This is a genomic window from Streptomyces sp. NPDC018019 (assembly GCF_044327805.1).
Lineage (GTDB): Bacteria > Actinomycetota > Actinomycetes > Streptomycetales > Streptomycetaceae > Streptomyces.
Map to the genome: position 1 here is coordinate 115,344 of NZ_JBIRGD010000021.1, position 57,671 is coordinate 173,014.

A 57,671-nucleotide genomic window follows, 5' to 3' on the forward strand; every position below is an offset into this window, starting at 1 on the left:
AGAAGCTGCTGGCCGAAATCCTGATCGCGGCCTCCCGCGACGGCATGATCGACGCGGCGCACGACCTGTCCGACGGCGGTCTGGTCCAGGCCCTGGTGGAGTCGTGCCTGCGCGGCGGCAAGGGCGCCCGGATCGTCGTCCCCGACGGCCTGGACCCGTTCGTCCTGCTCTTCTCCGAGTCGGCCGGCCGGGCGGTCGTCGCGGTCCCGCGCAGCGAGGAACTCCGCTTCAGCGACATGTGCGGCGCGCGTGGCCTGCCGGCCACCCGCATCGGCGTCGTCGACGGCGACGAGATCGACGTCCAGGGTCAGTTCACCATCCCGCTGAGCGAGCTGCGGGCGGCTCACGAAGCGACCATCCCGGCGCTGTTCGGCTGAACCCGGCCGGGTCGGACGCCGCTGCCCGCGGCCGTCTGCCCGCCCGTCCGTACGGTGGTCCGTCCCTTCCCGGGGCGGGCCACCGCGTCGTCGGGCGACCGTACGGGTTGCGCGCCACCGGGCCTCCCTCCACCGGCCTTCCCGCCCCCGGGCATCTCCGTCGGCCGGTGGCCGGTCACCCGGCCGCGCCCGCGGCCCCACCGGCTTCTCCCGGCCCGCCCGCAGAGCCGGCGGTCCGTATGCGCAGCGCCAGGAGCAGCGCCAGCACCAGGACGCCTGCCGAGCAGAGGAAGACCACGCCTATGGACGAGCTGAAGGCGTCCACCGCCCGCGTGTGGGCCGCGCCTTGGAGGGCCGGTATGGCGCTGGTGGAGCCGCCGGGGCCGCGGTCGGCGTAGACGCGGGCGAGCACCGTGCCGAAGAACGCCGTACCCAGCGAACTGCCCAGGGTCTGGAAGAAGCGGACACCGGTCGTCGCCACCCCGAGCTGGTGGCGCGGCGCGGACTGCTGCACCAGCACGATCAGCTGCCCCAGCGTCTGGCCGAAGCCGGCACCGAGCAGGAGGAGTTCGGCCCGTATCGCCCAGAGACCGGTGTCGGCGCCACTCGTCGAGAGCAGCAGGGCGGCCACGGCGGCGCAGGCCGTACCGCTGAGCACGAAGGTCTTCTCCGACCAGCCGCGAGCGGCCAGTCTGCCCGTCAGCAGACCCGATCCGGCCATGCCGAGCGCCACCGGGATCATGAACAGGCTCGCGGCGGTGGGGTCGATGCCGCGGACCAGCTGGAGATAGATCATCACGTAGACCAGCGAGCCCATCAGGGCCACGCCCACCAGGCCCTGCACGGCGAAGCCGGTACGCAGGGTGCGGATGCGGAACATGGACAGCGGGAGCAGCGGTTCGGCGGCGGTGGCCTGCCGCCACAGGAACAGCGCGAGCAGCGCCGCGGCTCCGCCGGACAGACCCAGGATCGTCGGCGAGGCCCAGCCGTAGTCCCGGCCGCCCCACTCCGTCACCAGCAGCAGCGCCGTGGAGAACGCCGCGGCCAAGGCCGCACCGAGGAAGTCGATGCGCCGCCGCCCGCCGTGGCGGGGGAGCTTCAGGACGACCGCGGAGGTGACGAGCACGGCGATGCCGACCGGCAGGTTGACGGAGAAGACCCAGCGCCAGCCGGCGTGTTCGGCGAGCAGGCCGCCGATCACCGGCCCCAGGGCCATGCCGGCCCCCGCGACCAGCCCGCCCACCCCGGCGCCTTTCCCCGCGCCCTTCTCACCCGGCCCCTTGAGCTGGGCGATCACGACCATAGTGACGCTCATCAGTCCGCCGCCGCCCAAGCCCTGCACCGCTCGGAAGGCGATGAGCTGCTCCATCGACTGTGCGGCCCCGCACAGCGCCGAGCCCAGCAGGAAGGTGGCGACCGCCCCGAGGAAGACCCGCTTCGCGCCGAGGGAATCGCACAGTTTGCCGTACAGGGGCAGCGCGGCGGTGGCGGCCAGCGAGAACGCGCTGATGAGCCAGGGGATGCGGTCGACGCCGTGCAGCGGGTCCAGCTCTCGGACGATCGGGACCGTCACGGCCGAGACGATGTTCGTATCGAGGACGGCGAGCAGCAACGTCGCCAGGCAGACGGCGAAGGCGATGCGGCGCCGGACCGGCGTCATGCCGCCGGGCCCGGTGGCGGGCGGCCCGCCCGGCACGGCACCCGGCGCGGCACCCGGTGGGAGGCCGGCCGCACCGGCCGCGGCGCCGTCGGCGGCATCGCCCGAGGAGGTCCGCGAAGAAGCGGTGGAAACGGTCATGGCAGCACCATGCCCGCAAAGCATGGACCGAGTCAATCTTTTGTCCGGTATTATTTTTTGTCCTGGTACAGTGGTGTCATGGCCGAGGAGCTGGGACTGCGCGAGCGCAAGAAACTGCAGACGGAGCGGCGCGTCTGGCGGACCGCCGTCGAACTGTTCCTGGAGCGGGGCTTCGAGAAGGTCTCCGTCCAGGAGATCGCCGCCGCCGCGGACGTCTCCAAGATGACCGTCTTCAACTACTACGGCTCCAAGGAGGACCTGGTCCTCAAGCCGATGGAGCACCACGCCGGTGACGCGGCCCGGGCCGTCCGCGACCGGGCGCGGGGCGAGTCCGCCGTCGCGGCGGTCTGCCGCCAGTTCGTCGAGATGCTGGAGCTGCGGGACCCGTCCGTCGGCCTGTGCGACAAGGGCGAAGTGCTCAGCATCCGCCGCCTGATCGTGGAGACGCCGGCCCTGCTGCTCCGCGCGTACGCCAACCGGATGCAGGGCCTCCAGCAGCTCGCCGAGGTGCTCGTGGAGGAGACCGGGGGCGACCGGATGGACGCCCAGGTCGCGGCCGGTCAGCTGATGGCCGCCCGTAACGCGCTCATCAACGAGAACCACCGCAGGCTGCTGGCCGGCGAGTCGGCCGACGCCGTGTATCCGGACGCGGTCGCCGCCGCGCGCCGCGCCTTCGAGCTGGTGGAACGCGGTCTCGGGGATTACGCGACACGCCCCGCCGAGTAGCCTCGACGCCATGCCCAGTGCCAGCGCCCGCAAGCCGTCCGGCAGTTCCCGCACCCGCAGCTACGACTCCGCCAAGACCCGCGCCGCCGTCGTCGCGCAGTTCGGCCACGTACGTGCCGCCGTGGGGCGGCTGACCCCCGAGCAACTCGCGCTGCCCACCCGCCTCGGCGACTGGACGGTCCGCGAACTGGTCGCCCACCTGGCCATGGCCGTCGAACAGGTCCCCGCGACGCTCGCACAGCCCGCGCCGCCCGCTCAGGAGGTCACCCTGGCCACCTGGCCGTCCGCCACCCGGGCGCTGGCCGGGGAGGTCGACGAGATCGCCCGCGCCACGGCGGCCGAGGCCGCACCTTCCGACCTCCTGGACCGCGCCGCGGCCCGTTACGCCGAGGCCGTCCCGGTGGCCCCCGACGACCGGCTGCTGGCCGCCCGTATCGGCGCGATGCGGCTGGCCGACTTCCTGGTGGTCCGCTGCGTGGAACTGATCGTGCACACCGACGACCTGGCCGCCGCCACCGGCCTGGAGATCCCGTTCGACCGCCAGGCCCTGGCCACCGCCACCAGGCTGCTCGCCGACGCGCTCGCCGCCACGGCGCCCGGCGGCTCGGTCGAGGTCCGGGTGCCGCCGTTCGCCGTCGTCCAGTGCGTCGAGGGCCCCCGGCACACCCGCGGTACGCCGCCGAACGTCGTCGAGACCGATCCGCTCACCTGGCTCCGCCTGGCCACCGGCCGTACGGACTGGTCGACGGCGGTCGAGGAAGCCGCCGTCAGCGCCAGCGGTGAACGGGCCGACCTGGCACCGTACTTGCCCCTTATGGGGTGAATGCGGCGGCCGAGCCGGACAGCCGTCCCCGGCCCCGATCGGCCATGACCGGGGCCGGTCCACCGCCGCTCGCCGCCCCCGGAAGCGCGGAGGACAAGCGGCGTAACGCCGGTCCGATGCGCCCGGAAATCACCAGGAATGCTCACCGGAACGCCAGTCACCGCAGAGCCGAGTGGCGCATCTCACCCCAGTGTGCGCGATGGGCGCCCGGCGACCGGCCTCGGCACTGAGGCGAGGCCGGTACGACGGCCCTGCACCAAGGGCCCGCCCCACCCGTATGGAGCGTGATCCGGTCCGTGAGCGGCCGCTCACGGCGGGCCTGCGTCCACCTGGAGCAGGGGCCCCGGCGCCCGCTCAGGTTCGATCCCCGGTTCGGATGAATCGCGGACCTGCCCTAGACTCGGTTCTGTGCCACGTGGTGACGGACGACTCAGCCACGACCTGCTCCCCGGCGAGAAGGGCCCCCAGGACGCATGTGGCGTCTTCGGTGTCTGGGCTCCGGGTGAAGAGGTCGCCAAACTCACCTATTTCGGGCTGTATGCCCTGCAACACCGCGGACAGGAGTCCGCGGGCATCGCAGTGAGCAACGGCTCCCAAATCCTCGTTTTCAAGGACATGGGCCTGGTTTCCCAGGTCTTCGACGAGACGAGCCTCGGCTCCCTCCAGGGCCACATCGCCGTGGGTCACGCCCGCTACTCGACCACCGGCGCCTCCGTCTGGGAGAACGCCCAGCCGACGTTCCGTGCCACCGCGCACGGCTCGATCGCCCTGGGGCACAACGGCAACCTGGTCAATACCGCCGAGCTGGCCGAGATGGTCGCCGCGCTGCCCCGGGAGAACGGCCGCGCGACCCAGGTGGCGGCCACCAACGACACCGACCTGGTCACGGCCCTGCTGGCCGGCCAGGTCGACGAGGACGGCAAGCCGCTGACCGTCGAGGAGGCCGCGCCGTGCGTCCTGCCCAAGGTCATGGGCGCCTTCTCGCTGTGCTTCATGGACGAGCACACCCTGTACGCGGCCCGTGACCCGCAGGGCATCCGCCCGCTGGTCCTCGGCCGCCTGGAGCGCGGCTGGGTGGTGGCCTCCGAGACGGCCGCCCTGGACATCTGCGGCGCCAGCTTCATCCGGGAGATCGAGCCCGGCGAGATGATCGCCGTCGACGAGAACGGTCTGCGCAGCTCCCGCTTCGCCGAGGCCAAGCCCAAGGGCTGCGTCTTCGAGTACGTCTACCTGGCGCGCCCCGACACCGACATCGCGGGTCGCAACGTGTACCTCTCCCGGGTGGAGATGGGCCGCAAGCTGGCTGCCGAGGCGCCCGCCGACGCCGACCTCGTCATAGCGACGCCGGAGTCCGGCACCCCGGCCGCGGTCGGCTACGCGGAGGCCAGCGGCATCCCGTACGGCGTCGGCCTGGTCAAGAACTCCTACGTCGGCCGGACCTTCATCCAGCCCTCGCAGACCATCCGCCAGCTCGGCATCCGGCTCAAGCTCAACCCGCTCAAGGAAGTCATCCGCGGCAAGCGCCTGGTGGTCGTCGACGACTCGATCGTCCGCGGCAACACCCAGCGCGCCCTGGTGCGGATGCTCCGCGAGGCCGGCGCCGCCGAGGTGCACATCCGGATCTCCTCGCCGCCGATCAAGTGGCCGTGCTTCTACGGCATCGACTTCGCCACCCGCGCCGAGCTGATCGCCAACGGGCTGACCGTCGACGAGATCGGCACGTCGCTGGGCGCCGATTCGCTGGCGTACATCTCGATCGACGGCATGATCGAGTCGACGACGATCGCCAAGCCGAACCTGTGCCGCGCGTGCTTCGACGGCCAGTACCCGGTCGAGCTGCCCGACCCGGAGCTGCTGGGCAAGCACCTCCTGGAGGCGGAGGCCGCGGGTCAGGCCAAGCCGGACCTGGACGGCGTCGAGACGCTGACGGCCGGGGTCGGCGGCGCCGACGCGCTGCGCCGCCCGTAGAGCTCGTACACACCGACAGGAAAGATCTCAACGCCATGTCTGCCGAGTCTTTTGAGCGTGCTCAGCACGCGGGCACCAGCGCCAGCTACGCAGCAGCGGGCGTGGACATCGAAGCGGGCGACCGCGCCGTCGACCTGATGAAGCAGTGGGTCAAGAAGGCCACCCGGCCCGAGGTCGTCGGCGGCCTCGGCGGGTTCGCCGGCCTCTTCGACGCCTCGGCCCTCAAGAGGTACGAGCGACCGCTGCTCGCCTCGGCCACCGACGGCGTCGGCACCAAGGTCGACATCGCCCGCCGGATGGGCGTCTACGACACCATCGGCCACGACCTGGTCGGCATGGTCGTCGACGACCTGGTCGTCTGCGGTGCCGAGCCGCTGTTCATGACCGACTACATCTGCGTCGGCAAGGTCTACCCGGAGCGGGTCGCGGCCATCGTCAAGGGCATCGCCGAGGGCTGTGTGCTGGCCGGCTGCGCGCTGGTCGGCGGGGAGACCGCCGAGCACCCGGGGCTGCTCGGGGCGGACGAATTCGATGTCGCCGGCGCCGGTACGGGCGTCGTCGAGGCGGACCGGGTGCTGGGCGCGGATCGTATCCGTACGGGTGACGCCGTCATCGCCATGGCGTCCTCCGGACTTCACTCGAACGGGTACTCGCTCGTTCGCCACGTGCTGTTCGACCGGGCCGGCATGTCCCTGGACCAGCGGGTCGACGAGCTCGGCCGCACCCTCGGCGAGGAGCTGCTGGAGCCCACGAAGATCTACTCGCTGGACTGCCTGGCGCTCACCCGCACCGCCGAGGTGCACGCCTTCTCGCACATCACCGGCGGCGGCCTGGCGAACAACCTGGCCCGGGTGATCCCGGACCACCTGCACGCCACGGTCGACCGGTCCACCTGGACCCCGGACCCGATCTTCGACCTGGTGGGCAAGGCCGGGGAGGTGGCGCGGCCGGAGCTGGAGAAGACCCTGAACATGGGCGTCGGCATGATGGCCGTCGTGCCGCAGGAGTCGGTGGACGTGGCGCTGGCCACCCTCGCCGACCGCGACGTGGACGCCTGGGTCAGCGGCGAGATCGTCGAGCGTGGTGACCACACCGAGGCAGTGACCCTGACCGGTGACTACTCCGCCTGAGCCGGCCGCCTTCAGGGCAGCACAGAACCCGGTCCGAGGTGACCACCCCGGACCGGGTCCGTGGAAATGCTGTGCGCGCCGTGCGCGTACGACAGAGGAGACGTCGTACGTCAGGCGCGACGACGGTGCTGGGACGAGTTGCCCTCGTCCTCGTCATCGTCGTCGTGGTTGTAAAGGTCGGCGTACCGCGCGTACGGGTCGTCGTCCTCGTCATCCTCGAACGGCTCGCCGTTCGGCGGCTGCTGTGCCGGCTGTTGCGGCGATGCACCCAGCTCCTCGGCCAGGCGTGAGAGATCAGTCCCACCGCTGTTGTACTTCAGCTGGCGGGCGACCTTCGTCTGCTTGGCCTTGGCCCGGCCGCGCCCCATGGCTCGACCCCCTCAACGACGGGGCTCGACGGCCCCAGAGTCTTGACACGCGTTCATGATTCAGAGCGGACTCTCGACAGAGAGACCGGCCCGTAGGGCTTCAACGGTACCTGCTTCCGCGGCCATACGGTACGTCGCCCGCATCACCGACCGCTCGGCATGACCGGCAGGACGCCCCGTCCCCGCTGGTCAGCTGCGATTTTAACCTGTCCGTCCGGGCGACCCGCCGACGGGTGGTGAGGGATGTCTCTCTTACCGCCCGTGATCCCTTACGGAGCGCTCGGAGATCGTTACGCGAGCGCCCCCGCCCTTGCTCGCCGCACCGTCTGTGAACCTCTCCGGTACGGTCCGTGGCCGACGCCGCGTTCGCAGGGGCATACGGGCCTTTCCGGGGTCGCCCGACAGAGCGATCGGATTGCGATCGACTTCGGTCGACCCCGAGCATCCGATGGACATCGGAGGTCAAAACCGGTCGTCATAGGTGCCGCGACCGGCTGGAAAAATGGCTTGAATACGCCGTCCCGGGCCGTCGGGCGAGCCCGCCCGCCGGCCGGGGGCCGGGGTCAGGACCGCCGGGCGTCGGCCATCCGCTGCTCGGCCAGCCGGTCCGCCGCCGCGGCGGGCGGAATGCCGTCCTCCTTCGCACGAGCGAATATCGCCAGCGTGGTGTCGAAGATCTTTGCCGCCTTGGTCTTGCAGCGGTCGAAGTCGAAACCGTGCAGTTCATCGGCGACCTGGATCACGCCGCCGGCGTTCACGACGTAGTCGGGTGCGTAGAGGATGCCGCGGTCGGCGAGGTCCTTCTCGACGCCCGGGTGCGCCAGCTGGTTGTTGGCCGCGCCGCAGACCACCTTGGCGGTCAGCACCGGCACCGTCTCGTCGTTCAGGGCGCCGCCGAGGGCGCACGGCGCGTACAGGTCCAGGCCTTCCGTGCGGATCAGCGCACCGGTGTCCGCGGCCACGGCGACCTGCGGGTGCCGGGAGCGGACGCGCTCGATCGACTCGGCGCGCACATCGGTGACCACGACCTCCGCGCCGTCCTGGAGAAGGTGCTCGACGAGGTGGTGGCCCACCTTGCCGACACCCGCGACGCCGACTTTGCGGCCGCGCAGCGTCGGATCGCCCCACAGGTGCTGCGCCGAGGCCCGCATGCCCTGGAAGACGCCGAAGGCGGTCAGGACCGAGGAGTCGCCGGCGCCGCCGTTCTCGGGGGAGCGTCCGGTGGTCCACTTGTTCGTACGGGCGACGACGTCCATGTCCGCGACGTAGGTGCCGACGTCGCACGCGGTCACGTAACGGCCTCCGAGAGACGCCACGAACCGGCCGTAGGCGAGCAGGAGTTCCTCGGTCTTGATCAGTTCGGGGTCACCAATGATCACGGCCTTGCCGCCACCGTGATCGAGACCGGCGAGGGCGTTCTTGTACGACATGCCACGGGAGAGGTTCAGGGCGTCCAGCACGGCCTCCTCCTCGGAGGCGTACGCGTGGAAGCGGGTGCCGCCGAGGGCCGGGCCCAGGGCGGTGTCGTGGATGGCGATGACGGCCCGCAGACCGCTGGCGCGGTCCTGGCACAGGACGACCTGCTCGTGGCCGCCCTGCTCGGAACGGAACAGGGTGTTCAGGACGCCGCCGTCGGCGCCGGCCGGGGCGGCCCCCTGCGCGGAGGGCGTGGGGGAGGGAGGACGTACGTCGGTCACGGTGGTGACTCCCATAAGTCGCGGAGGACGCCCTCCGATGTCTCCCTGTTGCTTGTGGCAGGGGGAGGGCGGGAGGGCCGGTCGGGAAGAGAGTAAGACCTGAGCGGCGCGCTGATCGGTGCAGTGCGGAGGATCACCCTCTCCTGGGGGACGGGCGTGGGACGATTTGCCGTACCCCGGGCCGGGCGGCGTGAGCCAACTCCCGGCACTTTGCACCTCTTTGCCAAACTTTGCTGGTGTTTCTGCGGACGGCATGTTGAAGGAAACGAAGGAGCGGGCGTGGCCCTGGCGTCGTCGGTGATGGTCCCGTACGCGGCATATCTACGGGTCTACGAGCCGCTGGCAGCGTTTCCCGAGCCGGAGCGCTCCTACTGGGCGCGCTACGCCCGGCGCACCGATACCCCTACGGTTCAGGACGAACTTCGGCGGTCTCTGGCCGATTTGCTGCCCACTCCGCCCGTTCCGGTGCCGGTGCACGAGAGCAGCGACGCCTTCGTCGCGGTCGTGGACGGGGTGACCTGCGTCTGTCCCTGGCGGACGCGGCTGCGCGGCTGGCAGGCACTGGAGGAGCTGTCCGACCTGCTCCCGGCGCCGGTGCTGGACGCGGCGCTGCCGCCGGTGGTGCGGCGCCAGGCGGCGGCGGACTACGAGGAGTGGCTGGAACGCAATCCGGACGCCCGGCCGTGGATCCGCACCGCCACCTGGCACGTACCGGTGCGCTGGTTCGCGCTGTTCGGCGACGACGAGCGGGAGTACACCAAGAGCGAGCACGGGCCGGTACTGCGGTACCGCACGCCCATGGTGCAGGCGCGGCGCCGGGTGGCGCGGGGGCTGCGGACGCTGCGCGACTCCCTGGAGGAGGGGCCGCTGATCGACGGCCTGGTGGACGTGGGCCGCTGGCTGGAGGAGTTCCACCCGCGGGCGCTGGTGGAGCTGGACTACGGCGGTCTGGTGCATGCGGTGCCCGAGGGGCAGCTCGCCGAGGACCGGTCGGCCGCGGAGGTGGCGGCGGGGCTGGCGGCGCTGCGCGAGGGCGACAGCGACCGGGCCGGCGAGGCGTACGAGAAGCTGTCGGACCGGTGGCGCGAGGTGCGTGAGCGGCAGTTCGCCAGCTGAGACTGAGGGCGCGGAAGGGGTGCGCGGGGCGGCGGCGCTGCGTACGGTCTTGCGATACGGCCCGCGAGGCGGGCCTCGGCCGGTCGTGGCCGTTCCCGCGGAACGACAAAATGATCGCCGACTGACGAGGTTCGGGCACACTACTGAGACGAAGGCGTGGGACGTAGGTCCCGATCCGGGCGATTGCCTCAAGCGTGACCTAAAGCACTGACTTCGGGCCTTGCGGCCAAGCCATACCCTCGTGCCAAAATAGGACAAGGAGCCTGAGAAGGGCCCCTTCCGTCCTAGTAGGGGCGGATAGTTCGGTATTGCGCTCCTTGGTGGGTCTGATGGCGGCTGATCACTGTGTGACTGATCGTCACGGTGGTGTGACTGTCCGCTATGGCATGGTCCATCGGCTTCCGCCGAGGTTGAACACCTGAGAGGGCAATTCCATCGGTTTGGCCGACGTGGCTGGACAGATGGTGTAGTTGTAGTGCCGAGGACAAGCCGTTCGTCCTATAACCGACTCGGCCCGCGTCCGCCATTTCGGGCAACGCGGGTCAAGGTGCAGAATTTAGAGGAAAGAACCGTGATGGTTCGGTTCTCCCGAGGAGGCCGCTCATGACCGCTCGCACCCCTGACGCCGAGCCGCTGCTTACCCCCGCCGAGGTCGCCACGATGTTCCGCGTGGACCCGAAGACGGTGACCCGCTGGGCCAAGGCAGGCAAGCTCACGTCCATCCGCACGCTCGGAGGACACCGGCGCTACCGCGAGGCCGAGGTTCGCGCACTGCTGGCGGGCATTCCGCAGCAGCGCAGCGAATCCTGAACAACCGCATGACCGGGCTGTTTTCGGGCCCCCCAACCCGACTCCGGCCCATGGAGCCCCCTTCGGCTCCGCTCAGCATCACCTAAGCAGCACACAGCTCCATACGACGCGGAGCCTGCCCCAACAGGCCCCACACCCGCAGCATCTGGGTACGTCATCGATCGCGCTGGACTCCGCCGGGTCCAGCGCGATCTTTTTGTGCGCGCCGAACTCCGCCCCGGCCGGCCGGACACCGTCCGCGGTGGCCGCCGGAAGCGGGCACCGGCCGTTCTCGGGCCCGGTCCGCGGGCTGCCGGGTGTGCGGTGCAATTGCACATATTAAATTGACTCGGTGTAGGGCGGCCGTAAGATTCCCGGTTCCGCAAAGTCGTCCGGTGACACCCGTCACAGGCGCGGACGCTTGTGGCGTCAACGCCCCTGCGATAAGGGGCCCGTACGCCGCCCTTCCCCCAACAGCCTTCCCTCGCGGGGCCGGTGGGAAGGGCGCCGTTGGTCACCGGGACGCAGGACCTTCGTCCCCGGTCGCGGCGGCCGGTACCGCTTCGTGCGCCACCGGCGCCGCTTCGCGGGACGCCGGGCCCGTGCGGGGTGCGGCACCAGAAGCCGCGGAGGGCCCCGTGGCGGGCCTGGCAGCCGGCCGGGCGGCGGAGTCGGCGGCGGGGGCGCCGTCGACGCGGCTACGGGGCTCCATGGCGAGCCGCAGGAGACGGGCGCAGACGGGGCAGTGGCGGGTCAGATGGCGGTAGCCCGAGGCGGCCGACAGGTGGGCCCGCAGCAGCGCCCTGATCTCGTGCCTGGCGGCTGTCGACATCGCCCACTCCTCCCGGCCCGCGTCCTTCCTCGTGACTACCGGCGGTAGGTGCCCCAGTCAATACGCGAAAAGGCCCCGACTCGCACGGCCCGGACCTTCGGGCCACGGAGCGGCGCGGCGCTCGTGTCCACCTTCCCCGGAGGGGCGACCACGCAAACGGCCCGCATCCCGGGAGGGATACGGGCCGGACACTCGCGCCGCAACGCTGATCGGCCCGCATCTCGGGAGATGCGGGCCGATCGAATGCGGTCCTGACGGGATTTGAACCCGCGGCCTCCACCTTGACAGGGTGGCGAGCACTCCAAACTGCTCCACAGGACCTTGGTGCGGCTTCCGCTTGCGCGGTGCTGCGAAGCAAGACTCTACAGCAGGTCAGGGGGTGCGGTCGAACTCGGTCCCGGTCGCCCGTCACGGAGGGCGGGCCGGGACCGGTCACGCCTTGGGTGCCGCCGCGTCCACGGCCTTCACGATCCGCTTGTCGGAGACCGGGTACGCCGTACCGAGCGCGTGCGCGAAGTAGCTCACCCGCAGCTCCTCGATCATCCAGCGGATCTCCCGGGCCTCGGCGGGCACCGGCCGCCCCTGGGGGAACTGCTCCAGCAGCCAGGCGTACTCGTCCTGCATCTCCTTGACCTTGGCCATGCGGGAGCGGTCCCGCTCGGCGTTGTTCGGGAGCTGCTGGAGGCGGCGGTCCACGGCGACCAGGTAGCGCATGAGGTCCGGCAGGCGCTTGGTGCCGTGCGCGGTCACGAACCCGGGCTTGATGAGCGCGGCCAGCTGCTCCTTGATGTCGGTGAGGGACGGGAGCAGGGAGGGGAAGGTGGTGGCTTTGAGACGGCGCTCACACGCCTGCCAGGCCGCCAGTACCTCCCGGGTCTGCTGGACCGTCCGCATCGTCGCGTCCACCAGGTCGGCGCGCACCGCGTCGAAGAGCTTGCGGAAGGACTCCTCGTCCCAGGCCGGTCCGCCGTGGGCGGCGATCAGCCGGTCCGTGGCGGCGGTCACACAGTCCTCGAAGAGGGCCTGGATGGAGCCGTGGGGGTTGGCCGACAACGCCAGCTTCTGTTGATTGGTGAGCTTGCCCTGCGCGAACTTGGCTGGGTTGCTCGGAATATTCAACAAGATCAAACGGCGGGTGCCGGCCCACATCGCGGTCTGCTGCTCCGCCTCGGTGTCGAAGAGGCGCACGGCCACGCTCGCGCCCTCGTCCACCAGCGCCGGGTACGCCTTCAGCGGCTGCCCGCCGCGCCGGGTCTCGAAGGTGCGCGGCAGCGTGCCGAGCGTCCAGGACGTCAGACCGCTGCGCTGCTCCAGGCCGGCCGGTGCGCCGGACCCGGCCGCGCCGCCCCTGCCGGCCGCGCCGTCCTTGGCGGGCCGCTCGGCGGCCTGCGCGAACGCCTTGCTCAGGGCCGCCTGCGTCTTCGGCTTGAGCTTCAGACGCAGCGCTTCGAGGTCCTTGGCCTCGGCCAGCTTGCGGCGCCGCTCGTCGATCACCCGGAAGGTGATCTTCAGGTGGTCCGGGATCCTGGTCAGGTCGAAGTCGGCCGGGTCGACCGGGACGCCGACCATCCGCTGGAGCCCGGCCGCCAGGGCCGAGGTCAGCGAGCCCTGGAGGGGCACCGCCGAGTCCAGGAAGCGGGCGGCGAAGTTCGGTGCCGGCACGTAGTTGCGTCGGATCGGTTTGGGCAGCGAACGGATCAGTTCGGTCACCAACTGCTCGCGCAGGCCCGGGATCTGCCAGTCGAAGCCTTCGGAGGAGACCTGGTTGAGCACCTGGAGGGGGATGTGGACGGTCACACCGTCCGCGTCCGCACCCGGCTCGAACTGGTACGTGACCCGGAACTTCAGCTTCCCCTGCCGCCAGGAGTCCGGGTAATCGGCCTTGGTGACGGCTTCGGCGGACTCGTTGATGAGCATGGAGTGCTCAAAGTTGAGCAACTCCGGTTCCTCGTGGTGCTTCTTCTTCCACCACGAGTCGAAGTGCGCGCCGGAAACGACGTGTTCGGGCAGCCGCTGATCGTAGAAGTCGAAGAGCGTCTCGTCGTCCACGAGGATGTCGCGACGGCGCGCCCGGTGCTCCAGCTCCTCGACCTCGCCGAGCAGTTTGCGGTTGTCGTGGAAGAACTGGTGGTGGGTGCGCCAGTCGCCCTCGACCAGGGCGTTGCGGATGAACAGGTCCCGGGAGGTCTCCGGGTCGATCCGCCCGTAGTTCACCTTCCGCTGGGCGACGATCGGTACGCCGTACAGCGTCACCCGCTCGTACGCCATCACCGCGGCCATCTTCTGTTCCCAGTGCGGCTCGCTGTACGTCCGCTTCACCAGGTGCTGGGCCAGCGGCTCGATCCACTCGGGCTCGATCTTCGCGTTCACCCGCGCCCACAGGCGTGACGTCTCGACCAGCTCCGCCGACATGATCCAGCGCGGCGGCTTCTTGAAGAGCGCCGAGCCGGGGAAGACCGCGAATTTCGCACTGCGGGCGCCCAGATATTCGTTCTTGGCGTCCGTGTCCTTCAATCCGATGTGCGAAAGCAAACCGGAAAGGAGGGAAGTGTGGATGTGCTCGGGCGCCGCGTCCTGCTCGCTGAGGTGGACGCCCATCGTCTTGGCGACCGTACGCAGCTGTGAGTAGATGTCCTGCCACTCACGTATGCGCAGGTAATTCAGGAACTCGTTGCGGCACATCCGGCGGAACGCCGAGGACGACAGCGCCTTCTGCTGTTCGCGGACGTACCGCCACAGGTTCAGGTACGCCAGGAAGTCGCTGGTCTCGTCCTTGAAGCGGGCGTGCTGTTGGTCGGCCTGCTGCTGTTTGTCGGCGGGGCGCTCGCGCGGGTCCTGGATGGACAGCGCCGCCGCGATCACCATGACTTCGCGTACGCAGCCGTTGCGGTCGGCCTCCAGCACCATCCGGGCCAGCCGCGGGTCCACCGGCAGCTGGGCGAGCTTGCGCCCCATCTGGGTGAGCCGCTTCTTGGGGTCCTTCTGCTGCGGGTCGAGCGCGCCCAGCTCGTTCAGCAGGTCGACGCCGTCCTTGATGTTGCGGCGGTCCGGCGGGTCGATGAACGGGAACTTCTCGATGTCGCCGAGGCCGGCCGCGGTCATCTGGAGAATGACGGAGGCCAGGTTCGTACGCAGGATCTCGGCGTCCGTGAACTCCGGACGGGCGAGGAAGTCCTCCTCCGAGTACAGCCGGATGCAGATGCCGTCGCTGGTCCGGCCGCAGCGGCCCTTGCGCTGGTTGGCGCTGGCCTGCGAGACGGGCTCGATCGGCAGCCGCTGGACCTTGGTGCGGTAGCTGTAGCGGGAGATCCGGGCCATGCCGGGGTCGATCACGTACCGGATGCCCGGCACGGTCAGCGAGGTCTCCGCGACGTTGGTCGCGAGAACGATCCTGCGGCCGGTGTGCCGCTGGAAGACGCGGTGCTGCTCGGCGTGCGACAGGCGCGCGTACAGCGGCAGCACCTCGGTCTGCGGCAGGTTCTTCTTGTTGAGCGCGTCCGCGGTGTCGCGGATCTCGCGCTCGCCGGAGAGGAAGACCAGGATGTCGCCGGGCCCCTCGGCCCGCAGTTCGTCGACCGCGTCGCAGATCGCGGTGATCTGGTCCCGGTCGCTGTCGGTGCCGCCCTCCTCCAGCAGTGGGCGGTAGCGGACCTCGACCGGGTACGTACGGCCGGAGACCTCGATGACCGGCGCGCTGGGCGCGGCGTCCGGGGCGTCCTCCCGCGCCCGCCCGTCCTGTGCCGGCACGGTGGCGAAGGAGCCGAAGTGCCGGGCGAAGCGCTCCGGGTCGATGGTCGCGGAGGTGATGACCACCTTCAGGTCCGGTCGCCGGGGCAGCAGCTGCGCCAGGTACCCGAGGATGAAGTCGATGTTGAGGCTGCGCTCGTGGGCCTCGTCGATGATGATCGTGTCGTACTGGCGCAGCTCCCGGTCGGTCTGGATCTCCGCGAGCAGGATGCCGTCGGTCATCAGCTTCACGAGGGTGTCCGGGCCGACCTGGTCGGTGAAGCGGACCTTCCAGCCGACCGCCTCGCCCAGCGGCGTGTTCAGCTCCTCGGCGACCCGCTCGGCGACCGTACGGGCCGCGATCCGGCGCGGCTGGGTGTGCCCGATCAGGCCCCGTACGCCGCGGCCCAGCTCCAGACAGATCTTGGGGATCTGGGTGGTCTTGCCGGAGCCGGTCTCACCCGCGACGATCACGACCTGGTGGTCGCGGATCGCTTCGAGGATCTCGTCCTTCTTCTGGCTGACCGGCAGCTGCTCCGGATACGTGATCGCGGGCACCGCGGCGCGGCGCTGCTCGACGCGCAGCTCCGCCTCCTCGATCCCGGCGGCGATCTCGGCGAGCACGGCCGCGCGGGCCTCGGGCTTGCGGATCCGGCGCGCGCCGTCGAGCCGGCGCCCCAGCCGCTGCTGGTCGCGCAGCATCAGCTCGGGCAGCCGCTCCAGGAGAGCGGGCAGGGTGGAGGCGGCACCGTCGGGCCGGGCGGAGGCAGGCTGACTGGACATACGCAACCCAGGATCTCACCTCCGCGAATACGGTGGCGAACGAATTGCGGCCGGGGCGGGCGGGGTGGCCGGGTGAATGGGGTGGGCGGGGGCGTCAGGGGAACACCCTCGGCGTTCCCGGCGGCCCTGCCGGTCCGGCCTCCCGCCAGGTCCTTCCCGCCGGCACCTGCCCACCGGGCTCCCGCCGGGACCTGCCCACCGGCCTCCCGCCAGGTCCTTCCCGCCGGCACCTGCCCGCCGGGCCCCGCCCGGACACGCCCACCGGCCCCCGCCCGCCGCCTCCCACAGTGAGCCGACCAGCAGGGGAATGTCCGGGATAGGTGCTTTAGCGTGGTCCCATGGATGATCAGCACGGCGACCACCCCCAGCCGCACGGCGCGCACGGACGGCCCCCGACCACGGCCGAGAGATGGGCCGCGTTCAAGAAATCGCCGTTCCTGCCCGCCACCGTGCTGGTCCTCATCCTCGCCGTCGCCGCCGGCTTCTTCGCGGGCTCGTACACGTACACCATGGCCAACCCGACCCCGCGGCACATCCCGACCGCCGTGGTCGGCCCGGCGGACTCCCCGCACGGCAAGGCGTTCGTCGGCGGCATGGAGAAGGCCCTGAACGCCTCCCTCCAGCTCCATGAGTACGCCTCGTATGCCGTGGCCAAGGAGGGCATCGAGGAGCAGGAGGTCTTCGCGATCCTGCGGGTGCGGGAGCGGAGCATGGAACTGGACGTGGCCGGGGCGGCCGGAGCCCAGGTCGCGCAGGTGCTCGAACAGGCGGGCCCCAAGGTCGGGCAGGCGGTCGGTGTACCGGTCGAGGTCCGGGACCTCAAGCCGCTCCAGGAGGGCGACCCGCGCGGGCTCGCCCTCTTCTACATCTCGCTCGCCGCGGTGATCATCGGCTTCGTCGGAGCGATCCAGCTGAGTGTGCACGCGCGCGGGCTCAATCCACTCGAACGGATCGCCTTCACCGTGCTGTACGCGCTGCTGGGCGCCTTCGCCATCGCCGCGGTCGTGGACTGGCTGCTGGGCGCGCTGGATCTGTCCTTCGTGGAGTCCTGGCTGATCCTGGCGCTGACGATGTTCACGTCCGGCATGGTCTTCACGATGTTCAACACGTTGATCGGGCGCTGGGCGATGATCCCGACGTGGGGCCTGATGGTGCTGCTGGGCAACCCGTCCTCGGGCGGCGCGGTCTCCTGGCCGCTGCTGCCGTCCGTCCTCGGGCACATCGGCCGCTGGCTGCCGCCGGGCGCCTCGGTCAACGCGCAGCACACGGCCGTCTACTTCAGCGGCTCCCAGCACGCCTTCCCGTTCCTGGTGCTGGCGGGCTGGGCGCTGGTCTCGTGCGCGGTCTTCTGGACCTGGCGGCACCGGCACCCGGGCGGGCGCGAGGTGGGCGCCCTGGCCTCGGGCGTCCACAGGGCGGCGGCGCCGGGGGCCTGACGCGCGGACCGGTCCGCGTACGGGGCGACCGTCCTACGGGATGGCCGCCCCCTTCGCGGACCCGAGTACGGATGCGGCGCCTCGTCCCAGAGCGCGGGCCGCCGCGGTTCTCTCCCGGAGTACAGGCCGCCAGACATCGAAAAAGGCCCCGATCCGAAGATCGGGGCCTCTTCCCACTGCTGGTGGCTGGGGCCGGGGTCGAACCGGCGACCTATCGCTTTTCAGGCGATCGCTCGTACCAACTGAGCTACCCAGCCACAGCGGTCCTGACGGGATTTGAACCCGCGGCCTCCACCTTGACAGGGTGGCGAGCACTCCAAACTGCTCCACAGGACCTTGCGTGGTGCGAAACCAGGTGAACCTAGTCTCGCACACGGTAATGCGTGCCCCCAACGGGATTCGAACCCGTGCTACCGCCTTGAAAGGGCGGCGTCCTGGGCCACTAGACGATGAGGGCTGATGGCCCGCCTTGGTGCCTTGTGGGGCGCCGTCGGGGACGTGAGAAGCATATGGGATGCAGGGACCGTTCGCCAAAACGGTTTGTTCGAGCCCGGCGGCGGGGGCCGCGACGGGTGGGCCGGACGGGTGTCCCGTTCGCCCGTGGGGCCTAGGAGGGACTGGGTGACGGCGTGCCGGGCGGGGTGGCCGGGGAGCGTGTGCCGGGGGAGCCGGTGCTCGGCGATGGTGTGGTCCCGGGCCGGTTCTCCTTCGGCAGATGGCGGCTGACCTCGGCCTTCGACAGGCCGAGCCCGCCGAGCGTGATCTCGTCCCACGCCTGGAGGCGCCGGGTCTCACGGTCCAGGTAGAGGACGGACGCCTGTACCGGCGCGGGCTTCTTGCCCTGGACCGCGCGCAGCCCGCCGCCGCCCGTGGACCCCTCGACCATCAGCTGGGTGCCCCGGGGGAGCACGCTGTTCTCACGGTGGTGGACGTGACCGGCCAGGGCCAGCGGAACCAGGCCGTCCGTCTCGGCCGCCGCGACCGGGTTGTGGGCCAGCGCGATGTCCACGGGGGTGCCCCTGAGCCGCTGCGTACGGAGCGAGTCGGCCAGCTTGCCGCCCGCCGTGCGCTCGGAGAAGTCCCCCTCCGGGACGACCGAGCGGTCCGGTGTGAACTGCGGGTCGCCGACGCCCGCGATGCGCAGCCCGCCGATGCTGACGGCCCGGCCGCCGTCGAGGACCGTCGCGTTCCTGCGGGTCGCGAGGTACTGCTGCGTGGTGGCGGAGTCGTGGTTGCCGCGCACCCACACGTACGGGGCGCCGAGCGTGGCGACCGGGTCCAGGAAGGCGTTCTCGGCGGACGAGCCGTGGTCCATGGTGTCGCCGGTGTCGATGATCACGTCGATCTTGTACTGCTTCACCAGCGACTTGACGATCTGCCAGGCCGCCGGGTTCAGGTGGATGTCGGAGACGTGCAGCACGCGGATGGTGGTGGGGTCGGGGGTGTACGCGGGCAGGGTCGAGGTGGCTTCGTACAGTTTGGTGACGTTCGTCACCAGGCGCGCCAACTCCCGCTGGTACACGTTGAATTCGCTGACGATGTTGCGGGCGTTGCCGACCACCGAGGGGGCCGAGGACAGCAGTCCGGAGAACTTCGGCTCCAGGACGGACTTGGGGTTCCAGGTGGCGTACGCGGTGGCGCCCGACGCGGCCAGCAGGGCGAGCGCCAGCCCGCCGGCGGCCAGCGCGCGGCGCGGTCTGCGGTATACGGCCAGGCCCAGCGCGGTGGCGCCGGAGACCACTGCGACACAGGAGCGGAAGGCGAGGGTGCCGGTTCCGTCGAGGACGTCGCGGGTGACCTGCTGCTGGAGGCCGGCGAAACGTTCCGGGTGGTCGACCAGGGCCTGGGACCGTACGGGATCCAGCCGGTCGACATCGACATCGAGGCGTATGGGCGCGTAGTGGCTGCGCAGCTCCAGGGCGCCCAGCGGTGAGACGTTGATCTTCGTGCCGCCGGAGAGGGACGGGCGCAGTGTCATGTTCGTGTCCACCGGTCCGACCGGTGCGTGGATGCTGCCGACGATCAGCAGGCCCAGCCAGGCGCCGAGGAGGGTGACGGCGATCAGGCCGAGGGCGCGGGCGTACGGGTGCGGGGTGTGGGTGAGGGTGCTGGTGGGGGCGGAGTGGTGGGAGCGGTAGTCGCGGAGAGCGGCGGCGGGCAGGCCCCGTACCCGGGCGAGCGAGGCACGGAGCAGCCGGAGTACGGGAGAGCCGGGGGGCGTCTCCCCGGAGGGCGCGACACGGGCCATTGGGCGCGTATTCCCGGGCGCCGCGCCCGTTATGCCCGGGAAGCGGCCCGTGACCGGTGCCGGGAACGGCCGCACCGCGGGCCCGGGTGCGCCTCCGCGCGGTACCGCTGCCGTGCGGGAGCGTGGCGGACAATGGGTGGTGTGCTGGAGATGACGCGCGAGGAGTTCGAGGAACTGGTGGCCGAGGCGCTGGACCGGATCCCGCCGGAGCTGACACGGCTGATGGACAACGTGGCGGTGTTCGTCGAGGACGAACCACCGGCCGGGGACCCCGACCTCCTGGGGCTGTACGAGGGCACGCCGCTGACCGACCGCGGCGAGTGGTACGCGGGCGTACTGCCCGACCGGATCACCGTCTACCGCAATCCGACCCTGCGGATGTGCGAGACGCGGGAGGACGTGGTGGCGGAGACGGAAGTGACCGTCGTGCACGATACCCCGTCGTACACCTCTCTGGGTGATCTTCGCCTGATCGGGTGATGCCGCAAGGTTTGCAGCTAGCCCCAGCCCAGTGCGTGGAGCCGTTCGTCATCGATGCCGAAGTGGTGCGCCACCTCGTGAACGACCGTCGTGGCCACCTCGTGAACCACTTCATCCCGGTCCCCGCACATGCGGAGAGTAGGCCCCATGTAAATCGTGATCCGGTCAGGCAGTACACCCGCGTACCACTCACCCCGGTCGGTCAGCGGCGTGCCCTCGTACAGCCCCAGGAGGTCGGGGGCCTCGGCTGGAGGCTCGTCCTCCACGAAAACGGCCACGTTGTCCATGACCCGTGTCAGCTCCGGCGGGATGGTGTCCAGCGCGTCGGACACCAACTCTTCGAACGTCTCTCGCGTCATTTCCAGCACACAGCCATTGTCGCTTGGTCTGGAGGACGCTGGGAGGAGCACAGGACCCCGCCCGCACGCCACGAGGGAGCGCACGGGCGGGGCCGGGGCCCGGGTTACGACTGGGCGTGTACGGGAGCGCCCTGGGCCCGGAGCTGGGCTAGCTGCCGCTGGTACAGAGGGCCCGCGACGTGCGCTGCTCGCGCCTCAGACGGCGCCGCCTCCTCGATGAGGTGGTGGGCCGCCGCCTTGAGGTATGCCGCCCACGCCAGCACGTGCTGTTGCGCACTTCGGCCGCACTCCTGGGGCTCACCTGGCAGACAGAGCGGGAGGGCCGGACTTACCTTGTTCGCCGCGTGTCGCACGCACCGGGCGATCGTCAGCCACTGGTCCTCGGACCGATGAGCGCCCGTCTGTCCTTCCTGAAACCACCGGCCGAAGTCGTCTCCGTGATCATCCATACGTGCGCTCCTGCGGTCCTCTGAGTTACGCGGGTGCGGCGATCGTAGCGGCCTTCGCCGCCGCGTCTGCCTCCTGCGGATCGCAGTGCCCCACAGAGGGGACGCAGGGCGTGCACGGGCCGCACATGGGCAGGAACTGCGGGGGTGTACAGGACTGTGCCCCCTCGCCGTGTACGGCGGTAATGCCGGCCGTTACGGCGGCCATCCGTGCGCCGCCCCAGATGTCGGCGAGTGGCGTTTCCCGCACGTTGCCCATGGTCAGGAACCGGCCCAGCACGCACGGCCACACATCACCGGTCGGACTGATAGCGCACTTCTCGTGACCGCAGTGCCCGCACAGGTCGGCGATCGTCGGTGCGGCCCCTCGGCTGGCCCGTCCGAACGCCCGGGCCCGGTCACCTCCGACCGTGCCCACGCCAAGGTTCATAAGGTCCTTGGCCGCTTCCTGGACGCGCTGCTCCTGGCGGACAGCGACCACGCCACCGCGCACTGGGATACCGAGGCTGAGCGCCTTTTGGATGTTCCTTCGGGTCCGGCGGTGTGATCCCCGGAGGTTGGTCACCTTGTCGTGGTCGTCCGGCGTGTCGGAGTAGTACGACGCGGCGAGCTTGACCCCGCAGTCCGTGAAGGTCGCCCACAGGTGATCGCGAACGTGGGCGAGGTTGGAGAAGACTTCCACGGACAGGCCCGCCCCGTGGGCGTGCCGGATCAGGCTCGACAGGTGCGGATAGAGCGTCGGTTCTCCGCCGATGAACTGCACGTCCAGCGCGCCCAGGGCCGCGAGCTGGTCAATGGTGCGTTTCCAGTCCTGGAGGGTCATCGTGCCGTGCGTCCCCTTCGGGGACGAGTCCGCGTAGCAGTGATCACAGAACTCGTTGCAGAATCCCGTGACCTCCAGCCATGCGAATTTCAGTCGGTTCCGGGCAGGGCTCATCGCCGCCTCCTTGCGACTGTGGATGAGAGATTGCCCGCCCCTCAAGCGGGTTGCGCGGCGTGGGGGAACACGGTGTTGCGCGCCGTCAGGCCACCGCGAGAGGGGCGGGGGCTAGCGGGCCGTGCGTTCCTGTTGCGGCCCTTCGGACGGAAGCGGCGGGATCGCCGCCCGTCCCTCGTTCAGCTCCAGACGGCGCACGAGCGCCACGTCCTCGTAGGTACGGGCGAACGTCGGGTGCCCCGCGCGGCCTGTGTGCGCCATCATCGCCAGGTCGGCCGCCTTCAGGTCGGTGGTCGCCGCCAGCGTCCACGAACATCCGCCGCTCAGGCACTGCGCCGTCACGGTGACCTCGCTTTGCGGATGTGTGCCGATGGCGTGCTTCACGGCGCGGATCACGCTGCGGGTGCTCACGGCCGCACCACCGGGGGACCGATCGGCAACGCCACCATGCGCCGCTCGTGGGGGTGGTTGCGGATCTCCACGTTGCAATCGGCTGCCGCCGACCGGTCCACGTAGCCGTTGGGCGCGCCGTTGCCCGTCTCGTACGCCGTCCGCCAGCTCGCAGCGTGCGCGCATACCGGGCAGCCTTCCACCGGCACGGGCCATAGGTCCGGCAACGGCAGTTCCACCAACGGTTCCGAGTAGCTGCGTCGCGGCGCGAAGTAGGCCCGGCTCACGACCAGCTCCCGACGGGGCGAGTCCAGACCCTCGCCCGCGCGTGCTCCTCGTCGGTGGGCTTGCGTAACTGGTCCGGCCGGACTGCCCACTCCGCACCGCCACCCGGAGGAACGAGGTACGCGGACCCTTCGAGGAGTCTGCGTACCTCGCCGATCCGATCGTTCGTTGTGTCCACCGCGTATGTGCCCGTGGTGGGGGTCCAGTCGTGGGCCATGATGCATCGCCGTCCCCTCGCGTGGTCCGATGACATTCCACGCTAGGAACGGCAACTCTCAGTTGTCTGTGGCACTTTGGAGACCCGCCAGCGGGAAGTACCACAAGCCTTTAGAGCGGCAGCCCCACGACGTCAGCCATGGCCCGCATGTCCGTCGTCAACGTCCGCCGCCCCCGGATCACCCGGCCGAGGATGTCACGGGCATAGCGCTGGTTCGGTAGCCATTCCGGGCTGTCGGAGCGGATCTGTTCCAGCTTGCCGAACGCCTCTGCATAGTCGCCGGTCTTGGCGTACGCGTCGGCCACGTCCAGCAAGTGGCGGTTTCGGTTGTTAGACGTGGGCTTGAGGCTGAAGACGGGCACGCGTTCGGCGATACGGAGCACCATGTCAGGCCGGTCGGTCACGCTGGCGTTCTCGGCGGCCTTGAGCTTGACCGTGGTCGGCCCGAACGTGCGAAGGAAGTCATTATTCGGGGCGTGCTCACGCCCCAGCGCCACGGCTGCCGCTGTGGCGAACTTCAACGCGTCCTCGGCGTCGCCAGGCTGCGAGTTCCGCACGGCCGCAGCGGACACGCGTAGCAGCATCCAGCCCCACGTACTCAGCTCCGCCGGGGTCGCCCGGGACATCCGGGGCTCGGTCTCGTCGGCCCACTTCACGGCCAGGTCATACGCCTTGCCCAACTCGCCCTGACGTAGCAGCAACCAGCACAGCGTGTTGACCGTGGCCGCACCCTCCATGCGATCCGCCGAGTCGTCGAGGGCGCGGTCTAGCGCCGTCTCGGCGGCTTTGAACTGGCGGGTCTGGACCATGAGCCACCCAGCGAGCTGCAATAGCCGTACCCGGACCGCACGGCCCTCTGAGCCCAGCGCGTCAGCGTCCCGCAGCAGGGGCGGCAGCAGCACCGATAGTGCCGTGTACTGATCGCCGGAGAACAGGGGCGCCGAATCCTTCAGGGCGCCACGTACCCCGCTGACCGTCGGCGGCTCGTCGTCCAGCCCTGGGGCGACGGGGGGACGCTCCAGGGCATCCCGAACGGCCGCCCAACGATCCACTGTGTCCGCACTGGCATCCTCCGGGTTCGGTTCACCGGCCAGGCGCATCGTCGGCACCCTCAGCGCGTGTGCGAGCTTGCGCAGTGTCTCCAGACGGGCCGTCTCCCGCTCGCCCTGTTCGAGTTTCCGGATGGCCGAGAGGGAGACTCCCGACGCGTCCGCTAACTCACGCTGTGACAGCCCGCGACGCTTGCGGACTTCTTTTACCCTCTGCCCCGCAGTGCTCATGCTCCGAGCGTACGACGCGGACCCCGCCCAGGACACGGGAAAGGCCCCGCACCTGCCCAGCGAAGGGCAGGCGCGGGGCCATGGAAACGAAGGGGAGCGGGAGCCCAGTAACGCCAAGGCGTCCGGCCGTCCGGGCACCTCACGCCGGCCGGGGGCAAGCCTTCGGATCGAAGGGACTCGGAGCGCCGAAACCCCGGTTACGGGCCCTTACGGGAAGCCGCCGATCCGACGTACCCACTGGTCACAGGCCAGTTGGTGCGTGGTCGGCGGTCTTTGGCGGACCTTGGAACCCGTACAGCCAGCGGCCCGCTATCACGCTTCGGTCTTCCGTCCCGGCCGGAGGGGGGACACCCCCAGCCGGATCACTTCACCAACACCCATTCGGACTACTTCCGCATACCAGTCGTATAGATGCGCCCCAACCTGTGGTGACATACGCCAACCGACAGAAAGAGATCCTCATGCCAGAGAACCCGAAGGAACCTGAGAACTCCGAAGAGACCAGCCGAGCGCCGGGCGTCAACATCCGGGAGACTGACAGTGGTGTCCGGAACGTTCGGGCTGCCGAGGAAGGTGGAGCAGCTCGCCGGAGGTGGGAAGAAGAAGTTCGCGAGCAGCAGGACGTAGCCGACGAGTCCCAGGACGACTAACACGCTACAGCTCCCCAGGGTGCGGCTGCTCCGGCCGCCTCCGCAACGGACGCCGCGCCCTGGCCGCCGCGCCCTCCGCGCTGGACTTCCGCGCGTGATGCCAACGGCACAGAGCCTGAAGGTTCGCCACGTCGTGGTCATCGCCCGGAACGATGTGGTCCACCTCCGTGGCCGGTGCCGTGCACCGCGCCCCCGTGTCCCGCAGGACTCCCCGGCACTGGAAGCCATCACGCTTCGGTGCGCTGGCCGGGGCGGAGGGGGCATGCCCCACCTCTGTGGGGAGCAGATCACCTTCGGCTCCCGGTCAGTTCGTGTCGTTCCTCTTGGAACAGGTCAGCCATGTGGCCGACGCGGTAGCGGGCGTCCGCCACGTCCACGTCCGCCGCCTCCAGGCCCAGGGCGGGGGCTAGCGTGCGGATCTCATCCACGCTGCCGGAGTGCGGCGTCCACCCCGTTGCTAGGTGATTGGTCAGCGCCAGAGCCACACGGCCTGTGGCGTCGCTGCGGTGAGTCTGGCCCGTGAGCCAGGTGGCAAAGTTCATGTGCGCCTCCGCGGCGTCTCAGCGGCCCCGCGGAGCCGCGTGCGGAAGGCGGGGGCCCAGGTATGCCAGACCCCCGCCAGAAGGTGTGTCAGGCGCCGGGAAGCAGATCCTTGGCCTCCGCCGGGGACATATCCGCCGGTACCTCCAGAGCGCTGATCAGGCGACCCTCCGCCCGCTCCTTCAGTTCAATTCGTCGGAGCCTGGCCCGGTCCTGGCTGCGCGGGTGGTTGCGGGCCAGGATTTCCCGCTGCCACACCGGAGGGTCCGCCAGCAGTTCCTCACGGCTCATGGTCGCCCAACGGCCGGATGCCACAGGGTCGTTGGTGCCCAGGACGCGGTACAGCTTGGCCCATGTCTCATGCGCCTCGTAGAACCAGCCCAGTCGCTCCTTATCGATAGACGGGGCGTGCCCCTTCGGACCGCCTCCCAGGCCCAGGTCTGCGGTGACCTGACCCAGGCTGTTACTCACTCGAATCCAGGTGTTGAACGCGGTCTCGGCCGCCGTGACGGCCTCCAGCGCCTTGGCCTGGAGGCCGTCGAACTTGGTCAGCAGACGTTCCCGGGTCTCCTCAATGACACCGGTTTCCTTGAGGAGCTGGCGGTATTCATGCCGTGCGCTTTCGACCAGTTTCACGCGAGCTTCGCACTCCAAAAGTGCGTCCGCGCGCCGCGCCTCAATGTCCATGCGCTTGTATGCACCCTTGGGCTTCGGTCCCTCGCCTGAGAGGTAGGCATGGTGCTCCGCCAGTCGGCGCTTTTCCGCCTCTTCTCCCTCGTGCCCCGCCCGCTGCCAGTTGTCCAGGGCGTCCGATGCCTGGTCGTGCAGTTCCGTGACCTTGGCCCAGGCAGAGTGCACCCGTTCCGGCGCTTCCGGGAGGTGTTCCCGAACCGTCAGGTGATTGTAGAGGCGGCCATGCAGATGGCCGGACTTACGATCCAGCTCGTCCATTTTCCTCATGATTCATTTCTCCAGATGAGTTGAGATTGGTTTCCGGCTCAGGTGCTTGCCCGGGGCGAGATGCTTAGGAATTTGTTTGCTGATCCTCATGCCGCGTTGAGTAGATGGGCCGGAGGGCGGAGCGGGCATCGGGTTCGGCTATTCCGCCGTTGTTGTAGGCGTTGCACACAACGTCACCAAGGTCCCGGCAGGCTTCGCCCTGCAAGGCGGAGAACTTGGCGGCGAGGTCGCCGGAATCTGTGCGGTTTGCCAGCTCATGCGCATCGCCAAGAGCAGCGATGATCCGCCGTGAAAGGCGAATGCGGTTGAGGATCACGTGATCTCCATGGGATTTGGGCATATGAAAACCCCGTGCCCCGGAGTTCCGGGACGCAAGGGTGGTGGGCCGGTTGGTGCCCGGTCGCCGCCGGATGAGGCAAGCCCTAGAGACGCCTAGGGATTTCTACGTGAGGGTTAACTGGGGGGGCGTGACACCAGGGGGATGGCGCGGATACATCGCCCCCGGAATGGGGCGGCCGGCCGGGCTATTGCATATTTCCGCCAGCGCAATGCTGCTGCCTTTCCTGAGTGTCCCGTTGTCCCATCCTGTCCCGCCCCGCGCGGAGCTATCGGGCCTGGTTGAAAATGTCGGTCGCCGGGGGCGCCGACTCGGATTCCGGCTCCTCCGGTTCGTTGTCGTCCAGGGGAGGCAGAACGCGTTCCCACGCGTCGCGGAGGTCTTCCCAACGCCAGCCATATGTCCGTTCGCTGCCACTCCGGACGCGGACGGATTTCAATCCGTGTTCCCGCAGTAGGCGCCCCACGTCCTCCGGCCGCAATTCCTCTCGTCCGTCGAACCGGGAGAACGCCAAGGGGTCGAGGTCCAGTGCGGCCGTACAGGCGTCATTACGGCTGATGCTGGCTGTGAGCCTGCCCCGGCGCTCCAAGTCCCTGAAATGGGTTTGTAGCGCCGCCAGGAGACGCATGGAGGCGGAGCCTGTGGCGCTCCCGTCGCGTGATTCCTCTTGGGCCGCATCTAGCGCCGCCATGCAGCGTTCCTGCCAGTAATCTCCGGCGGTAGCCGCAACGGCCCACAGACACGACCAGATCTCATGGTCGCGACCGTCCACCTTGTCCCTGACTTCCGAAGCCAGGAGTTCAGCCAACAGCTTTTCCTTTTTGGTGAACCTGTGGGCCGTGTCCTTGGCCCACCGGGCCACGCTTTCTCGAACTTCGGCCAGTTCATCATCATGCGCCAACGGGAAATACGACTCCGGCCGTTCCTCCCGGCGAGCGCGCGTGGTGTGAATAACGAACGTGCGCGTCAGGAGGGCGTCAGGAAGACGAGCCGTCGCCAGTCCGGCGAACGCCACCGGGGCGAAACACGAGTACCGGATCACTTCCGTTTGCTTGTCCTTGTGTGCACGGTGTACCACCGCGCCGCGCTTGTATCCGGCGTTAAGGATGATGGTTAGGTCATCCTGGCTACCGGCTGAATTGGCGGAGTAGGTCCGATCCAGCTCATCAGGGAAGAGCACGATGGGGAAGGCGCCCAGTTCTCCCGACTCTTCCGCCGCCGCAATGAGTCGCAGCATGGCCGCCGACGACATCGAACCCACGTCCTGGCCATTGGCGACCAGCTTGGAAAGGATCTCCAGAGCGCGTGTCTTACCGGACCCGGGAGCGCCGGAAAAGATGCCGAGTCGTGGTGCAATGGGAAGTCCGGGGCACTGCGTCAGCAGGTGTGTGTAGGCCGTCCACAGAACCGCCACCGTGAAATGGTGCGGACTGGGGAACCATATGAACCGCCGTAGCGCCGCCTCAATGTCCGCCAATGCTTCCGCACCGGTCGGGATCGGTGGTTCTGCCTTTGCTTCTGTCTCTGCCAGCTTGTCCGCCTGGAAAGTCCACCCATCAATCTCGATGATGTCCGTCATGCGTCCACCGCCGGAACAAGGCGGTAAGAACGGCCCCGGTACGGAGTGGCGTCGAACACGCGCCTGCCCCGCAGCACGATGTCCGTACAGTGAGCGCCACGGGGGCCGTAATGGGTACTTGCGTCTGTGGCGGACCGCCCGGCACCGTGAATATGGATGCGGGGGCAGTAGGGGCACTCGACCCGATACGTCCACGGGTCGCCGGGAGCCTGTGGCTCTACCGGACGCGCGGGCGCGTCGGGTAGTTCTTCGGTGTGGCACATGCCGGGTTCCTCTCATTCAGCTCACGGTGCGTACCGCGCGCTAGCGTCATTCACAGAGACCCGTTACGCCTTGGGCCTCGTGGTGGCATCCACCGGGGCCCGTGACAACCGGGCGCCCAAAGGGTGTGCCGCCGCTGTGCGCATCTACCGGGGACCGTGACAGCCACGCAACCGCCGCGCGGGGCGGGACAGGACGGGACAGCGGGACAACGCAAAGGGCCCGTTCCTCCCAGAAGAAGGAACGGGCCCTGGGGCTCATTGGCGCCTTTTTAGTTACCGGTCGTCAGCCAAGACCATGGAGACGCCTATATCTGTCGGTTCGGGATCGCCAACCCACCAGAACCGGAATCGGTCTACAGAGGGCCGCACACCGGAGGTAGGGGCCTTGAACAGCCAAGCACGCTCTAGGACAAGGCCGAGGATTTCCCGGCGTTCGGCTAGGGGCCAGTTCTCCCATGCCTCCTCAAACAGCATCCAGTCCCGCAGGAAAGTGATATCTGCGGTCTGGCCACTTGGGAGGGCGGCCAACTCCTTTTCGTATTGCTCCAGTCGGTCGTTGCTGGCGTTGTACCTACTGCGGAAACGTGCCTCACCTCGGTTGCCCTTGAAGAGGCCGTTCAGCTTTTCGTCTTCCAGTCGGTCGAGGAACTGTTCCTCTTCTTGTATTCGGGCTTCCAGGTCCCGCCTGCGGGTGACTCGTTCGGGGTGTCGCAAGTCGGTCCAGCGTTCTGCAATGGCGAGCAGTGCCGGATGGTCATCATCCAACGCAGCCAGACGGGAAACCATTGCCTGAGTGACTATGCGGTCTGCGTAATCACCCTTCATGAGAGTTCCTGGGCACCGCCCGGCGAACTGCCGTCGTAGGCACCGGTAACGAGGCCAGGGCTTCCCGTTTCGGACCCAGTACGCGTCGTACGACTCTCGCGCTCCGCACTCGCCGCAGTGGAGGTAGTCAGACAGAAGGCCAGTTACAGCACGGCCGGTTTCTTTGGATCGAGATGCAGGGACGGCGGAGCGCTTCCAGTGCACTGGGACGCGTTTACCGAACAAGGCCCGGAGTCGAGTTGAGTCCGCCAGAGAGATGAGTTCCGGGGCGACGCGGACCATTTCACCTGACTCGGAATGGCGATATATCTCGCCTTTGTGAGGAAGGTATCCGGTGAGCACAACGCTAGTCACGAGCTGGCGCACGACCGGCCATGACCAAGAGTTAGGAGACTTCATTGGCTTCTCTCGAAGCTTTTGGGCCTTCAGTGGCTCGCCCTTGGCCTCCAACTGGGCAATGCGGATCTTGCGGCTTGCCCAGCGCGGGCAGTCGTAACCCTGGGCGTTCAGCCACGCCGCGATGGAGCGCAGCGACGCCGGTTCCTTTGTGTCCAAGAGCTTCTTCACTATGGCGCGTATGATCTCGGCCTCTTCCGGGTGAAGTTCCAGCTTCCGTTCCGGCGTGACCATGAAGCCGTAGGGGCGTGAGCCCATCCACCGGCCCGCGTCCCGCTCGTCCGCCCGTAGGTCAGTGACCCGGATAGACGTGTTCTTGGACTCCTTGTGCGCCTGGTGCGCCGCCAACGTGAGCTGGATTTCCCAGCCCTCGTTGTTGGAGTCGATACCGTCGGCAATCGAGATGAACCGGCACCCGGTCTCGTAGACAACCCGGATGATCTCGGATGCCTGAGGGATGCCCTGGCGGGTGGCACGGTCCACCTTGAAGACGATCAGCACGTCCGCCAGTCGCTGACGGAGCATGTCCAGGGCGGCGTCCCAGTCGGGACGCTCCACGTAGGTGTGGTAACCGCTCTTGTCCTCATCGGTGAAGACCTTCACGACCTCGGCGCCCAGGTCATCGGCCTTCGCTCGGCCTGCCTTCTCCTGCCTGGGGATGGACGTGGACGTGTCCGTCAGGTCCGAGATTCGGCAGTAGAGGATGGCGCGGAGCAACGCGCCCATAAGTTCTCGCGGTGACACTTTTTCTCCCATGGATACCCAAAGCAGACTAAGCCCGGCCTTCGGACCCGTGTTCGGTGGGTATCTGTGGGTGCACGAGATCGCCCACCACTTCGGGATCGACGACGAGCGGCTGCACGCGCTGGGGTACGGCTGACGGGCGGCGCGCATCGGGACGGGACGCGGTGGGGCTGTGCGGGCCGGGGCGGTCCGTCGGGGCGCGGGCCCCGGTGGGCGGCCGGTCGGGGCCGGGGCGCGGGGCCCGGTTCGCGGCATTCACGGCGTTCGGGGTGGTGCCGGTGGTGTCCGGGGCGGTGATCAGGGGCGGAAGAACCGGATCTCGTGCCCGCGGCGCGTGTCCTCCGGTGGTTGCCGGGAGTTGGGCAGGGCGTTCATCTCCGCAGTCTCCGCGCCCCGGATCCGGAGGTCCCGCCCGTGCGCCCGATCGCTTCCCCCCTTACCGGCCCGGCCCTGACCCGGCTGGCCGCCGCCGTGGCCGCCGCCTCCGCCCTGACCGCGTCGCTGAGCGGCTGCATGAGCGTGAGCGACGCGGAGCCGGCCCGGCCGTCGGGCTCGGCCGCGCGGCACGACGGCGGGCCCGAGCCGGACGGCGGCACGGTGACCGGGCGTACGGAGAACCCACGACGCCTGGGGCGCCCGGGCGGCGTCCACAGCGCGGAGGGGCACGCGGGGGCGCCCGCGAAGGGCCGCACGCCGTCGAAGGGCATGGCGGAGCCGGAGCCCGAGCCCGCGTCGGGTGACGCGCCCGGGCCCGAGCCGGCCGGACCGCCGGGTTCCGGTCCCGCGGCGCCCGCCCCGGCGCGGCCCGGCAGCAGCCGCCCCTCGACGCCCGCACAGCCGCCCCGTACGACTCCGACCGTGAAGCCGACGCCGAGCCCGAGCCCGGACCCGGAACCGAGTTCCCCCGCGCCGTCCCCGACGTCCGTGCCGCCCGGCCCCGCCAAGCCGGAGAGCTCGGGCTGACGGGACGGGCGGGACGGGCGGGACGGGCCGGGGCCGGGGCGCGATGTGCTGAGGCGGCGTGGCGGGGTGACGTAGCGAAGCGGAGACGGGGCCGTGGCCGGTGCTAACCGGGGGAGCGGGGTGCGCGAGGCGGGCCGATCACGGGCTGACCGGGCGGGGCTCCGGAGACGCGCGAGGCCGCCGGGGCAAACGGGGGTTCGGGCGGGCATTTGCCTTTCGGGGGCCGGGGTGAGTATGGTGGTAGATCGTTTGATCCCATTTGCCCGGCGCCTGATGAAGCGCCGTGTGGCGCGTTCTCTCCCTTGCCGTGGCTGACCGCATTGAGGCGGTCGTTTATGAAGTCTCACGGAGTTTGGGCGCGTGCCTGTGCCGAGACTCCGGAAGGTTTCGCATTTCGCATGTCTGTTTCCACTGATCAGTCCGTCCTGCCCGCGGCCGACGAGCAGGTCCTCCAGCAGGACCAGCCGCTGGACCAGGTGGTCGCCGGTACGGCGGCCGAGGTGACCGAGCCGGCCGCCCAGGACGAGGCCCCCGAGCCCGCCGAGGCCCCCGAGGCCGACGCCTCCGAGGCTCCCGAGGCCGAAGCCGCCGAGGACGCCGCCCCCGAGGTCACCTTCGCCGACCTCGGCCTGGACGAGAAGATCGTCCGCAAGCTGGCGCAGAACGGTGTCACCACCCCGTTCCCCATCCAGGCCGCGACCATCCCGGACGCCATCGCCGGGCGCGACATCCTCGGCCGCGGCCGCACCGGCTCCGGCAAGACCCTCTCCTTCGGTCTGCCGCTGCTGACCCGGCTGGCCGGCGGCCACACCGAGAAGAAGCGCCCGCGCGGCGTCATCCTCACCCCGACCCGTGAGCTGGCCATGCAGGTCAGCGACGCGCTGCAGCCGTACGGCGATGTCCTGGGCCTCAAGCTCAAGGTCGTCTGCGGCGGTACGTCCATGGGCAACCAGATCTACGCCCTGGAGCGCGGCGTCGACGTCCTCGTCGCCACCCCGGGCCGGCTGCGCGACATCATCAACCGCGGCGCCTGCTCGCTGGACGAGGTCGAGGTCGCCGTCCTGGACGAGGCCGACCAGATGGCCGACCTGGGCTTCCTGCCCGAGGTCACCGAGCTGCTCGACCTGGTGCCGTCCGGCGGCCAGCGGATGCTGTTCTCCGCCACGATGGAGAACGAGATCGGCACCCTGGTCAAGCGCTACCTGACCGACCCGGCGACCCACGAGGTCGACAGCGCCCAGGGCAACGTCACCACCATGACCCACCACGTCCTGGTCGTGAAGCCCAAGGACAAGGCGCCGGTCACCGCCGCCATCGCCGCCCGCAAGGGCCGCACCATCATCTTCGTGCGCACCCAGCTCGGCGCCGACCGCGTCGCCGAGCAGCTGTGCGACGCCGGTGTGCGCGCGGACGCGCTGCACGGCGGCATGACGCAGGGCGCGCGGACCCGCACGCTGGCCGACTTCAAGGACGGCTACGTCAACGTCCTGGTCGCCACCGACGTCGCCGCCCGCGGCATCCACGTGGACGGCATCGACCTGGTCCTGAACGTGGACCCGGCCGGCGACCACAAGGACTACCTGCACCGTTCCGGCCGTACCGCCCGTGCGGGCCAGTCCGGCACGGTCGTCTCGCTGGCCCTGCCGCACCAGCGCCGGCAGATCTTCCGCCTGATGGAGGACGCGGGCGTGGACGCCTCGCGCCACATCGTCGGCGGCGCCGGCGCCTTCGACGAGGACGTGGCCCGGATCACCGGCGCCCGTTCGCTCACCGAGGTGCAGGCCGACTCGGCGAACAACTCCGCCAAGCAGGCCGAGCGTGAGGCGCAGGAGCTCGCCCGCGAGCTGGAGCGGGCGCAGCGCCGGGCGGCCGAGCTGCGCGAGGAGGCCAACCGGCTGACCGCGCGTGCCGCGCGCGAGCGGGGCGAGGACCCGGCGGAGGCGCTGGCCGCCGCCGAGGCCGCCGTGGAGGAGGCCGCCGAGGCCGTCGTCCCGGCCCAGGCCGCTCCCGCGCCCGAGGCCGACGAGGCGCCGCGCCGCTCCTCGTACCGCGACGAGCGGGGCAACTACGAGCGCCGGGACCGCCGCGACAACGACCGGGGCGACCGTGGTGACCGTGGCGGTTTCCGTCGCGACGACCGGTCCGGTGGCGGCTTCAACCGCGACCGCCGGGACGACCGCGGTGACCGGGGCGACCGTGGTGGCTTCAACCGTGACCGCCGGGACGACCGCTCGGGCGGCGGCTTCCGCCGTGACGACCGGTCCGGTGGCGGCTTCAACCGCGACCGTCGCGACGACCGCGGTGACCGCGGTGGTGACCGTGGCGGCTTCCGCCGTGACGACCGCTCCGGCGGTGGCTTCAACCGTGACCGCCGCGACGACCGCTCCGGTGGCGGCTACAGCCGGGACCGCCGGGACGACCGCTCGGGCGGCGGCTTCAACCGCGACCGCGGCGACCGCCCGAACCGTTCCTTCAACCGTGACGACCGCTCCGGCGGGCGCCCGGGCGGCGGCTACCGCTCCGGTGGCGGCGACCGTCCGTACAACCGCGACCGCCGCGACGAGCGTCCCTCCTCGGGCGGCTACCGCTCGGGTGGCGGCGACCGTCCGTACGGCCGCCGCGACGACCACCGCGGCCACGGCACCGGCTCCTTCGGGCGCCGTGAGGACAAGCCGCGCTGGAAGCGCAACGGCTGACGCGGGGCGTGACGCCGGACGGCGTCGCCCACCGTGCCCGTGGGGCCCGCACCACACTTCCGTACATCGCTACGGGAGCCGGTGCGGGCCCCACGGCTCAACTGCGGCGTGTGTACGGCCCTTTAGCCGTGCGCCGCGCCGCGCACCGGGCCCGCCCGCCGCGCCCGCCCCGAAGCGGACGCATCCGCTCCGGCCCTCCGATGGCCAATGCCTTCGGGCTGCGGCGGGAACGCGGGCTATGCTGCTCGGTGCGGGCCATTAGCTCAATTGGCAGAGCAGTGGACTTTTAATCCATTGGTTCAGGGTTCGAGCCCCTGATGGCCCACCAGGCACGAGCCGGAGGCGAGCCCTCCGGCCCACCGACAGCGCCCCCGCCGGGAGACACCGGCCGGGGGCGCTGTCGTGTTCCCGGGGCCGGAAGCGGCGCCGGCCCGCGGTCCCGGTGACCCGTCCGGCCCAATCTGATTCGCCGCCCGGCGCGGCAGCGTAAAGCCTTGGGACGGCGACGGTGTTCGTACGGACGGGCGCGCGGGAGTGGGAGGCAGGCCGGTGCGGGTGCGTCGAGGCGGCAGGGTCCGTACGGGCGAACGGGAACGGTGGCGGCGCCGCTCCCGCATGTCGCCGTTCGGCCAGCGGGTCGTCTGCTGGCTGCCGCTGATCCTGCTGGTGGCGGGGCTGGTCTTCGACAGCGGCACGCCCGCCCGCTACACGGCCGCGCCGTTCTTCTCGGCGGCGCCGCTGGTGGCGGCGCCGCTGTACTCGCTGCGCAGTACGGCCGTGGTCGCGGCGACCGCCGTCGCCGCCGAGATCTGGGTCGTGACGTACCACGGAGGGCGGGACACCAATCAGTCCTTCACCGAGGGCCTGACCGTCCTGGTCGTCGCCGTCCTCGCGCTCGGCATCAACCGGGTCGTACGGATGAGCGACGCCCGGCTGGCCTCCGTACGGGATGTCGCGGAGGCGGCCCAGCGGGCCGTGCTGCCGACGCCCGCCGAGCGGATCGGCGGGCTGGCGGTCGCCGCGCGCTACGTGGCGGCGCAGGCGGACGCCCGGATCGGCGGCGACCTGTACGCGGTCCAGGACACCCCGCACGGCGTACGGCTGATCGTCGGCGATGTACGGGGCAAGGGTCTGGAGGCGGTGGAGGCGGCGGTGATCGTCATCGGGGCCTTCCGGGAGGCCGCCGAGCAGGAGGCCAGCCTGGAGGCGGTGGCGGGGCGGCTGGAGCGCGCGCTGCAACGCGAAGGCAGCCGGCGGGAGGGTCTCGACCAGTTCGAGGGGTTCACCACCGCCGTACTGGCGGAGCTTCCCTCGGATGAGCACGCGGCCCTGCGCGTCCTCAACCGCGGCCACCCGGCGCCACTGCTGCTGGCGCCCGACGGCGAGCTGTGCGAGCTGATGCCGAAGTCGCCCGCCCTGCCGCTCGGCATGAGCGAGGTGGCGGGCTGGCCGGACCGGGCGGACGAGACCTCCTTCCCGGCGGGCTCGATCCTGCTGCTCTTCACGGACGGCGTGACCGAGGCCCGCAACCGTGACGGCGTCTTCTACGAGCCGGTGCAGCGGCTGGGCGGCCGGGTCTGGTCCGGTGACGGGCCGGAGGCGCTGCTGGACGCGCTGGTGGCGGACGTGGCGGCGCACACGGGCGGGGAGACGGCGGACGATATGGCACTGCTGGCGGTGCAGCGGCCGGTGCGGGGGTGATGAGAGCGTCCGAGTGGCGCTGTGGCTCCGTGGTCGCTGTGGTTTCAGAGTCGTTGCGGCTTCGCGGCTGCTGTGGTTTCAGAGTCGTTGTGGCTTCGCGGCTGCTGTGGTTTCACAGCCACTGTCGATTTATAGCCACTGCACGCTCTGCCCGTGCTGGCCGGTCAGGGCGACCGGCCGCTCGTCCAGGGCCAGCGTCAGCAGCCGTTCCGTCGTCGGCAGGGGGTGCGCGAGCCGGGGCGTGGTGATCCACGGGAGGACGGAGTGGTGTTCGTTGGAGACCCAGTGCCCGGGACGGTCGCGCTCCTGGAGTACGGACCGTACGAGCCGGGCGAACTCCTCCCGGCGCTCCAGGGGGAGGTACGTCAGCACGGAGGTGTGGAAGACGATGAGCGTCGCCCCGGGCGGGGCCGCGGCCGCCAGTGCGGGCAGCGCGTCGATCAGGTCGCCGCGCGCCATACGGGGGCGCGGCGCGGACCGTACCGCTTCGATGGCGGCCCGCTGGCGTCGTACGCGCTCGTCGGTGGCGCCCGGCCAGATGAGCGCCTCCAGCCAGCGGACGTCGTCGGGGTCGGCCGGGTCGAGGGGGTTGAGGTCGATGCCCGCGCGCCAGGCGATCTCCGGGACGCGGTCGGGTACGGGGGTGCCCGGACCGGTACGGCAGGAGAGGACCGCCGTGCTGTCCGGCGCCCCGAACTCCGGCCGGTCGTCGTAGCGGTAGCGGTAGCGGTCCGGGTGCAGGCACAGGCCCGCCGACGCGCCGACCTCCAGGAGCGCCAGCGGCTGCGGGAGCCGGGCGAGGAGGGGCAGCAGGGCCGCGCAGCGGGCCGGCTCGTTGGTCTGCGTCCGGCGCCGCAGGATGACGGCGCTCACCTCGTCCCAGTGGCGCAGGGTCCACTCGCGCCAGCCGCGGTACGCCGCGTCGCCGCGCGGGCCGTGCTCCGCGTACGGGCCGTCGAGGTAGCGGACGGCGGCGAGCAGGAGGTTGGGCTGCTGTTTGTTGCCGGCGGGCAGCGAGCGCGCCAGGTGGGCACAGAACTCGGGGTCGTGGCCGATCCGCGCGGCCAGCTCCTCGTGGGCGTCGGACTGTCCGCGCGCCTGGTACCAGGCGAAGTCCACGTATCGATCCGCCAGTTCCCGCGCGCTGTTGACGACCATGATCAGACGTTACTGCGCTCACGCGACGTAATCGCCGGGCACCCTTGCGCATAACAACTCCCGCACAATCGTGGGATTCGGGTTTGAAGATCACCTGGCAACATGCCCCAGTTTGCGACTTACTGAGGCATAAGTCAGGGCCAAAGCCGTACCAAAGCGCCCACGGATTCGCCGGAACGCTTGGTGTCGGGCCGCGGAGTCTATTACAGTCCGATAACGGAGCGCGGTCGTCCCAGCCGTCGCAAGAGGCGGCACCGTGCGCCGACGCCGAATCCCGTCAGCAGGTTCACAACTGAATCACCGTTGGCTCACCGCTGGACCGGGCCTGCGCACCGGTGCCGTACCGGCGCGTGTCCTGGGAACCGGGCAACCACCACCTCGGGGTGTGCCGGACGGCCGCCGATCCGTACCCGTCGGAGGCCGTCCGTAGGAGACCTTCCTGCTCCGAACTTCCCAGCGTTCGAACGCTCTGGGGGCGGTCTCCGCTCTGGGGCCGTCTCCGCTCTGGGAGGGGCGGTCTCCCCAGTGCCGCACCGGGCCGGGAGGCGGCCCCACCGCTGACCCGGTAGGCGAGAGGAAGGAAAGGAGTGCGCCTCCGTGGCGTCCAACAGCCCTGACGGCTCCGTCCCCGAGGTTCCTTTCGGCGCCGCCGGCGTTCCCGGCCCGTTCGAGGCGTTCGACGCCGCCGTGGCGGGCGGGGCCGAGCCGGGCGCCGCCGCTGCCGCGGGGGTGTCCGCTGTGCCGACCGCCTCCGCCACGCCGGACGCCGCTGCTGCGCCGCATGCGTCCATCGCGTCGCCCGTCTCCGCCGTACCGTACGCATCCGCCACGTCGCACACCACCGGCATATCCGTCGTGCCCCAAGCCTCCTCCGACCCCGGTGCGTTCGACGTCGGCACGGTCGCTGCCGTCGGCACCTTCGAGGAGTGGAACCCCACCGAGGAGGACTCCGTACGGGCCGTACGGGGCAAGCACCGGGTCGTCGCCAAGCAGCGCAGCGGACTCGCCCGCAGCAGTACGGTCCTCGGCGTCGGCGTCGGCGTCATCGCGGCGGTCGGCGCCGGCGGCATGGCGTCGGCCGAGGAGAAGCCGCCGGCCCCGATATCCATGCCGGACCTCGGCGGACCGGCGGACGACCTCGCGGCCGAGCTGCCGGACGCCAGGTCCCTGCCGGGCATCGGCGACCTGATATCCGACGCCTCGGGGTCCGCTTCCTCCTCGGGGTCCGCGCATTCCTCGGGCTCCGCCGCCTCCTCCGGGACGACCACGGCCGCCCCCCTCACCCAGGCCGGGCTCACCGAGAGCGAGGCGGAGCAGGGCAGGGGCGCGGGCGATTCGCTGCGCGACCGTATCCTCCAGCAGGCCGAACGGCAGCGGAGCACCGCCGAGGAGGAAGAGCGCCAGGCCGCGGAGCAGGCCGCCGTGAAGCAGGCCGCACGGGATGCGGCGACGGGCCAGCAGGAGGCCGCGAAGGCCGCGAAGACCGCGGCGGCCAAGGAGGCCGCGGAGCGCGAAGCCCGTGGCGAGGCGGCGGAGGCGGCGCGCGCGAAGGCGGAGGCCGAACGCCGCGCCGAACAGGCCCGCAGTTGCGTCTCTCCGCTCACCTCCTACACCCTCACCGCCGGTTTCGGCCAGGCAGGCGACCGCTGGGTGGCCAACCACACCGGGCTGGACTTCGCCGCCCCCACCGGCACCCCGGTCAAGGCGATCCACGGTGGCACGATCACCCAGGCGGGCTGGGCCGGCGCGTACGGCTACCGCATCGTCCTGACCCTGGACGACGGCACGGAGCTGTGGTTCTGCCACCTCTCGTCGATCGTCCGGATCTCCGGCAAGGCCGCCGCCGGCGACGTCATCGGCCGGGTCGGCGCCACCGGCAACGTCACCGGTCCGCATCTGCACCTGGAGGTACGGCCGGGCGGGGGCATACCGGTCGACCCGAAGCCGTGGTTGGGGGAGCGCGGGCTGGAGGCCTGAGACGTCCGCGGGCAACTCGCGGCGTCCGGGGTGCTTGCGGCGTCCGTGGGCGCTTGCGGCACCGGCGGCGTCCGCCGCGTCTGCGCACCGGGAGCACCGGCAGCGTCCGCCGTACCGGCAGCGGCCACCGCATCCGCAGCGTCCGCCGCTACCGCAGGGTCCGCCGCACCCGCCGCACCCGCGGTGAGAGGGCAGCGGCCACGCGCCCCACCGCATTCACCCCACCCGGCCGTCAGCCCCGCCCCCTCGCCTTACACCCCGACACGCCCCCACTTGGCGGCCCAACTCGCCCCGCCGCCCGCCCCGTCGTAAGAGAATCCCCCTCAACCTGGGCATTCCGTTTGCTTTGCGTGCCGTCCACCGGGCACTCGGGTGGATGCGCCGCCGGGGTGTCAGGCCCCGGCCCGGTTCAGGAGGGTGCGAATGAGACCGAACGACAAGGCGGGGGCGGAGCACGGCGGCGAAACGGCCGCACCTGGCACCTCCGGGGACCGGCGTACGACCGCGCACGCAGGCACCACCAACGACAAACCCACCACCGCCAACCCCGCCAACCCCACCGGCAACGCCAAGGGCACCACCCCAACCACCACGCCAACCACCCCAACCGTCACCACCGACGTCCCCGCCCGCCTCGACCGTCTGCCCTGGTCACGCTGGCACTGGACCGTGGTGATCGGCCTCGGCACGGTGTGGATCCTGGACGGCCTGGAAGTGACCGTCGTCGGCAACATCGCCGGCCGCCTCTCCGAGCAGGGCAGCGGGCTGCCCATCTCCTCCGCCCAGGTCACCGGCATCGCCGCGGCACTGTACGTGGCGGGAGCCTGCCTGGGCGCACTGTTCTTCGGACGGCTCACCGACCTCTTCGGCCGCAAGAAGCTCTTCCTGATCACGCTGGCCTTCTACCTGGCCGCCACCGCCCTGACCGCGGTCTCCTTCTCCTCCTGGTGGTTCTTCATCTTCCGGTTCCTGACCGGTTTCGGAATCGGCGGCGAGTACGCGGCGATCAACTCGGCCATCGACGAACTGATCCCGTCCGCCTACCGGGGACGCGTCGACCTCGTCATCAACGGCAGTTTCTGGCTCGGCGCGATCGGCGGGTCCCTGCTGTCCATCGTGATGCTGGACACCGCGTTCTTCCCGATGAATGTCGGCTGGCGGCTGACCTTCGCGCTCGGCGTCGTCCTCGGCCTGGTCATCCTCCTCGTACGCCGCAATGTGCCGGAGAGCCCACGGTGGCTGTTCATCCACGGCCGGGGCGACGAGGCGGACAGACTCGTCACCACCATCGAGCAGCAGATCACCGACGAAAAGGGCGAGCCCCTGCCCGAGCCCGAGGGCGAGATCACCATCCACCCCCGCAAGAGCATCGGCTTCGTCGAGATCGCCCGTACGGTCTTCTCCCGCTACCGCCGACGCGCCGTCCTCGGTCTCGCTCTCTTCATCGGTCAGGCGTTCCTCTACAACGCGGTCACCTTCGGCTTCGGTGCCATCCTGACCTCGTTCTTCGACGTGTCGACCGCACGTACCGGCTACTACTTCGCCGTGATGGCGGCCGGGAACTTCCTCGGCCCGCTGCTCCTCGGGAAGCTCTTCGACACGGTCGGCCGCCGCATCATGATCTCCGGCACCTATCTCCTCTCCGGCGTCCTCCTCTTCGCCACCGCCTGGCTCTTCTCCGCGGGCCACCTGACGGCCACCACGCTCACCGCCTGCTGGTGCGTGGTCCTGTTCTTCGCCTCCGCCGGGGCCAGCAGCGCGTACCTGACCGTCTCCGAGATCTTCCCCATGGAGACCCGGGCCATGGCCATCGCCTTCTTCTACGCGGTCGGTACGGCCGCGGGCGGCATCAGCGGCCCCCTGGTCTTCGCCGGCCTGACCGAGTCCGGCGTGGTCGCCGACACGGCGTTCGCCTTCTGCGTCGGCGCCACCCTGATGTGCCTGGCCGGCCTCACCGCCGCCTTCCTGGCCGTCCGCGCCGAACGCCGCTCCCTGGAAAGCATCGCCAGCCCCCTCTCCACGGCAACCGACACTTGACCGTTTTTGCCGCATGTTTCCCCGCGCCCGGCTGCGACGTTCGCGTCACCCGCCTAAATTGGAAGATCATGACCGCGACACAGAAGACCCTCGGTTCCCTGTCCGTCTCACCGCTGTCCCTCGGCGGCAACGTCTTCGGCTGGTCCGCTGACGAGGCCCAGTCCTTCGCCGTGCTGGACGCGTATGTCGCCGGCGGCGGCAACTTCATCGACACCGCCGACGTGTACTCGGCCTGGGTGCCCGGCAACAAGGGCGGCGAGTCCGAGACCGTGATCGGCAACTGGCTGGCGTCCCGCGGCAACCGCGACCAGGTCGTCATCGCCACCAAGGTCGGGGCCCACCCGGAGTACAAGGGCCTCTCCCCGGCCACCATCAAAGCCGCCGTCGACGAGTCCCTCACCCGCCTGCGGACCGACTACATCGACCTCTACTACACCCACTACGACGACGAGTCCCTGGACGTCTCCGACTTCATCCCGGCCCTCGACGACTTGGTCAAGGCCGGCAAGGTCCGCGAGATCGCGGCCTCCAACATCTCGGCCCAGCGCCTCGAAGCGGCCCTGGCCTTCTCCGCCGAGGAGAACATGGCCCGCTACGTCGCCCTGCAGCCGCACTACAACTTGGTTTCCCGTGAAACATACGAGGGCGAGCTGGCCGACACCGCCGCCCGCCATGGGCTCGGTGCCGTCCCCTACTACGCCCTCGCGTCGGGCTTCCTCACCGGCAAGTACCGCCCGGACAGCGATGTGAACAGCGTCCGGTCCGAGAAGGCCGCCCAGCACCTGTCCACCGACCGCGGCCGCAAGGTCCTCGCCGCCCTCGACACGGTGGCCGCCGCCCACCAGGCCGAACACGCGACAGTGGCCCTGGCCTGGCTCGCCGCCCAGCCCACGGTCACCGCTCCCATCGCGAGCGCCCGCACAGTCGACCAGCTCCCGGCCCTCATGGCCCTCTCCGACCTCCACCTCACCGAGGACGAACTGACCCTCCTCAACCAGGCATCTGCCTGACCACTCCCGCCCCGGACCCGGGGCACCTGCCGCCAAGAACGATGGGCGATCTCGTACGCACCCGTACGAGACCGCCCATCGCGCTTACCGCCGCCCTACTTCCGCCGATCAGCAACCGCCCAGGAAGCCGCCCCCACAGCCCCCGCCACCGCGAACACCGACGGCCAGGCCCCCACCTTCTTGGCCAACGGATGCGACCCGGCAAACGCCGCCACATAAGCCCCACTCAACGCCACCGCAGCCTTCTTCCCAGCCTTCCTCTCCCACTCCCGAGCCGCCACAGCCCCCGCAGCAGCCAACGCCACTCCCCCCAGCGGCCGCTTCTTGGTCCACCGAGCCACGCCCTACCCACCAACAAGCCCAGCAACAGCAACCACCGAACTCGGCACCCGAGCCATGAGCGACCTCCACATGAGAGACAAACCGACTAGCGCTTCGACCTTACGCCTGGCATCGCTCAACCATTCGAAGCGTGGGAGGTGGCCCGCCAGGCAAGGGCAGTACTACCGGCGTCGCTGACGCAGTCAGCGCAGGTCACGCCGCTGCACGGCTCCGACGAATTCTTCCCACGCCGTCCAGGAAAACCCCAGAACCGGGCCATCGAGGTTTTTCGAATCACGTACCAGTAAAAGCTCACCAGCTGGCCGGGCGACTTCTACGCATTCGCCGCCCGTGCCGTTGCTGTAGCTGCTCTTTTGCCAAGCCTGGGTGGCCCATATTGGGTGTTGCTTGCTACTCATGGGGAGTACTCCTTCAGTACGTTTTTGATCAGGGCGGCTGATCGGGCGGGGCTGGACGCGATGGCCTGGAGGTGGTCGAAGGCCCTTGTGTACTGGGCGACCTCACTCGGCGCCTCCAGGTAGATGCCATCAGTCAGGCCATCGCGATAGACCACGTCAGGATCCTCCTGCTCAGAGAAGCCGAGTACGGTGAACGCCCCCGTGGCTGGGTACGTACCTGCGCTGAACGCGAGGACTTGCAAAGTTACGTTCCTCAACGCGCCTACATGCAGCATATGTTCAAGCTGTCCGCGCATCAGTTCTCGATCACCGACCAGGTGACGAAGTACGCTCTCATGCACGACGGCCCGCAGCTCAGGAGGGTCGTCACCTGTAAGGATCTTCTGGCGAGCCATGCGTACGTGCACTGCGCGGTCGAGTTCTTCGGTGGTGAGCTGGCTGGACGCCCGATGGAGTTCAGTTGCGTAGGCGGCGGTCTGCATCAGACCAGGTACGAACTCGTTCTGATACTGCCGGAGGCTGCAAGCATCTTGCTCAAGGCCGATGTACACCGAAAACCAGGGTGGCACGGCTGACCCGTGCGCGTGCCACCAGCCGCGGACCTTTGATTCTTTCGCCAGTCGCTTGAGGAATTCGCGTAGTTCGTCGGTGGTCTCGTAGAAGCGACAGAGAGCATCCACGTCCGATGGCTGAACTCGACCGCTGCCGGTCTCCAGACGGTTGACCTTGGAACCGCTCCAGTCCAGCGCCTGCCCCACCTGCTGGCAGGTGAGCTGATGTGTCTCGCGAAGATGCTTCAACTCGATGGCTAGGCGGCGCCGGCGAGCTGTCGGTGATCCGGACATGGCAACTCCCTTGTAGTGAGCGTCCGTCCGAGTCTCACGGGCAATGCTGACCGCGCCAATCACTCGTTGGAGCGAATCTCTTCGTGCACATTGCATATCGGGATGCGCGGCTGTCACTCTCTCACACAGAGCGACCAATCACGCATGGTGATCACTGCTGGTGATCGCCTCAGCGTGCGCTAACGCAAGGGAGCTGATCCCGTGAACTCCAATCACTGCATCCCACAGACTGAGTGGTCGAGTGACATCATCGCCAAGCCCGATGTGGTGCCCGGTCTAAGGCGACTCATCCGCGCTCGTTTGGATGCGTGGGGGCTTGCAGAAATAACTGACACAGCCGAACTCTGTGTCAGTGAGCTGATCACCAACGTGATCCACCACGTCGGTGCAGGAACGCCCGTCACCCTCTCTGTTTCGCTGCGCGTAGCTCACCTACGTATCGAGGTCCGGGACCCTTCGAAGGAAAGGCTTCCCGTGCTTCTCCCATTCAACGGATCCTCCGAGACGGGGCGCGGGCTCGGCCTAGTTGGTGCTACGGCAGATCGGTGGGGAGTCGTTCCATCGTCTACCGGCAAGACCACCTGGTGCGAGATTGCTGCGCTTGCCGCTACGCCGTGTAAAAGTGCGCGTGACCCGCAACTTCTCAAAGCGGAGGCGCTCCTCACTCTCTACGACTGCGTGCCGGCGCACAGCGCAGCGCTCCACGATCGACTCCGCGTTGCAACAGATGAAGAGGCAGCGGTCGCGCTGATTGTTGACCTTCTCTGCTGGCTTCGCGCCCAAGGTCGTGACCCGGAGGAAGTCCTGGACCGAGCGCAGATGAAATTTGAAGGTCGACTGGGAGGTGTGGCGCAGTGGAATTGACGGACGCGGTGGTGGCAGAGGTTGCTGAGGAGTACGGGGTCGACATCGCGAGCTGCTGTGACGCGCTCGACGTAGAACTACTCGTCATGGCAGCGCAGGCAGTTGGGCTGCTTGAGGACGTCGTGGTGCACCAGCTGGTGCCAGTCGACGCCCGGGACGACAGCTTCGTGATTGCGGTGTACGTAGGCCCGGGGGTAGCGGCCGTGTCCTCCCCCATACACGTACAGGAGGTGGTGCCAGGAGACCGTACCGATGTCCCGAGTGCCCTTCGGTACGTGTTGGGGAGGCTGCAAGCGGCCGCCGACCAGGTGGTGGCAGGTCACGCTCGATGGAGCCGGCGCACCTAGAGCCGAGGTGAAACGGGACCTGAGGTGCGTAAGTTGACACGCTGTCGCCCACCTGAGTGCCATGGGCAGCCGGCGGTTGACAGAATCTGTCCATGGCGAAGGCGAGAGCGAAGAATCCCGCATATTTTGGGCACCCTCCGGACGTCGTTGAGGGACAGTGGTTCAAGGGGCATGCGGAGCTGCATGCAGCGAGGGTGCACCGCCATTACGGGGCCGGAATCTCAGGTACGGCGAAGGACGGCGTCGACTCCATCGTCCTCTCGGGCGGTTACGTCGATGATGTCTACGGCGACACAGAGATCATCTACACCGGTGAGGGCGGGCTCGACAGGAGCGCTAGGCGCCTCGTAGCTGACCAGACCATGGACTCATCGGGCAACGCAGGCCTGCTGCTGAATCAGGCGCTCGGATACCCGGTCCGAGTGATCCGTGGGCTGGGAATCAAGAGGCAAAAGGCGACCAAGGGATACGAATATTGCGGTCTCTACCGCGTGGCAGATCACTGGATGACCATAGGGAAGGACGGATTCCGGATCTGCCAGTTTCAACTACTGAAGCTGGGGCCTGGTGAAGAAGCACAGCCACGACCCGTAGATCCTGTCGAAGGCGAGACGACCAGCTTTGAGGATCAGGCGCGTCGGCTGGTCGCTCGTGAAGAGCGTATTCGTGACTCGAAGGTCGTCGCAGACGTCAAGGAGATGTACGACAACGCATGCCAGATCTGCGGGACCCGTCTTGTGGTGTCGCCGGCTGGCAACGCGTACAGCGAGGCTGCGCACATCCATGCGCTGGGAAAGCCACACAACGGTCCTGACAAGAAATGGAACGTACTGTGCCTCTGCCCGAACTGTCACGTTCTCTTCGATCGCGGTGCGCTGCAGCTCACTGATGATTTCGATGTCATCGATGGCCTCACCCAAAAGTTCGTCCGTGCGTTGCATCGGAAGAAGGAGCATCAGCTTCGGGTTGAATGCGTGCGGCAGCACCGGGAGCGTTGGGCCAACCGGGGGGATGAGTCGGCGGTCGCAGAGGAAGCTGACGCCGACTCCAACAATGGGCAGGTAGAGCTTCCGCTGTGACTCGACCTTCATGTCGTACGTGAGGTGAGTTAGGCCCCAGCGGTTACCGCACGCACGTGACGGAGTCAGGCTGCTGGTGGGGAACTGCCGGGTGGAGGGCGGTGGCCGCTGGGGTCGGGGGCGTGCCGGGGCGCGGGTGGGATGTGCATGGCTGAGGGCGGCGCCGTAGAAGGTGGCGGGCCCAGAGGCGGGTAGAGGGGGCGGTGGGTGGTGTGTAGGGCTTGGAGGAGGGCTGGGTGGGCTAGGGGCTTGGTTTGCCAGAGGTGGGTTAGGAGGGCTTGTTCTTGGGGTTGGAAGTCGGGGGTGGGGCCGGTGCGGTGGGCTCGGCGGCGGAGGAAGGCCAGGGAGGTGGCGAGGGCCGCGTATTCCGTTACGGCGCGGGCGGCGGCGGGGCCGTGGGTGCGGCGGGCGATGTCGCGGGCCACCGAGCGGGTTTTGAGGGAGGACAGGGAGATCGGTTCGGTGGGGGTGAGCCAGCCGGTGGCGACGTACGGGGGGAGGTAGGTGCGCAGGGCGAGAAGCTCGCGGTGGCGGGCCCAGACGGCGAGCCAGGTGAGGGCGGCGAAGACCGGGAGCATGAAGAGGCCGTAGACGGTGAGGAAGCCGAGGTCGCCGAGGGTGGTGGAGGCGTTCCAGATGGAGTGCAGGAGGACGGCGGTGGCCAGGCCCAGGAAGGGCAGGGCCAGGCGCAACGGCCGGCGGTGCGGGTAGCTGGTGGCGGCTATGCCGAAGGCCAGGCCGGTGAGCATGGTGAAGAGCGGGTGGGCGAACGGCGACATGACGATGCGGACGAAGAACGTGCCCGCGGTGAGGGAGTCGAGCCCGGTGTGGCCGAGGGACTGGTCCTGGCCGAAGGCGTTGCCCAGGTAGAGGATGTTCTCGGTGAAGGCGAAGCCGGTGGCGGTGATGCCGGCGAGGACCAGGCCGTCGGTGATGCCGTCGAAGTTCTGGCGGCGGAAGAGGAAGAGCAGGACCACCGCTGCGGCCTTGACGGTCTCCTCGATGACCGGGGCGAAGACGGTCGCTCCCCAGGTCTGGGCGTCGTCCGGCGAGAGGGTGGAGAGATTGTTCTCCAGCCAGTCGGTGGCCAGCCCGTTGGCCAGGAGGGCCACGAGGGTGGCGGCGCAGGCGCCCCAGGCGAAGGCGAAGACGAGGTTGCGGCGGGGCTCGGGGTCTATGCGGTCCAGCCAGCAGAAGCCGGCTATGAGGACGGGTACGGGGAAGACGGCGAGGCCGAGGCCGACGAGGAAGCCCTGCGTACCGGTCTGCTGGCGGACCATCGCCAGGATGATCACGCCGGAGAGGGCGAGGAGGGAGAAGAGGGCGACGGCGCGCGCGGTCCTGCTGCGCCAGGGCGCCGGGCGGCGGCGCGGTGCGTAGTGCCACTGCGCCGCCGCGGGCGACGCGGCGGGGGCGGCGTAGCGCGGATCGGGCGCGTACGCCGGTTTCGGCGGAAGCGGAGGCGGCTGCGGCGGATTCACCCATCGACCCTAACCACCGCGGGGTGGACTATGCCGGGCGCCGCCGGAAGAGGAGGTCGTGGACGGCGTGGCCCTTGTCCAGGCCCTGCCCCTCGAACTTGGTCAGGGGGCGGAAGTCCGGGCGCGGGGCGTAGCCGGAATGCAGGTTTTCGAGCGTCGGCTCGGCGGAGAGGACGTCCAGCATCTGCTCCGCGTACGGTTCCCAGTCGGTCGCGCAGTGGACGAGGGCGCCGGGGGCGAGGCGGGTCGAGGCGAGCGCGATGAACTCGGGCTGGATCAGGCGACGCTTGTGGTGCCGCTTCTTGGGCCACGGGTCCGGGAAGTAGACGCGCAGGCCGGAGAGGGAGGCGGGGGCGAGCATCTCGCGGAGCAGGATGATCGCGTCGCCGTTGGCGACGCGGATGTTGGACAGGCCGTTGCGTTCCGCGAGGCCGAGCAGGTTGCCCTGGCCCGGGGTGTGGACGTCGCAGGCGAGGATGCCGGTGTCCGGGTCGGCGGCGGCCATCTGCGCCGTGGCCTCGCCCATGCCGAAGCCGATTTCCAGGACGACCGGGCGGCCGTCGAAGAGGTCGTTCAGGTCGATTCTGGAGAGACCGTCGATGTCCAGCCCCCACTTGGGCCACAGGCGGCGCAGCGCGTCGGCCTGGCCGGGGGAGACCCGGCTGCGCCGGGGCTGGAAGGAACGGATCCGCCGCTCGTGGTGCGAACCGGCCGGGTCGGCCGCGGGGCCGGTGCCGTCGGGGAACATCGGCTCGGGGCGGCGGCGAAGGCGGTCGGCTTCTTGATCGGCGCGGGGCTGTTCCGCGTTGACGGGCCGGTCGGAGGCGGGGTGGTGGGTGATGCCGGGCTGGGGGGTGGCGTCTTGCTGCGGGCCGGGGGCGGGCTGGTCGGCCGCGGGCCGCTGAGCGGCGTCGGTGCTGGTGCTGGTGCCGGTTCCGGTGCCGGTTCCCGTGTCGAGGCTTGCGCCCGCGTCGGGGCCGGGCCCGGCGGCAGGACTGGGCTCGGCGGCTGGGCTGGACTCGGGGGTGGCGGGGTTCTCGGACACAGTGAGTCGATTCTACGGGCGGGGGAGCGGCAGGTGAGGAGAGGCCGGAGGCCGGGGTGGGGGAAGGCGGGGCAGGGCGGGGCGGATTTTCCTCAGCTCGGGACGGCTTCGGCCTGGTCGGGGCTAAGTCCGGCCTGGCCTCAACCTGGCCCGGCCTCGGCCCGGCCCGGTCTCAGCCCGGTCCCTCCTCGGCCCCTTCACCCCACGCACCCCTCACCCCGTCCCGCCCTCCAGCATCGTCAGAGCCCGTCCGGCTATCTCCCTGCCGATGGGGAGGGAGGCCGTGGCGGCGGGGGACGGGGCGTTGAGGACGTGGACGATGGACGGGGTTTCCGTGATGAGGAAGTCGTCGGCGAGGGTGCCGTCGGGGAGGACGGCCTGGGCGCGCACGCCGGCGGGGGACGGCCGGAGGTCCTCCTCGCGGACCGCCGGCAGCAGGCGGCGGACGGCCTCGGTGAAGGCGCGGCGGGAGAGGGAGCGGCGCAGTTCGCCTGCGCCGTAGCGCCAGTGGCGGCGGGCTATCTGCCAGGAGCCGCGGTACGCCAGGGTGGCGGCCAGGTCGGCGGGGCGGATGGTGCGCCAGTCGTACCCCTCGCGGGCGAGGGCGGGGACGGCGTTGGGGCCGATGTGGACGGAACCGTCGATTCCGCGGGTGAGGTGGACGCCCAGGAACGGGAAGGCGGGGTCGGGGACCGGGTAGACCAGGCCGCGCACCAGGGAGGCGCGGGCGGGGGCCAGGGTGTAGTACTCGCCGCGGAAGGGGACGATGCGCATGCCCGGCGCGTCGCCCGCCAGGCGCGCGATGCGGTCGCTGTGCAGGCCGGCGCAGTTGACCAGGGTGCGGGCGCGGAAAACCGTATCGGTGGCGGCACGGGCTGCCGCACCGGAGGGCACGCCGAGGGCGCCGGATACCGTACGGCCCGTACCGGAGGACGTGCGGACCGCGACGCGGCCGGGGCGGCGGCCGATGGCGGTGACCTGGTGGCCGTATGCGATGCGGGCGCCCGCGTCCGTCGCCAGATCGGCGAGGCGACGGGCCACCGCGCCGAAGTCGGCGATGCCGGTGGTGCCGACATGGATGGCGGCCAGGCCGCTGACCTCCGGCTCGTACCGCGCGAGCTGGGCTGGGCCCAGCTCGCGCACGGGGATGCCGTGCTCCCGGCCGCGCTGGATCAGGCTGTGCAGGCGGGGCAGCTCGGCGCGGTCGGTGGCGACGATCAGCTTGCCGGTGACCTCGTGCGGGAGGTCGTGGTCCAGGCAGAACTTGACCATCTCCGCCGAGCCCTGGAGCGCGAAGCGGGCCTTGAGGGAGCCGGGCGGGTAGTAGATGCCGCTGTGGATCACGCCGCTGTTCCGGCCGGTCTGGTGGCGGGCGGGGGCGGGCTCCTTCTCCAGGACCACCACCCGCGCGCCGGGAGCGGCGCGCGTGATCGCGTAGGCCGTCGAGAGCCCCACGATGCCGGCACCGATCACCAGCACATCGCAGTCGTACGCCATCACAGCACCTCCCCTGGAACCAGTCGTATCCCATCATGACCGGAGGGTCTGACAACGGGGCGGGAGCGGGGGACGACGGGGGCGCGATGCCGCCTGGGGTGGCGGATGGCCCGTCGCGCGACCGCCCCGTACGCCCTTCGCGCCGCGGCCACCCGGCTGGGACGGCAGCCGGCCGGCCGCTCGATACCTCCGTGCGCCCTTTCCGCCACCCCCGCCCGCCTGGGGCGACGGATGGCCCGTTGCGCGACCGCCCCGCGCGCCCTCCGTGCCACGACCGCCCGCCTCACTCGACCCCGCACCAGTGGCGCACGGCTCGCGCCCCCGCACCAGCGGCGCACCGCGCACGCCCCCACACACCAGTGGTGCACCTCCCGCGCCCCCGCCTACGCCGGTGCGACGAGCAGGGGCCGGGCCCGTTCGCGCAGTTCCACCACGCGGGGCTCGTCCCCGTAGGGCTCCAGGCGGTGCAGGAGGTCGCGTACGTACTCGGTCGTGCGGGCCGACGAGATGCGGCCGGCCACTTCGACCGCCCGCGTCCCGGCCGCGCAGGCCGCGTCCAGGTTGCCGGACTCCAGCTCGGCCACCGCCGAGACCACCAGGCGCAGGCCGTGCGAGCGGACGTACTCCTCCGTCGGGCGGGACAGCGCCTGCTCCGTGAAGCGGCGCACCTGGCGGGGCAGCCGCAGGTCGCGGTAGCACTCGGCGGCGTCGGCGGCGAAGCGCTCGTACGAGTAGAAGTCCAGCCAGGAGGGGTCCGGGTCGCCCTCGCGGGAGCGCTCCAGCCAGCCCTCGGCGGCCTTGAGGGCCACCTCGCAGGCGCGCGACTCGTTGGCCTTGGCCTGTGCCCGCGCCTCGACCAGGCGGAAGAAGCTCATCGTGCGGGCCGTCGCCAGGCCGCGGTTGCGCTCCAGGGCCGCCTGCGCCAGGTCGACGCCCTCGTCGGCGAAGCCGCGGTAGGTCGCCTGGAGTGACATCGAGGCCAGGACATATCCCCCCAGCGGTACGTCGGCGGCCGCCCGTGCCAGGCGCAGTGCCTGGATGTAGTACCGCTGGGCCGCCTCCTGCTGGCCGGTGTCGAAGGCCATCCAGCCCGCGAGCCGGGTCAGTTCGGCGGTCGCCCCGAAGAGGGCCCTGCCCACCTCGTCGCTGTACGAGGCGAGGAGCAGCGGCGCGGCGTCCACCCGCAGGCACTCGGGCACCATCGAGGAGCGCCAGTCGCCGCCGCCGTACTTGGAGTCCCAGCGGCGCGCGTCCTCGGCGGCCTCCCGCAGCTTGGTGACGTCGCTGTGGCCGACGTGCAGCGGCGCGGTGTCGGCTCCGGCGCCGTCCTTGCCCGCCGAGCCGTTGCCGTCCCGGACTTCCCGCAGGTCGGTCGCTTCGCGGGCGACGGAACTGTCGGCCGGGGATATCAGCCAGCGCGACGCGGGGGTCGCGTACGCGCTCACCGAGAAGGATCCGGCCAGGCTCTGCCAGATGCCCCCGCCGCCACGGCGTCCGGCCAGGTCGAGGCGGTACAGCTCGGTCGCGGACCGTACGGCGGCGGCCACGTCGCGCGGGAAGGCCAGGCCCACCTCCGGGGCCGGGTCGGCGTCGGCCAGCCCGATCTCGTGGAGCGGCACCGGCCGGCCGAGCTTGCCGGCTATCGCGGCGGCGATCAGATGGGGCGCGGCGCCCTGGGGCACCATGCCCTTGGACACCCACCGGGCGACCGACGTCTTGTCGTAGCGAAGCGTCAAGCCGCGCTGCGCCCCGAGGTCGTTGACCCGGCGGGCGAGCCCGGCATTGCTGATCCCCGCGAGGGCGAGAACGGTGCCGAGCTTCTCGTTCGGCCCGCGTATATCCCTTGACATGCGCACCCCTCGACACAGCGACGGCCGCCCCGCTACCCCGGGGCATGCGTCCACCCAGAGTAGTTCGCCGAATCCCTACCGTTAAGGGCCGATGTCCCGGATGGCGGGTTTCAAGTCCAAGCTGGTGTAGGGGGTTTGGCATGTGCTCCGGGTACGTGTTGCCGTGCGCCCGTGTGTGCGCGCTGGCCGCTCGGGTGCGGGAGCGCTTCCATGGGATCTGCGTGGGTCGGCCCGCTGCACTGGATCCAGTGGGCTGGGGGACACCGCCACCTCATTCCCCGCGGGTGGCGGTCCGGTCCGGGGGGCGAGTCCCGCCTCCCGGACTGTCGCATGTGCGGGAGGGCCGCCGAGGCGGTCTCAAGGGCGTCCGCTTGATCACGGTGGCGGTCGGGAGGGCGCCCGGCCGTTCGGTACGGCGGCCCGTGGGGCCCTCATGGCCGTACGGGGCGGCCGTCCGGTAGGGGGATCGGCCGTCCTCCGGACCGGGCTGGCCGGTATCGGGCCAACCGGCGTGCCCGGCGCAGATTTTGGCTGAAAATCGACGTACGCAGGTTTGCTGCCGGGGTGAAGGGGCCACCTCTGCGGCGGGGCAGCAGGGTGCTGCCGCATGACGCCGAGCGCAGCTGAACGCCGGTCCTCCAGCGACACTGGTCCTCAAGCGTCACCGGTCCGCCGACCCTGCTGGTACGCCCACGCCACCGATCCGCCCACATCACCGACCCACCCGCGCCACCGATCCGCCCAACCCACCCGCCCAACCCACCCGCGCCGTCAACGCGCCCGTCCCGCCCTCCCCGTGATCGAACCGCCCTTCATACACCACCCCGCCCCTCCGCGGGCACCGCGTACCCCGAACGGGTCTGGAACCCGGCGCGTCCGGGCTCGGTAACGTCTTCCGAACACCCCCGTATACAGGCGCTCTTCGGCGTCTCCCGAATGCCGCTGTCGTGGCAGCATGGTCCGCGCAACAGCTTGGCAACGGCTTGGCAATCCGCTGTGCGGGGCGGCGGTCCGGTCCACCCTGCCGACCATCAGGGGCGCGCGCCCGGGTGGCGGCTTCCGCCACGGCGGACGGACGGGGGCCGCCCGGCGGCGGCGAAGAGGGTGGAGGCGGCGATGCGCTGGTTGGTGGGGTGGAGCAGTACCGCCACGGGACCGTCCCCCTCCGAGGAGGCCCGCACGGTGCTCCCCGTGGGCGCCCAGCTCCTGTGGGGCGACCCCGACCCGCTGTGGGCGGTCGGCGACTGGCGCCCCGACGAAGTACGCGTCATCCAGGCCGACGCGGAGACGCGACTGGCCGTCTTCGGGGTGTGCGGTGCCACCGACGACCAACTGCGCGTCGGCCTCTTCGCGGCCCGTGGGGGCGCGCTGCGCCACCTCACCGCCTGGCCCGGCAGCTACACGGCCGTCGTCCAGGTCGGCAGGCGCGTCACGGTCACCGGTGACCTGGCAGGCGCCCGGCCGGTCTTCCACACTCCGTGGGCGGGCGGCACGGCGTACTCCACCGCCGCCCTGCCGCTCGCCGACCTGATCGAGGCGGGCCTCGACGTCGGGCACCTGGCCGCGCTGCTGGCCTGCCCGGACGCGCCCGAGGCGCTGGGCGCAGGCACACCGTACGAGGGCGTACGGCGGGTACCGCCCGGCCACGCGCTCGTCCTGAGAGGCGGCAGCAGCGACATCACCTCGTACGAGCCGACGGCCTCGCTGGCGGTGGCCGCGCCTCAACTGCCGCCCGAACAGGCCGTCGACGGTGTGCGCGACGCGCTGATCGAGGCCGTACGGGCGCGGCTGTCCGGGCCGCGGCACGCCCCGGACCCCGACGGCCTGGCCGGACTGGACCCGGGGCCCGTGCCGGGCATGGGGCCGGCCGAGCGGCGGGCCGCGCGCGGCGCACCGGCCCCCGGCGTCGGCGCCGACCTCTCCGGAGGGAGCGCTTCCGCCACCCTGGCGCTCCTCGCGGCCGGGCTGCCCGGGGTGCCGGGCACGGTCAACGGGCACGGCGAGCGCCTACTGGCCGTCACGTTCAACGACCGCGCCACCCACGGGGGACAGTCGTACCGCGAGGCAGAGTTGGAGCGGGCCCGCAGCATGGCCGCCAATCCGCGCCTGCGCCACGTGGTCGTCGCGGCGGGCGAGGAGGCGCTCCCGTACGCGGACCTGGAGGGCGGGCCGCTCACGGACGAGCCCGGCCCGTCGCTCATCACGGCCGGGCGCCACCGCCGGCGCCTGCTGGCGGGCAGCGCGGACCACTTCGTCGGGGCCGGTGCCCGGCAGGTCCTGGACGCGCACCCGGCGCGCCTGGCCGATCTGCTCCTGGACCGGCGCAGGCGCCACCTGCTGCGGCCCGTCACGGCGCTGGCCAAGGCCGACGGGCCGCTGTCGCAGTCCGCCCTGGTCCCGTTCACCGTCTACCGCGCGGCCCGGAAGCTGGCCCGTACGCCTTACGGGGAGGGAATCGCCGAGACGGCGACGCGCCTGAAAGAGCGGCAGTTCTCCGACGAGGTGGTGGGCGGCGGAGCGGTGGACGCCTCGCTGGCCGCGCTCTCCTGGTGCCGGCCCGGGCCCGCGGCGCGGTGGCTCACGGGGGAGGCGCTGGCCGAAGTATCGGTTCGCCTCACCGCCGCGGCGGAGCGGATGCCTGCTGCCGGGCGGCCCGGAGAACGCCGGGCACGCGCCGCGCTGGCCCGGCACGCCGCCGATCACCGGATCTTCGAACAGGCCGCGGAGGTACGGAACCAGCGGCTGCACGCGCCCTTCCTGGACAACCAGGTGGTGCTGGCCTGCCGCGCGCTTCCGGACACGCTGCGCGTGCAACCGGGGGCGCGGGCGGCCGTACTGCGCGCCGTCCTGTCGGGCGCGGGCATCCGCGACCTGCCGCCCGGCTGGGGCGCCACCTCGCACATCACACACGCGGCGGCCGTACGGGCGGGGCTGCGCACCTCCATCGGGGACGTGGTCGGTCTCTTCGACACCCCCCTGCTCGCCGACGCGGGCCTGGTCGAGGCCCGCGTCGTACGGAAGGCCCTGCGGGCGGCGGCCGAAGGTGCCCCGCTGCCGCTGGACGGCCTCGCCGAACTCGTCTCCACCGAACTGTGGCTCCGCCGCCTGCTCGCCCGCCGCGGCACGTGCTGGACGGGCACCGCCGCACCCCGCCAGCGCGCGGTGGCGGGTGGCGTGACGCCCCGGACCAGCCTCTGAGTGCGGTGGCGCATGCGTACCGGGGGGCAGGCGACCGGTGCTCCCTCACCGGCACGTGATCTGCGACTGTGCCCAGTCCCCCAGGAACATCACGTTGTTGGGCGAGGCGGGCTCGACGACCAGCCGCAAGGTCTTGTGGCCCGTCAGCGGCACGTGGACGGGGACGGCCGACTGGCCGCCGCGAACCGCCCCCGAGCGCCAGAGCCGCTGTCCGTCCGCGTACACGGAGAAGCGCAGGACGCCCAGGCCGAGGCCCAGGTCGTCCACGCCCGCGAAGGCGTCGTACGCCGTGCACTGCCGGTGCAGGTCGATGGTCACGGAGGACGGCGCGTGCACGGTCACCCCGTGCCGGTACTTCTTGCCGCCGATGCGCAGGCCCTGCCGCTGCCAGATCCAACTGCTGTCCGCCATGCGCACCTCGGGCTTCGTGCCGTCGCCCAGGATGTCCCACGTCAGCTTGTTGATCTGGTACGGGGACGGGGCGGGCGCCGGCGGGGTCGGTGTGGGCGTCGGCCGCGGGGTGGGCCGGGGCGACTGCGTCGGCGTGGCGGAGTGCGGTGGCTCGGGCGCCGGCGCGGGTGACGACCCCGACGGTGTCGGCGTGGGGGTGGGGTCCGGGCCGGGCGAGGACGAGGGGCCAGGTGCGGATCCGGTGGGTGTGGGGGCGGGCGTCGGGGGCGGCTGCTCCGGCGTGCGCTCCGGCGGTTCCGACTCGGAGGGTTGCGGAGCGGCCGAGGCCGCTCCCGGCCGCTTGGCCTGGGTCTGCGGCTCGGGCTGTGAGTCGCCGATCAGCGCCAGTGCGAGCGCGGCGCCCGCCACGATCAGCACGCCCGCGCCGATCGCCGCCTTCGCGGGCGCGCCGAGCCCCTCACTCGCCACGGCGCCGGCCCCACCCGCACCGCCGGCCCCGCCGGCGCCAGCGCCCGCGCCCGTAGCCCCGCCCGCCCCGGCAGCAGCTCCAGCCCCACCGGCTCCGGCAGCAGCTCCAGCCCCGGCCCCCGCACTGGCTCCGGCACCCGCTCCCGCGCCACCGGCCGCCGCGGCCGCACCGGCCCCGGCCGCCGCGCCCGCCCCGCCGAGCCCCACCACCGCCGCGGCTCCCTTGAGCGCGTAACCGGCGGCGAACCAGCCGATGACCGCGACCGGAAGGATGACGCGGATGTGCTCGTTGACGTCCGCGACCTCCAGGGCCGCCGTGCGGCACCGGGCACAGTCCTCCAGGTGCTTGCGCAGCCCGCGCTCGGCCCGCATCCGCAGCCCGCCGCGGGCATACGCGCCGAGCCGGTCGGCGTACCGCGCGCAGTCGCCCTCGGCGGTCAGCGAGCGGTTGACGTGCGCCTGTAGGTACGCCTGCTTGAGGCCCTCGCGGGCACGGTGGGCCAGTACGGCCGTGGCGTTCGCCGACAGTCCGAGCAGCGGCGCGACCTCGCTCGGCGACTCGTCCTCGATCGTGGTGTGCCACAGCACGGTCTGGTAGCGCTCCGGCAGGCTCCGGAACGCCCGTACGGCCATGGACTGCTCGGCCTCGTGCATGGCGTGCACGTCCGCGCCGAGGTCGAGCGTGTCGTCGTCCAGCGAGGCCCCGGCCGCCGATACCGCGAACACCGCGAAGTCCTCGACCAGTTGCTCGCGCTTCGCGGTCTTTCCCCAGGTGGCGGCCACCCGGCGAACGGTGGTCAGCAGGTAGGCGCGGACGGCCGTGTCCGGGCCGGCGCCGCCGCGTACCGCCTGGAGGGTGCGGGCGAAGACCTCGCCGGTCAGGTCGTCGGCGGTGTACGCGTCCCGGCAGCAGGTGCGCGCGTAGCGCCGCACCGCGTCGGCGTGCCGGCGGTACAGCTCTTCGTACGCGCTGTCGTCGCCGCCCCGCATGAGGGCGACCAACTCGCTGTCCGAAGGCGGCAGCCCGGACGGCCCGGCGCGGGTGACCGGTTCGGCGGACGCGGTCGGTTCGGCCGATGTGGCCGGTCCGGCCGGTTCGGTGGCTTGCGCCGCCTGCCTGCGGCCCGGCTTCCGGTGGGCGCCCCGGCTCTTCGTCCCGCTCGTGCCGCGCGCGCCCCTCGGCCCGCCCGCACCGCGCTTCGGGCCGGCCCCCGTACCGCCGTAGGCACCGTTCTCCGCGCTGTCCTGCGGGCCGCCGCCCCTACGGGCGGTGCGCTCGCGCTGCGGAGGGACGCTTCGTTCGGCCGGACCGGGACGGTAGGTGTCCTCGGCCCGGTCGTGCCGGTCGTACTGGTTGCTTGGGTCTGCGCGCTCAACGGAACGGGCCGGGGTGCCCGGCGCGGTCCCGCCGCTTCCGCTGCCCCCGCCGTCCTCCGCGCCCGGCCCGTACGGACGTTTCTGGCCGGGCACTTGATGGGAACCCCGCCCGGTGGCTCCGCCGGCACCGGGCGGACCGGCCTCGCCGTCGCGCTGCCCGTCCCGCCCGTCCACACTCATCGCCGAGGCCCCCGAACACGCCGTCGCTGCGGTAGTACCGCGAAAGCGTGCCACATGGCGGCCCCGGGCCCGCCCGGCAAGCACACCAACCACTCATCCGGGGCGAGTTCCCGACTGAGAGCACTAGAGGTCACTCGTACGGGGAATACTCCTCCGGCTCACGGCTCACGGCTCACGGCGCATGGCGCACGGCTCACGCCACGAAACCGCCGCACCGCGCAGCGTGCCACGAAGCGGGACGC

At 70.6% G+C, this 57,671-nt stretch carries 44 protein-coding genes, 5 tRNA genes and 1 pseudogene (1 of these 50 only partly in view); 20 read left to right on the forward strand and 30 right to left on the reverse strand.

All coding sequences use genetic code 11. The annotated features are described in order from the left end of the window. A protein-coding gene (purL, locus tag ACH4FX_RS29965; protein WP_398484171.1) for a phosphoribosylformylglycinamidine synthase subunit PurL crosses the window boundary here: on the forward strand, positions 1-377 show its 3' portion. It extends 1,873 nt beyond the left edge of the window; the window shows 377 of its 2,250 coding nt (coding positions 1,874-2,250); its start codon lies beyond the left edge, outside the window; the stop codon is at positions 375-377. A gap of 175 nt (positions 378-552) precedes the next feature. Here the strand turns inward: purL and ACH4FX_RS29970 are convergent, their stop codons facing one another. Beyond that, positions 553-2,037, reverse strand: a complete 1,485-nt coding sequence (locus ACH4FX_RS29970) for an MFS transporter (RefSeq protein ID WP_398484248.1) — start codon at positions 2,035-2,037, stop codon at positions 553-555. Positions 2,038-2,253: 216 nt separating this feature from the next. On the opposite strand from ACH4FX_RS29970, the gene ACH4FX_RS29975 reads away from it, so the two are divergent. The 4 genes from ACH4FX_RS29975 to purM all read left to right on the forward strand — a co-directional run bounded on the left by ACH4FX_RS29975 (position 2,254) and on the right by purM (position 6,822). After that, complete coding sequence (locus ACH4FX_RS29975) at positions 2,254-2,901, forward strand: TetR/AcrR family transcriptional regulator (RefSeq protein WP_398484173.1); 648 nt, start codon at positions 2,254-2,256, stop codon at positions 2,899-2,901. Between the two features lie 10 nt (positions 2,902-2,911). Beyond that, positions 2,912-3,724, forward strand: a complete 813-nt coding sequence (locus tag ACH4FX_RS29980; RefSeq protein ID WP_398484175.1) for a sterol carrier family protein — start codon at positions 2,912-2,914, stop codon at positions 3,722-3,724. A gap of 408 nt (positions 3,725-4,132) precedes the next feature. Further along, on the forward strand, positions 4,133-5,692 hold the full coding sequence (gene purF / locus ACH4FX_RS29985) for an amidophosphoribosyltransferase (RefSeq protein WP_398484177.1): 1,560 nt from the start codon (positions 4,133-4,135) through the stop codon (positions 5,690-5,692). Between the two features lie 35 nt (positions 5,693-5,727). Then, positions 5,728-6,822, forward strand: a complete 1,095-nt coding sequence (gene purM, locus ACH4FX_RS29990) for a phosphoribosylformylglycinamidine cyclo-ligase (RefSeq protein ID WP_398484179.1) — start codon at positions 5,728-5,730, stop codon at positions 6,820-6,822. 110 nt (positions 6,823-6,932) lie between these two features. Here the strand turns inward: purM and ACH4FX_RS29995 are convergent, their stop codons facing one another. Together ACH4FX_RS29995 and ACH4FX_RS30000 are read right to left on the reverse strand one after the other, a co-directional pair. Further along, positions 6,933-7,190, reverse strand: a complete 258-nt coding sequence (locus ACH4FX_RS29995; RefSeq protein WP_398484181.1) for a DUF3073 domain-containing protein — start codon at positions 7,188-7,190, stop codon at positions 6,933-6,935. A gap of 563 nt (positions 7,191-7,753) precedes the next feature. Beyond that, positions 7,754-8,902: a Leu/Phe/Val dehydrogenase gene (locus ACH4FX_RS30000; RefSeq protein ID WP_398484183.1), complete on the reverse strand. Its 1,149-nt coding sequence runs from the start codon at positions 8,900-8,902 to the stop codon at positions 7,754-7,756. Between the two features lie 264 nt (positions 8,903-9,166). Here ACH4FX_RS30000 and ACH4FX_RS30005 point away from each other — a divergent pair, with 264 nt between their 5' ends. Together ACH4FX_RS30005 and bldC are read left to right on the forward strand one after the other, a co-directional pair. Continuing rightward, on the forward strand, positions 9,167-10,003 hold the full coding sequence (locus ACH4FX_RS30005) for a hypothetical protein (RefSeq protein WP_398484184.1): 837 nt from the start codon (positions 9,167-9,169) through the stop codon (positions 10,001-10,003). A gap of 603 nt (positions 10,004-10,606) precedes the next feature. Beyond that, positions 10,607-10,813 carry a developmental transcriptional regulator BldC gene (gene bldC, locus ACH4FX_RS30010; protein WP_003980577.1) on the forward strand — a complete coding sequence of 69 codons (207 nt, stop codon included), beginning with the start codon at positions 10,607-10,609 and terminating at the stop codon, positions 10,811-10,813. 493 nt (positions 10,814-11,306) lie between these two features. On the opposite strand, the gene ACH4FX_RS30015 is transcribed toward bldC, so the two are convergent. The 3 genes from ACH4FX_RS30015 to hrpA all read right to left on the reverse strand — a co-directional run bounded on the left by ACH4FX_RS30015 (position 11,307) and on the right by hrpA (position 16,133). Then, the gene (locus ACH4FX_RS30015; protein WP_398484186.1) at positions 11,307-11,624 is read right to left on the reverse strand and encodes a DUF6274 family protein; all 318 of its coding nucleotides are present in this window, start codon (positions 11,622-11,624) and stop codon (positions 11,307-11,309) included. 246 nt (positions 11,625-11,870) lie between these two features. Beyond that, positions 11,871-11,945 (reverse strand) — tRNA-Asp (locus ACH4FX_RS30020). Between the two features lie 111 nt (positions 11,946-12,056). Continuing rightward, positions 12,057-16,133, reverse strand: coding sequence for an ATP-dependent RNA helicase HrpA (hrpA, locus tag ACH4FX_RS30025; protein WP_398484188.1), 4,077 nt, complete (start codon positions 16,131-16,133; stop codon positions 12,057-12,059). Between the two features lie 338 nt (positions 16,134-16,471). Here hrpA and ACH4FX_RS30030 point away from each other — a divergent pair, with 338 nt between their 5' ends. Beyond that, positions 16,472-17,569 carry an ABC transporter permease gene (locus tag ACH4FX_RS30030; RefSeq protein WP_398484189.1) on the forward strand — a complete coding sequence of 366 codons (1,098 nt, stop codon included), beginning with the start codon at positions 16,472-16,474 and terminating at the stop codon, positions 17,567-17,569. Positions 17,570-17,749: 180 nt separating this feature from the next. Here ACH4FX_RS30030 and ACH4FX_RS30035 read toward each other — a convergent pair. The 4 genes from ACH4FX_RS30035 to ACH4FX_RS30050 all read right to left on the reverse strand — a co-directional run bounded on the left by ACH4FX_RS30035 (position 17,750) and on the right by ACH4FX_RS30050 (position 19,817). After that, positions 17,750-17,826 (reverse strand) — tRNA-Phe (locus tag ACH4FX_RS30035). Between the two features lie 4 nt (positions 17,827-17,830). After that, positions 17,831-17,905: transfer RNA gene (locus ACH4FX_RS30040), tRNA-Asp, on the reverse strand. 48 nt (positions 17,906-17,953) lie between these two features. After that, positions 17,954-18,026 (reverse strand) — tRNA-Glu (locus ACH4FX_RS30045). Between the two features lie 150 nt (positions 18,027-18,176). Further along, complete coding sequence (locus ACH4FX_RS30050; protein WP_398484191.1) at positions 18,177-19,817, reverse strand: metallophosphoesterase; 1,641 nt, start codon at positions 19,815-19,817, stop codon at positions 18,177-18,179. A gap of 141 nt (positions 19,818-19,958) precedes the next feature. Between ACH4FX_RS30050 and ACH4FX_RS30055 the strand changes: the two genes are divergently transcribed. Further along, positions 19,959-20,297, forward strand: coding sequence for a metallopeptidase family protein (locus ACH4FX_RS30055; RefSeq protein WP_398484193.1), 339 nt, complete (start codon positions 19,959-19,961; stop codon positions 20,295-20,297). A gap of 17 nt (positions 20,298-20,314) precedes the next feature. Here ACH4FX_RS30055 and ACH4FX_RS30060 read toward each other — a convergent pair whose 3' ends face one another. The 10 genes from ACH4FX_RS30060 to ACH4FX_RS30105 form a co-directional block, all read right to left on the reverse strand. Next, entirely contained in the window at positions 20,315-20,665 is a 351-nt protein-coding gene (locus ACH4FX_RS30060) for a metallopeptidase family protein (RefSeq protein ID WP_398346502.1), read from the reverse strand. Positions 20,666-21,130: 465 nt separating this feature from the next. Further along, positions 21,131-22,039, reverse strand: a complete 909-nt coding sequence (locus ACH4FX_RS30065; protein WP_398346501.1) for a radical SAM protein — start codon at positions 22,037-22,039, stop codon at positions 21,131-21,133. A gap of 111 nt (positions 22,040-22,150) precedes the next feature. Beyond that, a complete protein-coding gene (locus tag ACH4FX_RS30070; RefSeq protein ID WP_398346500.1) occupies positions 22,151-22,450 on the reverse strand; it encodes a hypothetical protein in 300 nt (99 codons plus the stop codon). Next, positions 22,447-22,716, reverse strand: a complete 270-nt coding sequence (locus ACH4FX_RS30075; protein ID WP_398346499.1) for a hypothetical protein — start codon at positions 22,714-22,716, stop codon at positions 22,447-22,449. The genes ACH4FX_RS30070 and ACH4FX_RS30075 overlap by 4 nt, the downstream gene beginning before the upstream one ends. A 325-nt stretch (positions 22,717-23,041) precedes the next feature. Then, positions 23,042-24,211, reverse strand: a complete 1,170-nt coding sequence (locus ACH4FX_RS30080) for a helix-turn-helix domain-containing protein (protein WP_398346498.1) — start codon at positions 24,209-24,211, stop codon at positions 23,042-23,044. Between the two features lie 937 nt (positions 24,212-25,148). Beyond that, entirely contained in the window at positions 25,149-25,403 is a 255-nt protein-coding gene (locus ACH4FX_RS30085; protein WP_398484195.1) for a hypothetical protein, read from the reverse strand. Between the two features lie 88 nt (positions 25,404-25,491). Further along, positions 25,492-26,352, reverse strand: coding sequence for a hypothetical protein (locus ACH4FX_RS30090; protein WP_398346496.1), 861 nt, complete (start codon positions 26,350-26,352; stop codon positions 25,492-25,494). A 73-nt stretch (positions 26,353-26,425) separates the two neighbouring features. Next, complete coding sequence (locus tag ACH4FX_RS30095; RefSeq protein ID WP_398346495.1) at positions 26,426-26,677, reverse strand: hypothetical protein; 252 nt, start codon at positions 26,675-26,677, stop codon at positions 26,426-26,428. 289 nt (positions 26,678-26,966) lie between these two features. Beyond that, positions 26,967-28,277, reverse strand: coding sequence for a DUF3631 domain-containing protein (locus ACH4FX_RS30100; RefSeq protein ID WP_398346494.1), 1,311 nt, complete (start codon positions 28,275-28,277; stop codon positions 26,967-26,969). 536 nt (positions 28,278-28,813) lie between these two features. Further along, positions 28,814-30,487: a recombinase family protein gene (locus tag ACH4FX_RS30105; protein ID WP_398346493.1), complete on the reverse strand. Its 1,674-nt coding sequence runs from the start codon at positions 30,485-30,487 to the stop codon at positions 28,814-28,816. An 88-nt stretch (positions 30,488-30,575) separates the two neighbouring features. Between ACH4FX_RS30105 and ACH4FX_RS30110 the strand changes: the two are divergent. From ACH4FX_RS30110 to ACH4FX_RS30130, 5 genes and pseudogenes are all read left to right on the forward strand, one after another. Next, positions 30,576-30,641, forward strand: a pseudogene (locus tag ACH4FX_RS30110) (metallopeptidase family protein); the annotation flags it as partial. Between the two features lie 278 nt (positions 30,642-30,919). Next, entirely contained in the window at positions 30,920-31,468 is a 549-nt protein-coding gene (locus ACH4FX_RS30115; protein WP_398484196.1) for a hypothetical protein, read from the forward strand. A gap of 398 nt (positions 31,469-31,866) precedes the next feature. After that, positions 31,867-34,164, forward strand: a complete 2,298-nt coding sequence (locus ACH4FX_RS30120) for a DEAD/DEAH box helicase (protein WP_398484198.1) — start codon at positions 31,867-31,869, stop codon at positions 34,162-34,164. Between the two features lie 252 nt (positions 34,165-34,416). Beyond that, positions 34,417-34,492 (forward strand) — tRNA-Lys (locus ACH4FX_RS30125). 287 nt (positions 34,493-34,779) lie between these two features. Continuing rightward, a complete protein-coding gene (locus ACH4FX_RS30130) occupies positions 34,780-35,865 on the forward strand; it encodes a PP2C family protein-serine/threonine phosphatase (RefSeq protein WP_398484250.1) in 1,086 nt (361 codons plus the stop codon). 129 nt (positions 35,866-35,994) lie between these two features. On the opposite strand, the gene ACH4FX_RS30135 is transcribed toward ACH4FX_RS30130, so the two are convergent. Next, entirely contained in the window at positions 35,995-37,023 is a 1,029-nt protein-coding gene (locus ACH4FX_RS30135; RefSeq protein WP_398484200.1) for a DUF2332 family protein, read from the reverse strand. A gap of 597 nt (positions 37,024-37,620) precedes the next feature. Here ACH4FX_RS30135 and ACH4FX_RS30140 point away from each other — a divergent pair. From ACH4FX_RS30140 to ACH4FX_RS30150, 3 genes are all read left to right on the forward strand, one after another. Further along, complete coding sequence (locus ACH4FX_RS30140) at positions 37,621-39,000, forward strand: M23 family metallopeptidase (RefSeq protein WP_398484202.1); 1,380 nt, start codon at positions 37,621-37,623, stop codon at positions 38,998-39,000. A 423-nt stretch (positions 39,001-39,423) separates the two neighbouring features. Then, positions 39,424-41,037 carry an MFS transporter gene (locus ACH4FX_RS30145; RefSeq protein WP_398484204.1) on the forward strand — a complete coding sequence of 538 codons (1,614 nt, stop codon included), beginning with the start codon at positions 39,424-39,426 and terminating at the stop codon, positions 41,035-41,037. A gap of 68 nt (positions 41,038-41,105) precedes the next feature. Then, positions 41,106-42,047 carry an aldo/keto reductase gene (locus ACH4FX_RS30150; RefSeq protein ID WP_398484206.1) on the forward strand — a complete coding sequence of 314 codons (942 nt, stop codon included), beginning with the start codon at positions 41,106-41,108 and terminating at the stop codon, positions 42,045-42,047. A gap of 95 nt (positions 42,048-42,142) precedes the next feature. Here the strand turns inward: ACH4FX_RS30150 and ACH4FX_RS30155 are convergent, their stop codons facing one another. The 3 genes from ACH4FX_RS30155 to ACH4FX_RS30165 all read right to left on the reverse strand — a co-directional run bounded on the left by ACH4FX_RS30155 (position 42,143) and on the right by ACH4FX_RS30165 (position 43,632). Continuing rightward, a complete protein-coding gene (locus ACH4FX_RS30155; RefSeq protein ID WP_398484208.1) occupies positions 42,143-42,388 on the reverse strand; it encodes a hypothetical protein in 246 nt (81 codons plus the stop codon). Between the two features lie 183 nt (positions 42,389-42,571). After that, positions 42,572-42,787: a DUF397 domain-containing protein gene (locus ACH4FX_RS30160; RefSeq protein WP_398484210.1), complete on the reverse strand. Its 216-nt coding sequence runs from the start codon at positions 42,785-42,787 to the stop codon at positions 42,572-42,574. Further along, positions 42,784-43,632, reverse strand: a complete 849-nt coding sequence (locus ACH4FX_RS30165; protein ID WP_398484212.1) for a helix-turn-helix domain-containing protein — start codon at positions 43,630-43,632, stop codon at positions 42,784-42,786. Before ACH4FX_RS30165 ends, ACH4FX_RS30160 begins: the two co-directional genes overlap by 4 nt. Positions 43,633-43,833: 201 nt before the next feature. Here ACH4FX_RS30165 and ACH4FX_RS30170 point away from each other — a divergent pair, with 201 nt between their 5' ends. Beyond that, the gene (locus ACH4FX_RS30170) at positions 43,834-44,496 is read left to right on the forward strand and encodes an ATP-binding protein (protein ID WP_398484214.1); all 663 of its coding nucleotides are present in this window, start codon (positions 43,834-43,836) and stop codon (positions 44,494-44,496) included. Positions 44,497-44,573: 77 nt separating this feature from the next. On the opposite strand, the gene ACH4FX_RS30175 is transcribed toward ACH4FX_RS30170, so the two are convergent. Continuing rightward, positions 44,574-44,819: a hypothetical protein gene (locus ACH4FX_RS30175; protein ID WP_398484216.1), complete on the reverse strand. Its 246-nt coding sequence runs from the start codon at positions 44,817-44,819 to the stop codon at positions 44,574-44,576. 116 nt (positions 44,820-44,935) lie between these two features. Here ACH4FX_RS30175 and ACH4FX_RS30180 point away from each other — a divergent pair, with 116 nt between their 5' ends. Beyond that, a complete protein-coding gene (locus tag ACH4FX_RS30180; protein WP_398484218.1) occupies positions 44,936-45,922 on the forward strand; it encodes a YDG/SRA domain-containing protein in 987 nt (328 codons plus the stop codon). 65 nt (positions 45,923-45,987) lie between these two features. Here ACH4FX_RS30180 and ACH4FX_RS30185 read toward each other — a convergent pair whose 3' ends face one another. From ACH4FX_RS30185 to ACH4FX_RS30200, 4 genes are all read right to left on the reverse strand, one after another. Beyond that, positions 45,988-47,403, reverse strand: a complete 1,416-nt coding sequence (locus tag ACH4FX_RS30185; protein WP_398484220.1) for a PrsW family intramembrane metalloprotease — start codon at positions 47,401-47,403, stop codon at positions 45,988-45,990. 28 nt (positions 47,404-47,431) lie between these two features. Next, a complete protein-coding gene (gene trmB, locus ACH4FX_RS30190; protein ID WP_398484222.1) occupies positions 47,432-48,448 on the reverse strand; it encodes a tRNA (guanosine(46)-N7)-methyltransferase TrmB in 1,017 nt (338 codons plus the stop codon). A gap of 213 nt (positions 48,449-48,661) precedes the next feature. After that, positions 48,662-49,948 carry an L-2-hydroxyglutarate oxidase gene (gene lhgO / locus ACH4FX_RS30195; protein ID WP_398484224.1) on the reverse strand — a complete coding sequence of 429 codons (1,287 nt, stop codon included), beginning with the start codon at positions 49,946-49,948 and terminating at the stop codon, positions 48,662-48,664. Positions 49,949-50,328: 380 nt separating this feature from the next. Continuing rightward, a complete protein-coding gene (locus ACH4FX_RS30200; protein ID WP_398484226.1) occupies positions 50,329-51,795 on the reverse strand; it encodes an MFS transporter in 1,467 nt (488 codons plus the stop codon). 1,116 nt (positions 51,796-52,911) lie between these two features. On the opposite strand from ACH4FX_RS30200, the gene ACH4FX_RS30205 reads away from it, so the two are divergent. Further along, positions 52,912-54,993 (forward strand): asparagine synthase-related protein, encoded by a 2,082-nt coding sequence (locus ACH4FX_RS30205; RefSeq protein WP_398484227.1) that lies wholly within the window; start codon positions 52,912-52,914, stop codon positions 54,991-54,993. Between the two features lie 45 nt (positions 54,994-55,038). Here the strand turns inward: ACH4FX_RS30205 and ACH4FX_RS30210 are convergent, their stop codons facing one another. Then, a complete protein-coding gene (locus ACH4FX_RS30210; RefSeq protein WP_398484229.1) occupies positions 55,039-57,429 on the reverse strand; it encodes a sigma-70 family RNA polymerase sigma factor in 2,391 nt (796 codons plus the stop codon). Positions 57,430-57,671: the final 242 nt, after the last annotated feature.

Bases quoted from the DNA above. Each gene is read 5' to 3' on its own strand.
- ACH4FX_RS30000 (WP_398484183.1), bottom strand. From the start codon at position 8,902: ATGGGAGTCACCACCGTGACCGACGTACGTCCTCCCTCCCCCACGCCC.
- ACH4FX_RS29975 (WP_398484173.1), top strand. From the start codon at position 2,254: ATGGCCGAGGAGCTGGGACTGCGCGAGCGCAAGAAACTGCAGACGGAG.
- bldC (WP_003980577.1), top strand. From the start codon at position 10,607: ATGACCGCTCGCACCCCTGACGCCGAGCCGCTGCTTACCCCCGCCGAG.
- ACH4FX_RS30145 (WP_398484204.1), top strand. From the start codon at position 39,424: ATGAGACCGAACGACAAGGCGGGGGCGGAGCACGGCGGCGAAACGGCC.
- ACH4FX_RS30200 (WP_398484226.1), bottom strand. From the start codon at position 51,795: ATGTCAAGGGATATACGCGGGCCGAACGAGAAGCTCGGCACCGTTCTC.
- ACH4FX_RS30165 (WP_398484212.1), bottom strand. From the start codon at position 43,632: ATGTCCGGATCACCGACAGCTCGCCGGCGCCGCCTAGCCATCGAGTTG.
- hrpA (WP_398484188.1), bottom strand. From the start codon at position 16,133: ATGTCCAGTCAGCCTGCCTCCGCCCGGCCCGACGGTGCCGCCTCCACC.
- ACH4FX_RS30065 (WP_398346501.1), bottom strand. From the start codon at position 22,039: ATGAGCCCTGCCCGGAACCGACTGAAATTCGCATGGCTGGAGGTCACG.
- ACH4FX_RS29970 (WP_398484248.1), bottom strand. From the start codon at position 2,037: ATGACGCCGGTCCGGCGCCGCATCGCCTTCGCCGTCTGCCTGGCGACG.
- purM (WP_398484179.1), top strand. From the start codon at position 5,728: ATGTCTGCCGAGTCTTTTGAGCGTGCTCAGCACGCGGGCACCAGCGCC.
- ACH4FX_RS30090 (WP_398346496.1), bottom strand. From the start codon at position 26,352: ATGGACGAGCTGGATCGTAAGTCCGGCCATCTGCATGGCCGCCTCTAC.
- ACH4FX_RS30015 (WP_398484186.1), bottom strand. From the start codon at position 11,624: ATGTCGACAGCCGCCAGGCACGAGATCAGGGCGCTGCTGCGGGCCCAC.
- ACH4FX_RS30205 (WP_398484227.1), top strand. From the start codon at position 52,912: ATGCGCTGGTTGGTGGGGTGGAGCAGTACCGCCACGGGACCGTCCCCC.
- ACH4FX_RS29980 (WP_398484175.1), top strand. From the start codon at position 2,912: ATGCCCAGTGCCAGCGCCCGCAAGCCGTCCGGCAGTTCCCGCACCCGC.
- ACH4FX_RS30180 (WP_398484218.1), top strand. From the start codon at position 44,936: ATGGCGAAGGCGAGAGCGAAGAATCCCGCATATTTTGGGCACCCTCCG.
- ACH4FX_RS30085 (WP_398484195.1), bottom strand. From the start codon at position 25,403: ATGAACTTTGCCACCTGGCTCACGGGCCAGACTCACCGCAGCGACGCC.
- ACH4FX_RS30135 (WP_398484200.1), bottom strand. From the start codon at position 37,023: ATGGTCGTCAACAGCGCGCGGGAACTGGCGGATCGATACGTGGACTTC.
- ACH4FX_RS29995 (WP_398484181.1), bottom strand. From the start codon at position 7,190: ATGGGGCGCGGCCGGGCCAAGGCCAAGCAGACGAAGGTCGCCCGCCAG.
- ACH4FX_RS30080 (WP_398346498.1), bottom strand. From the start codon at position 24,211: ATGAGCACTGCGGGGCAGAGGGTAAAAGAAGTCCGCAAGCGTCGCGGG.
- ACH4FX_RS30160 (WP_398484210.1), bottom strand. From the start codon at position 42,787: ATGAGTAGCAAGCAACACCCAATATGGGCCACCCAGGCTTGGCAAAAG.
- ACH4FX_RS30130 (WP_398484250.1), top strand. From the start codon at position 34,780: ATGTCGCCGTTCGGCCAGCGGGTCGTCTGCTGGCTGCCGCTGATCCTG.
- ACH4FX_RS30210 (WP_398484229.1), bottom strand. From the start codon at position 57,429: ATGAGTGTGGACGGGCGGGACGGGCAGCGCGACGGCGAGGCCGGTCCG.
- ACH4FX_RS30030 (WP_398484189.1), top strand. From the start codon at position 16,472: ATGGATGATCAGCACGGCGACCACCCCCAGCCGCACGGCGCGCACGGA.
- ACH4FX_RS30105 (WP_398346493.1), bottom strand. From the start codon at position 30,487: ATGGGCGCGTTGCTCCGCGCCATCCTCTACTGCCGAATCTCGGACCTG.
- ACH4FX_RS30120 (WP_398484198.1), top strand. From the start codon at position 31,867: ATGTCTGTTTCCACTGATCAGTCCGTCCTGCCCGCGGCCGACGAGCAG.
- ACH4FX_RS30050 (WP_398484191.1), bottom strand. From the start codon at position 19,817: ATGGCCCGTGTCGCGCCCTCCGGGGAGACGCCCCCCGGCTCTCCCGTA.
- ACH4FX_RS30150 (WP_398484206.1), top strand. From the start codon at position 41,106: ATGACCGCGACACAGAAGACCCTCGGTTCCCTGTCCGTCTCACCGCTG.
- ACH4FX_RS30100 (WP_398346494.1), bottom strand. From the start codon at position 28,277: ATGACGGACATCATCGAGATTGATGGGTGGACTTTCCAGGCGGACAAG.